Genomic DNA, 57,671 nt, shown 5'->3' on the forward strand with positions numbered 1-57,671 from the left:
CTGCGTGGGTCATTGCTCGGCTTGGAGGATGGACCGCCTACTATGGAAAGCCTGGTCCAAAGGTGATGCGCCTGGGCCTCGAAGCCTTCCGTCGCATCAAATACGGCACCACTTTGAGGCTCAAAAATGTGTGAATCGGATAGCCGGTCACCGGGGAGAGCACGAAGTAAGCCGTAAACCATCGCGCAGGGAAAGCCGGAATGCTTCGGTTGAACCTGTGGTCCTACCCCCGTGCTTTTTGTTGCACGGGACCCACGGGTGCAACCAGCACCCGGCTTTCCCTGCGCCCTCTGTTCAATGAGAGGGTGAAACGAGACGCAAAGCTCGGGCGCAACGCGCCGCGAGAATGCACGCTCATATCCTCACGTTGTTTGAAATTTGAATCAGAACTCGCGGCGATGCCGTAGGGTGGGCAAAGCGAAGCGTGCCCACCCTCACGAGCGGAGTGGTCATGGTGGGCACGGCGCTGATGCGCCTTTGCCCACCCTACGGCTCCGCAACCGCTTGCTCGCGCCACAACACCTCCCTGTGGTTATGGGTCCCGGCTTCCGCCGGGACCGACGGAGATATGCCAAGAAGAGCGGCTAATGAATGCGGGCGCTGCGATAGGGCCAGTGCGTGGCTTCGGCCAGTGGCGGCGCGCGCTCGGGCTTTTCGTCGGCGCCGGTGTCCCGCAGCGCCTCGACGAAATTGGCGAACCATTGCTGGATGGTGCCCGTGCAGATCTTCTCCATCATCGCTTCCCAGCGCAGCCGTCGCTCGGCGAGCGGCATGGAAAGCGCGGTGGCGATGGTGCGCGCCATGCCGTCGACGTCGTGCGGGTTGACGATGAGGGCGGCCTCGAGTTCGTTGGCGGCGCCGGCGAATTTCGACAGCACCAGCACGCCGGGATCGGCCGGGTTCTGGGCGGCGACATATTCCTTGGCGACGAGGTTCATGCCGTCTTGCAGCGGCGTCACCACGCCGACCTGCGCCGTGCGGTAGAGGCCGGCCAGCACCGCCTGGCTAAATCCCTTGTTGAGGTAGCGGATCGGCGTCCAGTCGACCTCGCCATGGATGCCGTTGACGTCGGTGACGAGCTTTGCCACCTCGCTCTGCAGATTGCCGTAGGCCTCGATGCCGCCGCGCGAAGGAGTCGCGATCTGCAACAGCGAGATCGTGCGCTTCAGCGAGGGATGCATCGTCCACATCCGGTCGAAGGCCTTGATGCGGTTGATCAGGCCCTTCGAATAGTCGAGCCGGTCGACGCCGATCGCCAGCCGCTCGCCGTTGAGACTGCGTCGCAAGCGCGAGACGTCGGGATGGGTCGTCGCCTTGGTCGCCTGCTGCGCGAATTTCTCCGGATCGATGCCGATCGGGAAGACGGCGGCGCGGCTGCGTCCATAGCGCGAGGTCACGCTGCCATCGCGCACCACGAGGCCGAGATCGGCTTCGACATAGCCGAGGAAATTCTCGCAATCCTCCTCGGTCTGGAAGCCGATAAGATCATAGGCAAGCATCGCCTCGATCAGCTCGCGATGATGCGGCACGCCCTCGATCACCGCGCGCGCCGGCCACGGCGTGTGCAGGAAGAAGCCGATCGGCTTGTCGATGCCGAGATCGCGCAGCTCCGCGCCGAGCGCGAGGAAATGGTAGTCCTGAATCCAGAACACCGAATCGTCCTTGCGGAAGCGCAGCAGAGCGCGCGCCATGAAGGCGTTCACCTCGCGATAGCTGGCATAATCCTCCTCCGAGGCGCGGATCAGGTCGGCGCGCGAATGCAGCGCCGGCCACAGCGCGGAGTTGGCAAAGCCTTCGTAGTAGCCGCCGTAATGCGCGGCCGGAAGATCGAGCATCGCCAGCGCACCGGCGCCGAGCGCTTCCACCTCCGCGAAAGGTTCCTTCTGGTTCCCATCGCGGACACGGCCGCTGGAGCCGACCCAGATCGCGCCCGACTTCTCGACAACAGGCAAAAGAGCGGCGGCGAGGCCGCCGGTCATGGGTTCATTGGGTTTTCCACGCGCTACGCGGTTCGACACGACAACGAGGTTCAAATGGTCCCCTCCCGTTGGGCATTCGCGTATTAACAACCATTCATCAATATGGTTCCTGGCCACGCTTTCTCCGAATTGAAACCAAATTCAGGCAGGCCGCATGGAACCGGGGCGTCAACTCACAAAAAGAAAATTTTTTGCGAGCAGGCGGCCGCCCACAGCAGGAACTGCGGTTATTCCGCGCCAATTTACGGTTGAGGTTTCGGCTAAGGCGCGGCGATTTCGCGCTCGTCGTCGAGCAGATGCGCAAGGAATTCGCGCACGTCGCTCGGCGCATCGAAATGACCGGCCACTCCCTTGGCACGACGGCCGACCGAGAAAGCGAGCCCTTCGAGCTCGGGCATGATGGCAAATACCGTCTCGTCCGTGACGTCATCGCCGATGAAGAACGGCTTGCGGCCCTTGAACGGCGGATGCTTCATCAATTCGCGCACGCCGGTGGCCTTGGTGAAGCCCGCGAGCTTGATTTCGCAGACCTGCTTGCCAGGCAGCACCTCGATCGGCGCATCGGGCAGATCGGCGCGGATCAGCGACACCGCCTCATAGATCGCCCTCTCGGCATGCGGCGCAAGGCGATAGTGCAACGCGAGCGAATAGCCCTTGTCCTCAAGCAGAATGCCCGGGCTCAATCTGGCGATGGCGGCCAGACGGCGCTTCAGCTCCTTGTCGAGCTGCAGCGCGGGGCCTGCATCTCCATCGCCCTGCGGATCGAGCCGCATCTCCGCGCCATGACCGCCGACCGCAGGGAAGACGTCGGGGGCGAAAATCAGGTCAAGATCGTTCACCGAACGGCCGCTGACCAGCGCCAGCGCGCCATTGGTGCGCTCGAGCAGGCGATGAAGCGTTTTCGCCAACCCGGGCGGCACCCAGACCTCGCGCGGCGTCGGCGCGAAGTCGAGCAAGGTGCCGTCGACGTCGAGCAGGACAGCGGTCTCGCTAAGATGCCCGACCAACGCGCTCGGCACCGGCACGGTTTCCGGCGATGCTTCGTCTTCCGGCGAAAAGTCTTCGTCCAGCGGCATGTCAGCCAGTTCCTCAGTCATGTCATTCTACTCCACAACAGCAAGCGGCCGCGCGACAGATTCGAGCGATTTTCGCTCGGCGGCGACGGCGTAGCGCCACGCGACCAAGGCCGCGACGATCATGAGCGCCGACCCCAGGAGGTAGCCGGCAAAGACGGAATTGCGCGATCCGGTATCGATCAGCGCGCCGAACAATGCAGGTCCGATCACGCCGCCGATCCCTGTGCCGATCGCGTAGAACAGCGCAATCGCGAGCGCCCGCACCTCGAGCGGGAACGTCTCGCTCACGGTGAGATAAGCGGCGCTCGCGGCGGGCGAGGCAAAGAAGAAGATCACCATCCAGGCGATCGTCTGTCCTTGCGCGCTCAACGCGCCGATCGAGAACAAATAGCCCGAGAGCGCCAGCAGCACGCCCGACACGCCGTAGGTCAGCGTGATCATGGTGCGGCGTCCCAGCGTATCGAACAGGCGACCGAGCACCAGCGGCCCCAGGAAGTTGCCGGCGGCGAACGGCAGGATGTACCAGCCGACATGGCTGGCGGGGATGCCGAAGAAGTCGGTCAGGATCAGCGCGAAGGTGAAGAAGATCGCGTTGTAGAAGAACGCCTGCGCGCTCATCAGCACGAGCCCGACCAGCGCGCGCTGGCGATAGGTAACAAGCAACGTATGCGCCACTTCACGCAGCGGCGTGTGGTCGCGCATCCGCAGCTTGATCTTCGGCAGTTCCTGCGAGTGCGCCTCGACATGGCCGGTCACGGAGCGCTCGATGTCGTCGACGATCCGATGCGCCTCGTCGGGACGGCCGTGGATCATCAGCCAGCGCGGGCTTTCCGGAATCCACATCCGCATCACGAACACGACGAGGCCAAGACAGGCGCCGGTGAAATAGGCAAGCCGCCAGCCGAGTTCGGGATTGATCACGGCGGGATCGAGCAGGACGATGGCGCTGACGGCGCCGATCGCGGCGCCAATCCAAAAGCTGCCGTTGATGACAAGATCGGTCCAGCCGCGATAGCGCGCCGGCACCAATTCCTGGATGGTCGAATTGATTGCGGTGTATTCGCCGCCGATGCCGGCACCGGTCAGGAAGCGAAACAGCGCATAGCTTGCGACATTCCACGACAGCGCGGTCGCGGCCGTGGCGCTGAGATAAACCGCGAGCGTGATGAAGAACAATTTCTTGCGGCCGATGCGGTCGGTGAGCCAGCCGAAGCCGATCGCACCCAACACGGCGCCGGCAAGATAGGCGCTGTTGGCGAACCCGACATCGAAGTTGGAGAATTGCAGCGTCGGACTCTCCTTCAGCGCCCCCGACAACGCGCCGGCGAGCGTGACCTCGAGCCCGTCGAGGATCCAGGTGATCCCGAGCGCGAGCACCACGCGGGTGTGAAAGCCGCTCCAATAGAGATTGTCGAGACGCACGGGGATGGAGGTCTCGATAATACGGTCATGATCCTGCGGCTGCGGCGCGTCGGCGTCACGGAGTGCAGAAGCAGTTGCAGGACTGGGCTGGATCGGCTGCAAATCCATCACGGAACCAACGAGAAATCACCCCGGAACGCAGCTTGCCCCAAGGTGCTCATCCCAAAAATTTGCGGCAAACAGATGCCCGCCGCCACGCACCACAACGTCCGCCAAGCCACCTGGTTCCCGCATCGCGGGATAGGAACCCGGACATAACCGCAGATGTTGCTACCTGAAAAACAGGAGCTCGCAATGGCACCACGTCGCAAAACCAGCGCACGAAAAATCACGGCACGAAAAGGTGCGACAAGGACAACCGCGGCGCGGCGCAAGACCGGTACGCGAAAGACCGGCACGCGCAAGACGTCACCGCGGCGCTGGTCGCAACGCGTGACGCAGCGGAGCGACGCACTCGATCTCGACCGCGGCGTGTTCAAGCAGACCAGCGCGAAGAAGATCGCCGCTTCACTGAAGCGCTCCGCCGAGCGAAGCAAGCGCCGCAAGGCCGGCGCCTACCGCTCGGCGCTATCGATGCTGACCTTCTACATCAACCGCGCCGGCAAGACGCTGCCGCACGCGCAGCGCACGCGATTAGAACGCGCGAAGGTAGAGCTGAAGCACCAGTTCGAGAGGGAGTGAACGTGTACCCCGTTGTCGTCCCCGCGAAGGCGCGCGAAGGCGGGGACCCATAACCACAGGAAGCTGTTATGACGCGAGCAAGCAGTTGCAGCGGAGCACACCACAAACGCCTGTGGTTATGGGTCCCGGGTCAAGCCCGGGACGGAGCTACGCCGCGCGGATGTTCGCCATGAAGCGGTCGAGCTCGTCGCGCAGGCGCGTGCTTTCGGACGATAGCGAGCGTGCCGAGTTCAGCACCTCCTCCGACGCGGAGCCGGTCTCGGTGGCGCCCCGGTTGACGAGGGTGACGCTGGTGGCGGCTTCCTGCGTGCCCTGCGCGACATTCTGCACGCTACGGGCGATCTCCTGGGTCGCCGTGCTCTGCTGCTCGACTGCGCCGGCGATGTTGGCGGCGATCTCCGAGATCTGGCCGATGGTGCCGCCGATCTCCTTGATGGCGGCAACCGACTCTTGCGTCGCCGACTGCATGCCCGCGATGTGACTGGAAATCTCCTCGGTCGCCCGCGCGGTCTGGCTGGCGAGCGATTTCACCTCGGAGGCGACCACCGCGAAGCCGCGGCCAGCATCGCCGGCGCGTGCGGCTTCGATCGTCGCGTTCAGCGCCAAGAGGTTGGTCTGTTCGGCGATCGCGGTGATCAGCTTGACCACGTCGCCGATCTGTTGCGCCGCGAGCGAGAGCTTGCCGATGCGGGCGTCGGTCTGCTCGGCCTGACGCACCGCAGCATCGGCGATCCGGCTGGACTCCTTCACGCGGCGTCCGATCTCGTCCACGGAAGCCGACAATTCTTCAGTAGCGGAAGCCACCGACTGCATGTTGCTGGACGCCTCCTCGGAGGCACCCGCTACCTGGCTTGAGAGGTTCTGCGTGGTCTCAGCGGTCCGCGTCAGCGTGCCCGCCGCGGTCTCGAGCTGCACCGCCGAGGCCGAGACATTGGCGACGATCGAGCCGACCGCCGTCTCGAATTCGTCGGCGAAGCGGATCAATTCGGTGCGGCGTGCCGCGGCGCTCGCCTTGTTCTGCGCCTCCTGGCTTGCGGCGTCGCGCTCGGCCTTGGCGATCGCCTGGAGCTTGAATTCCTCCACCGCGCCGGCCATCTCGCCGACTTCGTCCTTGCGGCCGAGCCCCGGCAGCACGACGTCGAAATTGCCGGCCGCAAGCTCGCGCATTGCGGCGCACATCGCTCGGATCGGGCGGGAAATGCCGGTTCCAAGCAGAAAGGCGAGAACCGCGCCGAGCACGAAGCCACCGGCGGCGAGCATCAGAATGAACCGCTCGGTCGCGCCGATCGCAGCGTCCGACTCGGTTTCCATGCGCTTCTGGTCGGCGAGCAGGTCCGACTTCATCACGCCGGAGCCCTGATTGATAGCGGCCGCGGATTCCGTCATTTCGATGGTCAACTCGTCGATCGATTTCGCGTTCTCCATCAGCTTCGAGAGCGCCTCCCGATACTCTTCGAGCATCTTCGTCAGCTCTTTGAGCGCGGCGACGACCTTCTCGTCGGTCGAAGAGATCGCCTTCAGCGAATTCTCGACGAATTTCAGCCGCGCCAGCCCGCTGGTTGCGGTGATCTTGTCGGAATTGACAACGAAGGTATTGGCAAGCGCGCTCGCCTGCTGGAATTGCGAAGCGACCTGCTTGGCGCCCATCTCGACGGCGGACAGGCCGGCTTCGGCCGCGTTGGAGGCGAGATCGTCGAGCTTGTAGCGGAGCGAATTACCGCCGCGGGCGAGCTGATTCTGCGCGAGCAGCCCGCTCTCTCCCTTGACCTTGAGGATCTCGGCAAAGATCTTGGTGAAGGCGCGGAACTCCCGCTCGAGCTTTGTCACCTGCTCGACCCGCGCGGGGTCGGTGGTACCTTTCATCGCCTGGAGGATGGCCTCTTTGAGGCTGGCCTCGGCCGCGAGCGCCGCCTTGCCGTCCTCCTCCTTGCCGGTCGCCACATAGTAGCGCGCCAGCGAACGGTAGGAGATCAGCTCGCGGTCGATATTGCGCGCCAGATCGGCCTCCCGGACGCTCGCACGGTAGGCGGCGACGCCTGCGGAGATACGTTCAAAACCGAGATAGGCAAAGCCCATGCTGGCTGCGGTAATCGCCAGCACCGCGGCAAAGCCCAGGATGATTTTCGCACGAAATCGAAGGGTCGGCATTCGCGACCCCACACGCCCCAGTAGTCCCACCCCAACCCCCGTCTTCATTCTGAAAACAAGTGGTGTCCGGGAATCGTCGCCCGGACCCGACGCGCAAAGTTAAGGCAGAATCGATAAGAGCTAGTAAATTCAGCAGACATTTCGGAGAGGTTGTGGAGTACCTCGCCGGGAGGCGCAGCTCCTCGTCCTCGCCGATGTCATGGCCGTGACAAAGATAGGCAAAATCCTAGTTGCCAAGTTCCTCGCCGCTGTTTCTAATTGGAATAATTAAAAGCATCCGGAGGAACGACGCGTGTCTACAGTCAAGCTGACGGTGAACGGCAAAGCGGTATCCGTCGACGTCGAGGACCGAACCCTCCTCGTCCATCTCCTGCGCGAAAACCTGAACCTGACTGGCACCCATGTCGGCTGCGATACCAGCCAGTGCGGCGCCTGTGTTGTCCATATTGACGGGCGGGCGGTGAAATCCTGCACCGTGCTGGCGGGCCAGGCGGCGGGTTCGAACGTCACCACCATCGAAGGCATCGCCAAGGGCGACGAATTGCACCCGATGCAGGCGGCGTTCCGCGACAATCACGGCCTGCAGTGCGGCTACTGCACGCCGGGCATGATCATGTCGGCGATCGATATCGTGCACCGCTATGGCGGCGAGCTCGACGAGACGACCGTCCGCCACGAGCTGGAAGGCAATATCTGCCGCTGCACCGGCTACCACAACATCGTCAAGGCGGTGCTGGACGCCGCCGGGCGCATGAAGGTCGCGCAAGCGGCGGAATAGCCGCCGCCCGCCACATCTCGTCAAACGCCGCCGGGCTTCGATGGAAGCGGCGGGACATCACATCTCCGGTCGGGAGGATTCACAATGGGCATCGAAGGCATTGGCGCAAGCGTCGTCCGCAAGGAAGACCGCCGTTTCATCACAGGCAAAGGCCGTTACGTCGACGACATCAAACTGGTGGGCATGACCTATGCCCAGTTCATCCGCAGCCCCCACGCGCATGCCAAGGTCAAGAGCATCGATTCGAGCGAGGCCCTGAAGAAGCCCGGCGTCATCGCCGTGCTCACGGGCCAGGAGCTCGTCGACGACAAGATCGGCAATCTCATTTGCGGCTGGGCCATCACGTCGAAGGACGGCTCGCCAATGAAGATGGGCGCGTGGCCGGCGATGGCGCCGGAGACCGTGCGCTTCGTCGGCCAGGCGGTCGCGGTCGTGATCGCCGAGACCAAGAACCAGGCGCGCGACGCCGCGGAAGCCGTGGAGGTCGATTATGAAGAGCTGCCGGCGGTTTCTGACATCAAGGCCGCGATCAAGCCAGGCGCGCCGCAGCTTCATCCGGAAGCCTCGGGCAATGTGGTCTATGACTGGCATCTCGGTGACGAGGCCGCGGTGAAGGACGCCTTCAGCAAGGCGGCGAATGTGGTGACGCTTGAGCTCACCAACAACCGTCTGGTGCCGAACGCGATGGAGCCACGATCGGCGATCGCGGACTATGACGCGGCTGAAGAGCATTTCACGCTCTATACGACCTCGCAGAACCCGCATGTCGCCCGTCTCGTGCTGTCGGCCTTCTACAATATCGCGCCCGAGCACAAGCTGCGCGTGATCGCGCCCGACGTCGGCGGCGGCTTCGGCTCCAAGATCTACATATACCCCGAAGAGATGGTGGCGCTGTGGGCCTCCAAGAAAGTCGGCCGCCCGGTGAAGTGGACCGGCGACCGCACGGAAGCTTTCCTCACCGATGCGCATGGCCGCGACCATGTCTCGAAGGCCGAACTGGCGTTCGACAAGGACAACAAGATCCTCGGCCTCCACGTGAAGACCCACGCCAATTTCGGCGCCTACATGTCGCTGTTCTCCTCGGCCGTGCCGACCTATCTCTATGCGACGCTGCTCTCGGGACAATACGTCATCCCGGCGATCTATGCGGAGGTGATCGGCGTCTATACCAACACCACGCCGGTCGATGCCTATCGCGGCGCGGGCCGTCCCGAGGCGAGCTACCTGATCGAGCGGATGATGGAGACCGCGGCGCGGCAGTTGAAGGTCGATCCGACCGAACTGCGGAAGAAGAACTTCATCACCCAGTTCCCGTACCAGACACCGGTAATCATGACCTATGACACCGGCGACTTCCATGCCTCGATCGACGCGGCGATGAAGGCAATCGACTATGCCGGCTTCCCGGCGCGCAAGGCGAAGGCGAAAGCGGACGGCAAGCTGCGCGGCATCGGCGTGTCCTGCTATATCGAAGCCTGCGGCATTGCGCCGTCAAAGGCGGTCGGCAGCCTCGGCGCCGGCGTCGGCCTCTGGGAATCGGCCGAGGTGCGCGTCAATCCGGTCGGCACGATCGAGATCCTCACCGGCTCGCACAGCCACGGCCAGGGCCACGAGACCACGTTCTGCCAGATCATCGCGGACCGCCTCGGCGTCCCCATCAGCCAGGTCTCGATCGTCCATGGCGATACCGACAAGGTGCAGTTCGGCATGGGCACTTACGGCTCGCGCTCGATCGCGGTCGGTGGCGCGGCCATCGTGAAGGCGATGGAAAAGGTCGAGGCCAAGGCCAAGAAGATCGCCGCGCACGCGCTGGAGGCTTCCGAGAACGACATCGTGATCGAGAATGGCGAGTTCAAGGTCACTGGCACCGACAAGTCGATCGCGCTGCCGATGGTCGCGCTCGCCGCCTATACCGCGCACAATCTGCCTGATGGCATGGAGCCGGGGTTGAAGGAGACGGCGTTCTACGATCCGACCAACTTCACCTTCCCGGCCGGCGCCTATATCTGCGAGCTCGAGGTCGATCCCACGACCGGCAAGACTTCATTCGTCAACTTCGTGGCGGCGGATGATTTCGGCCGGCTGATCAACCCGATGATCGTCGCGGGCCAGGTCCATGGCGGACTCGCGCAGGGAATCGGCCAGGCGCTGCTCGAAAGCGCGGTTTACGACAGCAACGGCCAGCCGGTCACGGCATCCTTCATGGACTACACCATGCCGCGCGCCGACGACCTGCCGTCCTTCCAGATCTCGCACACCACAACGCTGTGTCCGGGCAATCCGCTCGGCGTCAAGGGTTGTGGCGAGGCCGGCGCGATCGGCGCATCGGCCGCCGTGATCAACGCGATCACGGATGCGATCGGCAGCAACAAGCTCGAAATGCCGGCGACGCCCGATCGCGTCTGGCATGCCATTCACGGTTAACGAGGAGCGTGAGCCATGTACGAGACCATTTATCATCGCGCTTCATCGGTCGACGAAGCGGCTGCCCTGTTCGCCAAAGGTGAGGAGCCGAAATATCTCGCTGGCGGTCACACGCTGATCCCCGTGATGAAGCAGCGGCTGGCCTCGCCATCTGACGTCATCGACCTCGGCAAGATCAAGGAATTGATCGGCGTGGACGCGACGGCCGACGCGCTGACGATCAAGGCGGCGACGCCGCATTGTGACGTGGCGCAGAACAGCGCGGCGCAAAAGGCGATCCCGGCAATCGCCTATCTCGCCTCGCTGATCGGCGACCCCGCGGTGCGCCATCGCGGCACGATCGGCGGCTCGCTCGCCAACAACGATCCCGCCGCGGATTACCCGGCCGCAGTGCTGGCGCTCGGCGCGACCATCAAAACCAACAAGCGCACGATCGCAGCCGATGACTTCTTCCAGGGACTGTTCTCGACCGCCCTTGAAGACGGTGAGATCATCACGGCCGTGTCGTTCCCGATTCCGGCCAAGGCGGGCTACGCCAAATTCCCGCACCCCGCCTCGCGCTTTGCGCTAACCGGCGTGTTCGTCGCCAAGACCAAGGACGGTGACGTCCGCGTCGCCGCGACCGGCGCGTCGCAAAGCGGCGTCACGCGCGTCGGCCCGATCGAAGCGGCGCTGAAGGCGAACTGGTCGGCAGCCGCGCTCGACAGCGTGCAAATTCCGTCTGCCGGATTGCTCAGCGACATCCACGGCTCCGCCGACTACCGCGCCAACCTCATCAAGGTGATGGCGCAGCGCGCGGTGACGGCGGCGGGCTGATCCGGAGCATCCTACCTTCGCCTGTGGCAACGGCGCGCAGTGATGCGCGCCGTTCCACTTTAAATCAAGGTCTTCGGAAAAAGCGCTTGCAAGGCCGGGCATATCGCCCGACAATTTAGCTAATCGCCTAATTAAAACACGGATGGAAACGTGCTCGATAAACCCGCCCCTCAATCCGCTGTCCGGGCCTCCGGCCCGCTCGCCGGCACCCGCATCGTCGAATTCGCGGGCATCGGCCCCGGCCCATTCGCCTGCATGATGCTGGCAGATATGGGCGCGGAGGTCATCACCCTCGACCGCCTCGGCGCCGGCAAGAATCTCAAGGGCGTTTCCACGCGCGGGCGCAAGGTCGTCGAACTCGACCTCAAGGACAAGGCGGCGGTCGCGCAGGTGCTCGATCTCCTCGCCAATGCCGATGCGCTGATCGAGGGCTTTCGTCCCGGTGTGATGGAGCGGCTTGGCCTCGGTCCCGACGTCGTGCTTGCGCGTAACCCGAAGCTGGTCTACGGCCGCATGACCGGCTGGGGCCAGGAGGGCCCGCTCGCGAACGCCGCCGGTCACGACATCAACTACATCTCGATCACCGGCGCGCTGGCCGCGATCGGCACCAAAGAGAAGCCGGTGCCGCCGCTCAACCTCGTCGGCGATTTCGGCGGCGGCGCGCTCTATCTCGTGGTCGGCGTGCTAGCCGCGCTGTTGGAAGCATCGAAATCCGGCAAGGGCCAGGTGGTCGATACCGCGATGTGCGACGGCGCGGCGTCGCTGATGTCGATGTTCTTTGACCTGGCCGCAAGCGGCCGCTGGGTGGAGGGACGCGACCAGAATATGCTCGACGGCGGCGCGCATTTCTACGGCGTCTACGAATGCGCCTGCGGCCATTTCGTTTCGATCGGTTCGATCGAGCCGCAATTCTACGCCCTGTTGCGCAAGCACGCCGGCCTCACGGACGCCGAGTTCGACGCCCAGATGGACCGCAAGGCCTGGCCCGCGCTGAAAGACAAGCTCACCGAGATATTCAAGAGCAAGACGCGCGAGGAGTGGTGCAAGATCATGGAAGGCACCGACATCTGCTTCGCGCCGATCCTGACCATGGCGGAAGCCCCGAACCATCCGCACATGGCCGCGCGAAAGGTGTTCGTCGAACGCCATGGCGTCACGCAGCCGGCGCCCGCGCCGCGCTTCTCGCGGACACCGTCGGCGATCAGGGAGCCGGTGACAGCGGAGCTTGGCGATGTGCTGAGCGCGTGGAAGCGATAGCCGCCGCCTCTATCCGCTCGGCGTAGGGTGGGCAAAGCGCAGCCTGCCCGCCATCAAGAGCAGCGCAAGAAGAGGTGGGCACGCTGCGCTTTGCCCACCCTACGGCAGCCTTACGCTGCGTGGTCCACCTTCAGCACGCCGCGGCGGATCTGGTCTTCCTCGATCGATTCGAACAGGGCCTTGAAGTTGCCCTCGCCGAATCCGTCGTCGCCCTTGCGCTGGATGAATTCGAAGAAGATCGGTCCGATCGCATTGGCCGAGAATATCTGCAGCAGCACCTTGGTCTGGCCGCCATCGACCACGCCCTCGCCGTCGATCAGGATGCCGTTCTGCTGCAGCCGCGCGACATCCTCGCCATGCCCGGACAGGCGCTGGTCGATCTTCTCGAAATAGGTGTCAGGCGGTGACGGCATGAACGGCAGCCCGGCCGCGCGCAGCGTCTCGATGGTCTGGTGGATATCGCGCGCGCCGCAGGCGATGTGCTGGATGCCCTCGCCGCGATAGAGGTTGAGATATTCCTCGATCTGTCCGGAATCGCCGGCATCCTCGTTGATCGGAATCCGGATCTTGCCGTCCGGACTGGTCAGGGCGCGCGAGAACAGGCCCGAGGCGCGGCCCTCGATATCGAAGAAGCGGATCTGGCGGAAATTGAACAATCTGGCGTAGAAGCCGGTCCAGACATCCATGCGGCCGCGATGGACGTTATGGGTGAGGTGATCGATGTAATAGAGCCCCGAGCCCTCAGGCCGCGGGTTCTTCTCGCCGAGCCATTCGAACTCGAGATCATAGGCCGAGCCCTTCGCGCCATAGCGATCGACCAGATAGAGCAGGCTGCCGCCGATGCCCTTGATCGCGGGAACGTCGAGCGTCTTCTGCGCGGCATTGTCGGCCGGCTCCGCGCCGAGCGACAACGCGCGCTCATAGGCACGCCTGGCATCGACCACGCGGAACGCCATCGACGGCGCGCACGGCCCGTGCGCGGCGACGAAGTCATGGCCGTGGGTATCAGGCTCCTCATTGACGAGATAGTTGATGTCGCCCTGGCGATAGACCGTGATCTTCTTCCTCTTGTGGCGGGCGACCGGCACATAGCCCATCAGCTTGAACAGGCGGTGCAGCTCTTCCGGATGCGGATGGGCGTATTCGACGAACTCGAAACCATCCGTGCCCATCGGATTGTCGGCGCTGATTTCGGCCGGTGGCGCATCGTGCGGAAACGGACCCATTGGCGATTCTCCCTACTTTGGTTGACGGAATCTCCGCCGACCGGGCCGCAAGGTGCATGCAAAATGGCGCGCGATGGGCTAGTCTCATGCACAATTTGTGCATCGTAACGGCAAATGGCGCATGATCCAGTTGGACACCTTCGATCTCAAGATCCTTGCCGCATTGCAGGACGACGGCCGGCTGACCAATCAACAGCTCGCCGATCTCATTGGTCTGTCGGCCTCGCAATGCTCGCGGCGACGGATGCGACTGGAAGAGGAGAAAGTGATCTCGGGCTATCACGCCGACCTCGCCGGCGAGGCACTCGGCTTCGAGCTGATCGCCTTCATCCAGATCACGCTGGCGACGCACTCGCCTGACAACGCGAAGAAATTCCGGGAGCTGATCAACCGCGTCGACGCGATCCAGGAAGCCTATTCGCTGACCGGAGACGCCGACTATCTCTTGAAGGCCGTGCTGCGCGACCTCAAGAGCCTGTCCGACATCGTCAACAATGTGCTGATGCCGCACCAGAGCGTCGCCCATGTGCGCTCTTCGATCGTGCTGGACCGGCTGAAGGAGAGCGCGAAATTGCCGTTGAAGGCGTTAGGCAAGTAAGCATGGCGCAAATCGAGGGAATTCCGTCATTCGAATTGCGGGCCTAGTTTGCGATGATCCGTCCCGCTTCAGCCTGAGAAACGACCATGGCGCTGCAACTGCGACCGAACTGCGAATATTGCGACAAGGATCTGCCGCCGAACGCGACGGAGGCGATGATCTGCTCCTATGAATGCACTTTCTGCGCGGATTGCGTGGAGCACAGACTGTTCAACGTCTGCCCGAACTGCGGCGGCGGCTTCGCGCCGCGCCCGATAAGGCCGTCACGGGAATGGCGCCCGGGCGTGTGTGCAGTGAAGCAAACGCCGTCGGGGAAGCGGGTGCATCTGAAATACAGTCTGGAGGATGTTGCGGCGCATTCGGCACGACTGCGCCACATTCCGTCGGAACAGCGGTGAATCCTCTCCGTCATTGCGAGCGAAGCGAAGCAATCCATGCCTCCACACGAGGAGAGATGGATTGCTTCGTCGCTTCGCTCCTCGCAATGACGGCGTATGGCTATTCCGCCGCCACGATCGTCCCCTCGACTTCGCCGAAGCCGACGCGATAGCCGTCGCCCTGGCACCAGCCGCGCATGACGAGCGAATCGCCGTCTTCGAGGAAGGAGCGCTTGACGCCGCCTGCAAGTTCGACGGGCTCAGTGCCATTCCAGCTTATCTCGAGCAGGCTGCCGCGCTGGTCCTTCTCTGGCCCGGAGATGGTGCCACTCCCCAAGAGGTCGCCGATATTCATGGCGCAGCCAGAGGAGGCGTGGTGCAGCAATTGCTGCACCGACGACCAGTACATGTATTTGAAATTGGTGCGGCCGATCCGCGCCGGCTCGTTCATCCCGGCCGCACGCAGGCCTACGTCGAGCGTGAGATCATAATTGTTCGGCTGCGTCTGGCGCAGATACGGTAAGGGCGCGGGCTCCTGTATCGGCGCTTGCAGGCGGAACGGCTCCAGCGCCTCGCGCGTCACCACCCATGGGCTGATCGAGGTCGCGAACGCCTTGGCCTGGAACGGACCGAGCGGAACATACTCCCATTGCTGGATGTCCCGCGCGCTCCAATCGTTCAGAATGACGAAACCGAAGATCATCTCTTCGGCCTGTTGCTCGCTCAGCATCTCGCCCATCGTTGACGGCTGGCCGACGACGGCGCCCATCTCGAGTTCGAAATCGAGCCGCTTGCAAGGACCGAAGCTCGGCACCTCCACATTTGGCGGCTTCAATTGGCCGCGCGGCCGGCGCACTTTCGTGCCGCTCACGACGACGGTCGAGGCGCGGCCGTTATAGGCGATCGGCATGTGCAGCCAGTTCGGCTGCAATGCGTTGTCCTTGCCGCGGAACATGATGCCGACGTTGGTGGCGTGCTCCTTGGACGAATAGAAGTCGGTGTAGCCGGCGACCGTGATCGGCAGGTGCAGCTTCACGTCGGCCATCGGCACCAGCGCACGCTGGCGCAGGCGCTCATTGTCGCGCAGCTCGGGATGGTCGTGGCGCAAGAGTTCACTGATCCGCGCGCGGGTGCGCGACCAGACCTTTGGACCAAGAGCCATGAACGGGTTGAGCGAGGACGCGGCGAATACCGCGGGTTCGACCACATCGATGCGGCAGTCCTGCGCGAGCTGCCAGAGATCGAGCACGTAATCGCCGATCGCAACGCCGATGCGCGGAGCCAGACCGTCCTTGGACGAGAACACGCCGTAGGGCAGATTCTGGATCGGGAAATCGGACGCGGGATCGACGTCGATGAAGGAGCGGAGTTTTGGGTCGTTGGGATGGGACATGCTTTCCTGCCAGATCTTTGTGATGCATTCTCCACTCGTCATTCCGGGATGCGCCGGAAGGCGCAGGCCCGGAATCCATTCGGCCACAGACACGGGTGGACAGATGGATTCCGGGCTCGCGCTGCGCGCGCCCCGGAATGACGGAGAGAGCTTATACTATGGCCTGCCCGGATCGAACCGCTTCTCCAGTCCCTTCCAGCAATCGGCGTAGTCGTCCTGCAGCGTCGCCGACTTCGCCGCGAATTCGGTGACGCGCTGCGGGAAGCGGGTTTCGAACATGAAGGCCATGGTGCCCGTTAGCTTCACCGGCTTCAACTCGCCATTGCTGGCGTGATCGAACGCCTCGCGGTCGGGGCCATGCGGCAGCATGCAGTTGTGCAGCGAGATGCCGCCGGGGACGAAGCCCTGCGGCTTGGCGTCGTAGACACCGTAGATCAGGCCCATGAACTCCGACATGATGTTCATGTGATACCACGGCGGCCGGAACGTGTTCTCCGCCACCATCCAGCGCTCCGGGAAGATGACGAAATCGATATTCGCGGTGCCCGCGGTCTCCGACGGCGAGGTCAGGACCGTGAAGATCGAGGGATCGGGATGATCGAACGCGATCGCGCCGACCGGCGAGAAGGTGCGCAGATCGTATTTGTACGGCGCGTAATTGCCGTGCCAGGCGACCACATCGATCGGCGAATGCGGCAGCGTCGTCTTCCAAAGCGAGCCGCCCCATTTCACATAGAGCTCGGTCGGCGTGTCCTTGTCCTCATAACTGGCGACAGGCGTCAGGAAGTCGCGCGAGTTGGCCAGGCAATTGGCGCCGATCGGGCCACGCTCCGGCAGCGTGAAGGCGCCGCCGTAATTCTCGCAGAGATAGCCGCGCGCGGGGCCGTTCGGGATCTCGACGCGGAATTTCACGCCGCGCGGGATCACCACGATCTCGCCGGGCTCGGCATCGATGCGGCCGAACTCGGTGACGAGGCGAAGATTGCCCTGCTGCAGCACGAACATCATCTCGCCGTCGGCATTGTAGAAATGCTGGTCCACCATCGATTTGGTGATCAGATAGACATGCGCCGCCATGCCGGCTTGCGTGTTGGCGTCGCCGGCCGTGGTCATGGTCTGCACGCCCTGCAGGAACGTCTGTTCCTGCGACGGCATCGGCGCCGGATTCCAGCGGAGCTGCTCGATCGGCATCTCGTATTCGTGGCAGGGCGCGGTGCGCCACAGCCCGGCATCGGCTTTCTCAAACCGGCCGGAGTGTTTCACGGACGGCCGAATCCGATAGAGCCAGGAGCGCTCATTGGCGCCGCGCGGCGCGGTGAAAGGCGAGCCGGAGAGCTGCTCGGCATAGAGCCCATAGGCGCAGCGCTGCGGCGAGTTGCGCCCGACCGGCAGCGCGCCGGGCAAGGCCTCGGTCTCAAAGCTGTTGCCGAAGCCGGACATGTAGCCCGGCGTGATTTGCGCGGAGCTCTTGGCGATCACATCAGGCGAGGTGTTGATGTTCATGGTCATCCTCCTCCTTGCAGCGCGGCCCACATTTCGCGGTCGCGCTTGTCGGTCCAGATCACGGGATCATCGATCCCGGACGCTTCGTCATAGGCGCGCGAGACGTTGAACGGCAGGCAATGCTCGTAGATCGCGAAGCTCGAGAATTTCGGATCCATCACCTCGCGCGTCGCCGCCATCGTCTCCTTCAGCGTGCGCCCTTTCGCCACGGAGGCCTCGGCTGCACCGTAGAGCGTCGTGACGAAATCACGCGTCATCGCGATCGCCTCGCGCCCAGTGGCAAGGCCTTTCAACGCATCGCCACGACCGGGCGCGATCGCCTTGGGATTGAAGGCGCGGATCTCGTTCAGCGTCATCGGCCATTCGCGCAAATGCGCATCGCCGCAATAGCAGGCCGAGTGATATTCGATGAGATCTCCGGAGAACATCACCTCGGCATCCGGCACCCAGGCGACGATGTCGCCGGATGTGTGGCCGGCGCCAAGCTGCATCAGCCGCACTTCGCGCTTGCCGAGATAGATCGACATCTCGCCCTCGAAGGTGAGCGTCGGCCAGGTCAGGCCGGGAATGCTCTGGGCGTCCTGGAACAGGCGCGGGAAGCGGCCATACTCCGAATCCCAATCCTGCTGGCCGCGCTCCGCGATCAGGCGGTAGGTCTCCTGCGAGGCGACAATGGCTTGCGCCTTATAGGCGGAAGCCCCCAGCACGCGCACCGCATGGTAATGCGACAGCACGACATATTTGATCGGCTTGTGGGTCACGGTGCGCACGCGCTCGATCACCTTGTTCGCCATCGCCGGCGTCGCCTGCGCGTCGAACACGAGGCAGCCGTCGTCGCCGACGATCACGGCGGTGTTGGGATCGCCCTCGGCGGTGAAGGCGTAGAGATCGCTGCCGATCTCGGAGAAGGTGATCTTCTTCTCCGCAAGATCCGTGGTGGACGCAAAGCCTTTTGCCATCGGGTGTCCTCGTTATTGTTGCTGCTGTTGTTGCTGCTGCTGGCTCGCCTCCAGCATCCGCCGCTTGGCGAGCGCGATCGCTTCGCGCAGCACGTCGATGTCGCCGATATGGTTGGCGAGCACGAGCACCAGCGCGGCATCGAGATCGGCGCTCTGCGCCTCCGTCAAGCCGCGATGCGCTTCGACGACGGCGCGGAAGGCATCGTCCGGTTTTGCGAAGTTCGAGCTGGTCGACAGCGCCATGGCAACCTCAATTGAATCCCGTCGCCCGCGCCAGCGCCGCCTCTAACAGCGGCTGCGTCGGGCGACGGAAGCGTGCGGCGATATAGCCATCGGGCCGCAGCAGATAGGCGGTGCCGGGTTCGGCATCGTACCGCTTGCCGACGAGACCGGTGGCATCGGCGAAACCATCGTCGCCACCGATGCGGATCGTATTTACGCCATCCGGCACATCCACCGCGGCGCCATTACCAAACTCCAGCAGCGTGAACCCCGTTCCCGCGCCGATAAACGCCTCGGTCAGGAACTGCGGATTGCCGCTGCGTCCAGCAATCGGCGCATCCGGCATGGACGCGCCCGGCCGTGGCCCGCCGCACCATGCGTCACCATCCGGCGTCGACAGCGGCGTGTCGTAAACCGACGGCACCGACAGCCGGCCGCCATTGACCATGCGCTTGCCGAACTCGGTCTCCTTCGCCAGCGCCAGCACCGCCTGGCGCAGCCGCGCCTCCTGCCGCGAGTTTGGCGCCATGAAATCGGTGGAGCGGGTGGATTCGCGGATGTTCTCATCGGCCGCGGCGCTGCGCTCGATGTGATAGCTCTCGAGGAGCGATTCTGGAGACGTCCCGCGCAGCACGCGGTCGAGTTTCCACGACAGATTCTCGGCGTCCTCGAGCCCGGAATTGGCGCCGCGCGCGCCAAACGGCGAGACCTGGTGCGCGGCGTCGCCGGCAAAGATCACGCGGCCGTGGATGAACTTGTCCATCCGCCGGCACTGGAATTTGTAGAGCGAGATCCACTCGAAATCGAACTTGTCGTGGCCGAGCATGCGTGCGATCCGCGGCCGGACATTTTCCGGCTTCCTTTCATGCATCGGGTCTGCATCTGGATGGAGCTGCAGATCGATCCGCCAGACATCGTCCGGCTGCTTGTGCAACAGCGCCGAGCGCCCGGCATGGAACGGCGGGTCGAACCAGAACCAGCGCTCGGTCGGGAACGCCGCCGTCATCTTGACGTCGGCGATCAGGAACTGGTCCTCGAACACCTGGCCGGAAAATTCCGCGCCGACCATTTTGCGCAGCGACGAGCGTGCACCGTCGCAGGCGATCACGAAGGAAGCCCGAATCCTGTAGGCGCCCTCCGGCGTCTCGATCGTCAGCGCCACGCCATCGTTGCGGCTTTCCAGCGCAACCACCTTGTTGCGCCAGCGCAGGTCGATCGCCGATAACTCGCGCACGCGATCGACCAGATAGGCCTCGGCATAGAATTGCTGCAGGTTGATGAAGGCCGGCCGCTTGTGACCGTCCTCCGGCAACAGGTTGAACTGATAGAGCTGGGAGGCGCCATGGAAAATCTTACCGACGCTCCACATCACGCCCTTCTCGACCATGCGGTCGCCGACGCCAAGCCGGTCCCAATATTCCAGCGAGCGCTTCGCGAAGCAGATCGCGCGCGAGCCTTCGCCGATCCGGTCGGCGTCGTCGAGCAGCACCACAGGTTGCCCGCGCTGGGCGAGATCGATCGCGAGCGACAATCCCACAGGGCCGGCGCCGACCACCACGACCGGATATTCAGCCGCGTTATCCGCTACCCGATCCTGGTCGGGATGCCTCTGATAGCCGAACCGGGTTTTGCCCTGCGTCATCCGCTCAAACCCTTGCCGCTTCCTCGTGGCCCTGTTAAATTAGTCTCACTTGCAACGATCTTAAACCCCCTGACGGCACCGCCGTCAACTCCCCCTCGGAGGCATTTTGACGAAATCGGTTTCGAGCGACGACATGGCGGCGACGCGATTCGAACCCGACTCGGTCGCGCCGCAGGAGGACGCGGCGGCCAAGAAAAGGCTCGACCTCTTCCACTTCATGCCGTTCCGCCTGAACCGATTGGCGGCGGAGGTGAGCTCGGCGCTTTCCGCCGAGTATCAGGCGCGCTACGGGCTCGACATCCCCTCATGGCGCGTGCTGGCGACGCTCGGCTTCCGCCGCGAAGCCTGCAGCGCGCAATACATCGCCGATTGCACGCGGACACATAAGTCGACCATCAGCCGCGCCGTCACCACGCTGATGGAACGGCAGATCATCGAGCGCGTCGAGAATGCCGACGACCGCCGCGAATTCCGCCTGCAGCTCACCCGCAAAGGCAAGGCGCTGTACGAGGAACTGATCCCGCGCCTGCTCCGAAGGGAGCAGGAGATTTTCTCATGCCTGTCGGCGCAGGAGCGGCGGCAACTCGGAAAACTGCTCGGCAAGATCGAGCACGGCCTTGAGCTGGTGCAGACCAGCGAAGAGGCGGACGCGAAGGAAACGTATTAGAGCATGATGTCATTTGGTTGAATCGGCGTGACCGCGATTGTCCACCTCTCCCATAGGGAGAGGTCGGCGCGCAGCGCCGGGTGAGCGGTTACGGTTCCTCGATGGAGCTCATCCCCCTCACCCGGATCGCATCTCACGATGCGATCCGACCTCTCTCCGTCGGGGAGAGGTAAGGCACCTCCGACGTGGCGCCAATTCGACCTGATCTCATCATGCTCTAGGACGTACCGTTGTGAGACCCTCATGGTGAGGAGCCGCAAAGCGGCGTCTCGAACCATGAGGCCCGGCCGGTGGCCTCATCCTTCGAGACGCCTGCTGCGCAGGCTTCTCAGGATGAGGGGCGGCTGATGTGCTTCGTAATGACGCGCAAGGCGCCAGCAACACCTACTTCGCAAACGAGCGCGAGGGCGCGAGATGCAGCGCATACGCATCGACCTTGTCGCTCGCGCGCGGATAGATCTCGGCGACGATTGGATCATGCCCGGGGATGAAACGATCGGGATGTCCGGCGAGCCGCTCGACGGTTTCCCAGCCGATCGCCATGTCGCCGATATTGTAGACGATCGGAAACGGACTGCGCTTGTGCAGATTGGCGTAGTAATGCGCGGCATCGGATGCCAGCACCACGGGGCCGCGCGCGGTCTCGACCCGCACCACCTGTAGCCCATCTGAATGGCCGCCGACACGGTGCACGGTGATTCCAGGCGCGACCTCGCCATCTCCGGAGTGGAACGTGACGCGCTCGCCATACACGTGGCGAACCATCAGCGTCACATGCTCGATCGAGAACGGGTGCCGCAGCATGCCATTGCACATGCATCGTCCGGTCGCGTAGCTCATCTCGCGTTCCTGCAAATGGAAGCGAGCGTTCGGGAAGCGATCGAGATTGCCGGCGTGGTCGTAATGCAGGTGGGTGACGATCACGTCCCGAATCGATGCCGCCGAAACGCCAAAGCGATCCAGCGCATCGACCGGATTGAGAGTCAGCTTGCGGGCGCGCAGCTCGGCCTCCTCGGCATTGAAGCCGGTGTCGACCAGAATGTCGCGGCCCGCTCCCCGAACGAGCCAGACGAAGTAATCGAGGGCCTGCGCCGCGGTCTCATGCGGATCGGGCGCAAGAAAGTTCATGTTCGGGGTGCGCGGCGACATCGTCGCATAGCGCAGAGCATAGATCTCGTAGGCGTTTCCCATTGGCGTCGCTTTTCTTGGTTGAGTGGCCGCTTGCGCGACAAGCAAGCCATTGTCATCCGCAAAGGTCAAATCCTGCAGGCCTGCTGCGGCTGCATGACAGGACCGTGCGAGCCAATGTGAGAGGGCGTCAGGGTGAGGGGGTGTCGCATTGCGGTCCGCGGCGTTGTCGACGGAACCAGCGCTGCCACCGGAACAACCGTGCTTCATTCCCTGCCGGAAGCCGCTTCTTCGCGCTTAATTGTCGCAATTAACGACGACGGCGCAAGTGGTTGACGGCCCATGGGCGCGGTTTGATAATGCCGGTTGCGTGAAGTAAGGTCGCCGCGGCGCAGACCGGGATCGGCGTCTTTTTGGCTAGACTGCGGCGATTATGCACATCTGCTTTGCTTTGCTCCTCACATTGATTTTTGCCGTCGCCTCGACCGCACCCTCTTTCGCTGCGGGCGACCGTTTCGCCCTGGTGATCGGCAACGCCAAGTATCCGGACGCGGATGCGCCGCTGAAGGAGCCGATCAACGACGCGCGCGACGTCGCCGACGAGCTCAAGCGCGACGGCTTCAATGTCGACATCGGGGAAAATCTGACCGGCGAACAAATGCGGCACGCCTTCGAGCGACTCTACGGCAAGATCAAGCCGGGCTCGGTCGTCCTCTTGTTCTTCTCGGGCTATGGTATCCAGTCCAGCCGCCAGAGCTATATGATCCCGATCGATGCCCAGATCTGGAGCGAGGCCGACGTCCGCCGCGACGGTTTCAGCCTCGAGACGGTGCTCGGCGAGATCAACAGCCGCGGCGCCGGCGTCAAGATCGCGCTGATCGATGCTTCCAGGCGCAACCCGTTCGAGCGCCGATTCCGCAGCTTTTCAGCCGGCCTTGCGCCGGTGATCGCGCCGAACGGAACGCTGGTGATGTATTCGGCGGCGCTGTCGTCCGTGATCTCGGACAATGGCAGCGACCACAGCCTGTTCGTGCGGGAATTGCTCAAGGAGATCCGCACCCCCGACCTGATGGCGGAAGAGACGCTGAATCGCACCCGTGTCGGTGTCACCCGCGCCTCGCGCAGCGAGCAGGTGCCGTGGATCTCGTCTTCGCTCGCGGAAGATTTCTCTTTCGTTCCAGGTTCAGCGGCGCGGCCGCAGAGCCCGCCGCCGCCCGAACCTCCGCCGCCACCGCCGGCTCAGTCGGCGGTCGCCCCGCCGGCCCCACCTGCTCCGCCGTCGCCGCCGCCCGCGCCTCCGGTGCAGACCACCACGGCGCCGCCTCCGTCCGAGCAGTTGCCATTACCACCTCCGCCGATGCCGCGGCCGGCGGACGTCGCCGCACCGTCGACACCACCCGCCCCGAAGCAGGCCGACACGCTGGCCGATGATCCGACCATCAAGACCCTGACGGCACGGCTCAACGACAATCCGGATGATGCAGCAGCTCTTTACCGCCGCGGTCAGGTCTATGCCAGCAAGGGCGCCTACGAGCTCGCGATCAAGGACTTCGACAACTCGCTTCGATTAAACCCCAAGGATGTCGAAGCCTACAACAACCGCTGCTGGGCCCGCACCGTGATCGGCGACCTGCAGGCTGCGCTGAAGGATTGCAACGAGGCGCTGCGGCTGCGGCCGAATTTCGTCGACGCGCTCGACAGCCGCGGCCTTTTGAATCTGAAGAGCGGGCAAACCAAGAACGCCATTGCCGATTTCGATGCGGCGCTGAAGCTCAATCCCAGGTTGACGTCATCTCTCTACGGACGCGGGCTTGCCAAGAAGCGCAACGGCTCGGTCGCGGAAGGGGATCTGGACATCACCAACGCCAAGGCGATGGACCCGAATATCGTCAAGGAATTCGCCGATTATGGCGTGCAGTGACGACAATTTTGATAGCTGGTTCCGTCCGGCCTCGAACCTCGGACGGGATGTGCGAGACTAAGAATTTAAGATGGGCCGGGATCGAGCACCGGCAGTGATTTGGCTAATCGATTTGAAATCGCGCGCACGGCGCAACGGGGGCTGACAATGTTCGAGATCACCGCGAAGAAGAATCTTGCTGCGATGCTTTCGGTTGCGACGATCGGCGCCACGCTTGCCCTTGGCATGGTGGCCGCCCGGGCCGGCGACAACGTCACCGAAGAGCAGATCCTGAGGGCGCTGACGCCGGAGAAGAAGCCATTGACCCGCGGCCTGTCGATCGGGCCGAAGGTCGAGCCAGCCGCAAACGCCGCGGAGGACAAGTTCGTGCAGACGATCCGCGGCCGCTCCACCCGCTCGCTGTCGTCGGCCGAGCGCGAGGAGATCGCGACCATCGTCAAGGACAAGCCCAAGATCGATCTGGAGATCAACTTCGATTACAATTCGGCGCAGATCAACGCCAAGTCGCTGCCCTCCGTGCAGGCCTTGGGCCGCGCTCTGACCAATGCCGACCTGAAGGGCTCGACCTTCGTCGTAGCCGGCCACACCGACGCCGCCGGCAGCGAGGCCTTCAACCAGGACCTCTCCGAGCGCCGCGCCGAGGCGATCAAGCGCTATCTCGTCGACAAATATGGCGTCAACGGTTCCGATCTCGTCACCGTCGGCTACGGCAAGAGCAAGCTGAAGGATCCGAGCCAGCCGCTGGCGGAAGCGAACCGCCGTGTGCAGGTCGTGAACATGGAAAACAACGCAACCGCGTCCAAGTAATCCCGTCCGGGTAAACGGCGTAGCGCCACGTGCTATTTTAAGGGTAATATGCGTCTCGCACCCCTGCGAGACGCATTTGTTTTAGCAATAAGACTGAAAACAATTCGAAGCGTTCCGCTTCAGCTAAACTTCAGGTCTGGATCGATCCGGCGATGAAATTCTCCGAATACCTAAAGCCTGTGCTCGGAACAGTCTTCGTCGTCGCACTCGGCGCCGGCTACTACTGGTTCGAGCACCGGCCGCGTCCGGAAGAGAAGGACACGCCGGGCCAGGCCCTCGTCGTCGTCACCAAAGCCACCAATGCTTGCTTCTCCGACATGGTGCGCGTCACCGGCCATATTGTGCCGCGGCGCGAAGCGCAGGTTGGCGTCGATCACGAGGGCTCCAAGGTCAGCGATGTCCTGGTCCGCGAGGGCGACACCGTGACCGAGAACCAGGAACTGGCGCGGCTGACCCCGCCGCCGCAGCAACAACAACAGCAGGCAGCCCAGGGCGGCGGACGCGCAGCATCGCTTTCCTTGCGCGCGCCGGCCGCGGGCCTGGTCACCGAGGTGCGGACCGCCGTGGGCGCCCCCGCCTCGCCGCAGGCCGGACCGATGTTCCGCATCGCGATCAACAACGAAATCGAGCTGGAAGCCGAGGTGCCGAGCATTCACCTCTTGAAGCTCAATCCGGGCGCGACCGTGCGGATCAGCCGCGACGATGCGCCCGACATGGTCGGCAAGGTACGGCAGATCTCGCCGCAGATCGACCGCAACACCCAGCTCGGCCGTGTCAGGATATCCCTTACCAACAATCCTTCGCTGAAGGTCGGCATGTTCGCCCGCGCCAATATCGACGCCAAGCGCTCTTGCGGCGTCGCCGTTCCGCGCACCGCGATCGACCGCCTTACGTTGCAGGTCGTCAAGGGCAACACGATCGAGACACGGAAAGTGCGGGTCGGGCTGACCTCGGACACCTCAACGGAAATCCTTGAGGGCCTCGACGTCGGCGAAATCGTCGTCGCCGACGCTGGCACCTCGCTGCATGACGGCGACCAGATCAAGATCATGTTCGCCGACGAACTCGAGCGCACGCGGACACGCTAATGGCTTTGAACATCTCGGCTTGGTCGATTCGGAACCCACTGCCGTCGATCGTCTTCTCGATCATCCTTTTGGTGCTGGGCTGGGTCTCCTTCACCAAGCTTGCGGTCACGCGGCTGCCGAGCGCCGATATCCCCGTGATCTCGGTTGCGGTGTCGCAGTTCGGCGCAGCACCGTCGGAACTGGAAGCGCAGGTCACCAAGACGATCGAAGACGGCGTCTCGGGCGTCGAGGGCGTGCGCCACATCTCCTCTTCGATCACCGACGGCCTGTCGGTGACCACGATCCAGTTCGCGCTGGAGACCAACACCGATCGCGCGCTGAACGACGTCAAGGACGCCGTCACCCGCGTCCGCGCCAACCTGCCGCAAAACGTCACCGAACCGCTGATCCAGCGCGTCGACGTCATCGGCCTGCCGATCGTCACCTATGCAGCGATTTCACCGGGCAAGACGCCGGAGCAGCTTTCCTATTTCGTCGACGACGTGGTCAAGCGCGCGCTGCAGGGCGTGCGCGGCGTCGCCCAGGTCGAGCGCATCGGCGGCGTCGAGCGCGAGATCCTGGTCTCGCTCGATCCCGACCGGCTGCAGGCGGCGGGGCTGACAGCCGTCAATGTCAGCCAGATCCTGCGCGGCACCAATGTCGACCTCGCCGGCGGCCGCGCCGAGATCGGCAAGAACGATCAGGCGATCCGCACGCTCGCCGGCGCCAAGACGCTGAACGAGCTTGCCGGCACCATGATCCCGCTGTTCGGCGGCGGCGAGGTGCGGCTCGACGATCTCGGCACGGTGACCGACACCATCGCCGATCGCCGCACCTTCGCCCGCTTCAACGGCGAGCCGGTGGTCGCGCTCGGCATCAAACGCTCCAAGGGCGCGAGCGATGTGGTGGTCGCCGCCGCGGTGCAGAAGCGGATCGATGCGCTGAAGGCCGCCTACCCCGATGTCGATCTCAAGCTGATCGACACTTCGGTCGAATTCACCAAGGGCAACTATGAGGCGGCGATCTCGACCCTGTTCGAGGGCGCGATCCTCGCCGTCATCATCGTGCTGTTGTTCCTGCGCGACCTTCGCGCCACCATCATCGCCGCGGTCTCGCTGCCGCTATCGATCTTCCCGGCGTTCTGGGCGATGGACATTCTGGGCTTCTCGCTCAACCTCGTCAGCTTCCTCGCCATCACGCTCTCGACCGGCATCCTGGTCGACGACGCCATCGTCGAGATCGAGAACATCGTGCGCCACATGCGCATGGGCAAATCGCCCTATCGCGCTGCGCTGGAAGCCGCGGACGAGATCGGGCTTGCGGTGATCGCGATCTCGCTCACCATCATCGCGATCTTCGCGCCGGCGAGCTTCATGTCTGGTATCGCCGGTCAGTTCTTCAAGCAGTTCGGCATCACGGTGTCGGTTCAGGTGTTCTTCTCGCTGCTTGCAGCGCGCTTTGTCACGCCGATGCTGGCTGCCTATTTCCTCAAACATCAGGCGCACGAGGAGCCGCCGCCGGGCCGCATACTGCGGACCTATCACAGCCTGGTCACCTGGTCGGTGAAGCATCATTACATCACAGTGGTGATCGGCTTTGCCGTCTTCGCGGCATCGATCTGGAGCATCAAGCTGCTGCCGCAGGGATTCCTGCCGGCGCAGGACACCGCGCGCTCGCTGCTGGCGATGGAGCTGCCGCCGGGCTCGCAGCTTGCGCAGACCGAGAAGGTGACGGAAGAGATCGTCGCGCGCCTGCGCAAGCGGCCGGAGGTGAGAAGCATATTCGTCGACGGCGGCCGGGTTCCGCCGGGCACGCAGGAAGTGCGGCGTGCCGCGCTCATCATCAACTACACGCCAAAGAACGAGCGCAAGATCACCCAGCGCGAGCTCGAGCTCTCGATCGGCAATGAGCTCGAGAACGTCCCCGACATCCGCTACTGGTTTCTCGACGAGAACGGCCTGCGCGCGATCTCGCTGGTCGTGACCGGCGTCGACAGTAATATCGTCAACAACGTCGCAAGCGAGCTGGCGACGCAGATGAAGCGGATTCCGATCATTGCCAATGTGATCTCGGAAACCGCGCTCGATCGTCCCGAACTGCGCATCCGCCCGCGCTCCGAACTGGCGGCGCGGCTCGGCGTCTCCACCGAAAGCCTGTCGCAGACGATCCGCGTGGCAACCATCGGCGATGTCGGCCCGGCGCTGGCGAAATTCGATGCCGGCGACCGCCAGGTGCCGATCCGCGTCCAGCTCGAGGATAGCGCGCGCAGCGACCTGCAGATGCTGCAGCAATTGCGGGTGCCGCTCGGCCAGCGCGGCGAACGCGGCGGCGTTCCATTGTCTGTTGTCGCCGACATCCAGCTCGATCAGGGGCCAACCAGCATCAACCGCTACGACCGCGAGCGGCAGGCCACCGTCGCGGCCGACCTCGTCGGCAACGCCGCGCTCGGCGATGCCACCAAGCAGATCTATGAACTGCCGGTGATGAAGAGCCTGCCGAAGGGCGTCAAGGTGAGCCCGTCGGGTGACGCCGAAAGCCTCAATGAGCTTTCGGATGGCTTCGCCACCGCAATCACCGCCGGCCTGATGATGGTCTATGCGGTGCTGGTGCTGCTGTTCGGCACCTTCCTGCAGCCGATCACCATCCTGTTCTCGCTGCCGCTTTCGATCGGCGGCGCGATCGCCGCTCTGCTGCTCACCGGCAAGCAGCTCACGACGCCTGTGTGGATCGGCATCCTGATGCTGATGGGCATCGTGACCAAGAACGCGATCATGCTGGTGGAATTCGCCATCGAGGCGATCCGCGCCGGCAAACGCCGCGAGGAAGCGATGATCGATGCCGGCATGAAGCGTGCGCGCCCGATCGTGATGACGACCGTTGCGATGGTGGCCGGCATGATGCCGAGCGCGCTGGCGGTCGGCGCCGGCGGCGAGTTCCGCTCGCCGATGGCGCTCGCCGTGATCGGCGGCCTGCTGTTCTCGACGGTGCTGTCGTTGGTGTTCGTGCCGGCGATGTTCATGGTGATGGACGACGTCGGCAACGTGATCTGGCGCTTCGGCAAGCGGCTGATCGTCTCGCACGCCGACGAGGAACCGCCCTCCGACCACCACGGCGAGCCACCGGCCAAGCAGCCGCCCACGATGGTGTCGCCCGCGGCGGAGTAGCGCTACTCGTTCCTCGCCACCGCGGTCAGCTTGGGCATGTCGTGCAGCAGGATCCGCCCGCGCTGCACGTCCAGAATACCGTCCTTGCGCCAGAGCTGGAGTTGACGGTTGACGCTTTCGCGCGCGGCGCCGACGCAGGTGCCGAGCTGTTCCTGCGAAATGTGGACTTCGGAACCGGAGTCGGAGGCCAGCGCACAGAGCCGCTTGGCGAGGCGGACCGGCAAGGGCTGCAGCGCCGACTCCTGCATCCGCTCGCTCATCCAGCGGATGCGGTGGCAGAGCAGCTCGATCAGCTTCACGGCAACCTTCGGCTCGCGCTCGAGGAAACGGTGAAAATCCTGGCGGCTCAGCACGAACAATTCGGTTGCTTCGCCGGCGGTCGCGTCCAGGGTGCGGTCCTGGCCGTCGAGGACGGCAACCTCGCCGAACAGTTCACCGGGCCTCATGAAGTTGAGCGTCAGCCGGTTGCCGTCGGAGGCGCCGGTCTCGAGGCGAATCTGGCCGCGTCGCACCGCGAACAGGGCGTCACCGGCATCGCCCTTCTGGAACAGCACCTCGCCCGCCTGGAGGTGCCGGGTGTGACAAAGGCCCGCAAGCCGCTGCAATTCGTCCGCGCCCAAATCGGCGAACATCGGGTTCATCTTCAAAATGACCGCAAATTCGGCCTGTTTGCTCATTGTACTGCCTTCCACAACAATCTCCCGTGCGGCTTGCGTTGCGGCCCGGATTAACAAAATCCACCCCCTGGAAGTGTGGCATAAGTCACATAAGTTCGCAGCTGCGGCGGATTATTTTCGGCCGCTTTGAGCGGAAACCTGTTTCCGGGATAAACTTGCGCGTGACGTTGGCGCGGTCTGGAATGTCGAGATGAGAGCACTGAAAATCGCAGGCGCCGCGATCGGAACCGTGATCGTCGTCATCGCGCTGCTTGCCGTGATCGGCATCCCCTCCGGTTTCCTGACGTCGGCGATCCAGGATCGGGTCGAGCGCCAGACCGGCTACCGGCTCGCCATCAATGGCAGCGCCAAGATCAGCCTGTGGCCGTCGCTCAACATCACGCTGAACGATATCGCGCTGCAGGATCCGAAAGACCGCGAGATCAACAACCGCCTGACCGCGAGCAGCATCCGGGCTGACGTCACATTGGCGAGCCTGTGGTCGGGCCAGCCGCACGTCACCGACCTCCTGATCGTAGGTCCGGTCCTGACCATGCCGCTGCAGCGCGTGCGCGAGCCCACTCCGCCGCCAAGGAACAGCGCCGCCGGGACCAGCGAGGCCAAATTCGGCATCGAGCATGTCAGCGTCACCGGCGGCACGATCGTGTTCTCCAATGTGCGCGACCGCGTCGAAGGCCGCATCGAGGCTGTCAACGCGGATATGGCCGTCGGCAGCGACCGCAAGATCGTCATCAGCGGCAATGGGCGCGGCGGCGGCCAGCCGCTGAAATTCGAGATCAAGGCGACCGCGCCAGCGGCGCCGATCGAGCGGCAGAACATCCCGACCGAAATCGCCTTTGAGGCGCCCGGCCTGTTGCAGGCGCCGCTGTCGGCGCGAACGGAGGTGCGGCTGAGCGGCGCGGTGGTGATGTTCAACGGCGTCAGCGGCACGCTCGGCGACGGCGCGTTCAACGGCTGGGCCTCGGTCGATATCGCCAGCAACAAGCCGCTGGTGAAGCTCGATCTCGACTTCCAGAAGCTCTCGCTGGCGATGGAGCGCGGCCAGGCGGGCACGGCGGCGCAACCCTGGAGCAGTGCCACGTTCGACCTCATCGGGCTGAACTATGTCGACGCGCAGGCGAAGATTTCCGCGGCCGAGCTCAACATCGGCGACGGCCGTTTCGCGCCGGCGGCGATCGAGGCGACGCTGATGAGCGGCGTCATGAAGGCGCGGCTCGCCAATCTCGGCGCCTATGAGGGCAACGCCAATGGCGATCTCGCCATCGACGTTTCCGCCAGCAATCCGACCTACGCGCTCGGCGCCGACCTCAACAATGTGCGGGCGCTGCCGCTGCTGCGCAGCCTTGCCGATTTCGACAAACTCGACGGCAGGATGCAGGCGAAGATCGCGGTGCGCTCCTCCGGCAACAGCCAGCGCGCGATCATGGGAAATATGAGCGGCACGGCCTTCGCCGTATTCCGGGATGGCGCGATCCGCGGTCTCAATGTCGCGCAGATGATCCGCTCGCTGACGACGAGCCCGCTCTCCGGCTGGCAGGAGGGCGATCAGCTCGCGACCGATCTGAGCCAGCTCTCGGCCTCCTTCAAGATCGACAAGGGCCAGGCGGTGACCACCGACCTCAATCTGGTCGGCCCGCTGGTGAAGATGACGGGCGTCGGCACCATCGACCTCGGCACCAAGATGATCGGCTTCCGCGTCGAGCCGAAGCTGGTGCTGACCACCGAGGGCCAGGGCCGCACTAGCGATCCGGTCGGCCTCGGCATCCCCGTGATGATCGAGGGGCCGTGGGACGGCCCGCGCATCTATCCGGAGATGCAGGGCATTCTCGACAATCCCGAGGCCGCCTATGCCAAGCTGCGCGAGATGGGCAAGGGCCTGTTCGGACCGAACGGCGCGCTCGGCGGACTCCTCGGCGGCAGCAGCGGAGCCGGCACCCAAGGCGGCAGCGCGAACGGCCAATCCGGCCAAGGTGGCGGGCTGCTCGGCGGCCAGCTTGGCGAGACCATCGGCAATTTGATCCAGCAGGGCCTGAACAGCGCAGCGCAGCCGCCGCGCCCGCGCCGCAGCATCCCGCCGGCGCAGCCGCAACAGCCCGAACCGCAGCCGCAGTCCGCCCCACCTTCGCCGCCAAGCGACAGCGGCGACACGCCGGACAGCCAGGCGATGAACGAAGTGCTGCGCCAACTCTTCAACCGCTGAGGCGCCCCGAGTCTTCACACCCGACTTGCCCTTTTTTATGGGGAGGTGGGGACGCTCGCACCATCGTCATTGCGAGGAGCGATAGCGACGAAGCAATCCATACCTCCGCAAGCGGCGACATGGATTGCTTCGCGGAGCCTGTCATCGGGCGGCGCTTCGCGCCGAGCCGGTGGCTCGCAATGACGACAAGACGGCGCCTGATTCCGATTCTATTTTCAAACAGCAGAGGAAACACGCGTCCGCATCCTCGCGGCACGAACTGCCCGAGCTTTGCGTCTGTTTCACCCGTCTCGAGAAAGAGAGGGCGCAGGGAAGGCCGGGTGCCGATTGCACCCGTGGGCTCCGTGCAACAAAAAGCACGGGGGTAGGACCACAGGTCAACCGGAGCAACGCCGGCCTTCCCTGCGCAATGGTTTTAACGGTTTCCTTCGCGCTCTCCCCGGTGACCGGGCTTTCTTGCCACCGTCATCCCTTAAGGATGTTTCCATCCCGCAAGGACTTAGCGCCAGCGTCGGGGCGCCAGGACCACACGACTTCGCCGTCCGCGAAGAGCCGGGCGTTCGTCGTTCGCCGGCCCTCGCGTCCACCGCATCCCGCCGCGCGTTCGTGACGATCGCGATCCGCCCCTCTTGCCGGGCGGGACGGCGGATTTATAGGGGTGATTTGGGGTGAAACCGAAGCGGTTTATTTTCCGCTGATAGCCTGGACGGGCCAAATCATATTGATTTAATTGGGATAATTCGTCTCGCCGCGCAACGCGAAGGGAACCTTTAGTCGCCTCGCGCGTTGAAGCTGCATGTCTGATTCATACACACCCCGTGAGAAGCCAACGCCGGAGCAGCGCAAGGCCAGGGAGGCCCAGCGACGGCACGATGCGGAGCAGGCCATGCGAGAGCATCAGCTCGCGCAAGAGGCCTTTCATAAAAACCGTGAGCGGCTGAAAGCCGAGCGTCTGGCGCGCGAGGCAGCGGCCGGAAAGTAGCATTTTATTTGGAGCATGATCTCCGCGCAAACGCTACGCGTTTGTCGCGAGGGAAAACCGGTTTCCACTTTTCCGGATCATGCTCTGACCGCCAGCGCCAGATAGATCGCGGTTGCAGCCAGACCCAGCGCCGTGCGCACCGCGTGCATCCAGCCCCAGGAAACGACGAGCCCACGCGACTCGCTATTCGCCTGTTCGGGCGGCCATGCTTCGATCCGCTTGTTGGTCGGCAGCATCACCAAGAGCGTGTAGGGCCAGTTCGCCAGCATCAGCACCGCCGCGACCGACCACCGCCAATCCTGCAACTGCCAACTCGCGAGAAATCCTGATAGCGCCGAGATGACGGCAAGACTCGCCTGCATCGCAAAGCCGCGCGCATAACTCGGCTTCCATTGCCGCAGCAGGCTCGCATCGTCGAGCAAGAGCCGCGCCGGCTGCTCGGCGACGTTGATATAGAACGCTGCTCCGGCAAACGCCGCCGCGGTGATGAGGGCGAACAGTCCGGGCACCATTGCTCCCTCCACGGCAAAGCCGATACGCCCTCTTCTATCCAAATTGACAGTATATTGTCAATTTGGAACTATGTCGACATGCAACAAAGCCCCTCAGCCGACCGCGAAACCGACGCGCTGACGCAACTGATCCTGGAAGTGTTCCGCCTGAACGGCGGCCTGATCGCGGCCGGCGACCGCCTCGTCGCCGACCTCGGCCTGACCAGCGCCCGCTGGCAGGTGCTGGGCGCCATCGCGCTGTCGCCAACGGCCGAGCCCGTCGCCCGCCTCGCCCGCTCCATGGGCCTGCACCGCCAGGGCGTGCAGCGCATCGTCAACGAACTCGTCGAAGAAGGCATCGTCACCCTCGCCGACAACCCCCACCACCGTCGCGCCAAACTGGTGCGCCTGACGAAAAGGGGCGAGGCGCTTTATCGCACCGCCGAGCGAAGGCAGAGGCCGTGGGCGAGGAAGCTGGCGAGGGGGATTGGAGTGAAGGCTGCCGTCTCAGCGCATGCGGTGCTCAAGGCGGTGCGAGAGCGATTGGAGATTGAGCCGCAGATGAAAATAGAAGAACGCAATACGAAGCTCTGAGCCACGCGGTTAGCCACACCACTTCAAACCCTGTCCGAAAGCCGATAGCTTACCGAGTAATCGTTCGTTGATTATGATGCTTTGGATAGCAGAGAAACGCAAAGATGAAACATTTGACGAAACGAAACTGGGTCCGGAATGTATTTGTATCGGCTTGTCTGTCGTTGGGTATTACGCTCGCGACCCTCGCCGTATTGGAAGTTTTTCTTCGCCTTCTCGACTTTCGGGAACTGAGAGAAACCTTGAGCGAACTGTCACTCAACTACGGCTATGACGCCGAGCTCGGCTGGACGCCGGCGCCAAATTCTTCAGGCGCCATCACGACTTTTCGCACGACACACTATAAGCACAATAGCCTTCGTCTGCGTGACGAGGAGTTCAGCCTCGACACAAAGCCCACGATCATGTTCTTGGGGGACTCCTTTGTCTGGGGCCTCGATTCCGAAGCCAACGAACGCTTCACCGAGCTGTTGAAGCCAAAGATCCCCGACTACAAGATTCTGGCGGCAGGGGTTGCGGGCTATGGAACCGATCAGGAGTATCTGCTGCTGAAGCGATTGTGGTCGAAGGTTAAGCCGGCTGTCGTCGTGCTAATCTTTTGCGCGGATAACGACCGGTCGGATAACAGTACAAATCTCCGCGCCTATAACTACTATAAACCTTACTTCGCGACCCAACCGGATGGGTCGCTGATGCTGACGGGACAGCCAGTCCCGAAATCGCACCTGCTCTACTTCAAGGATGAGTGGCTGGTGAGAAACCTTTGGCTGGCGCGGCTGGCAGTGGATGTCTATATGCGGCTTAGGTATCCGCCATTGGTTGTGCCGGACCCCACCGAAAAACTGGTGGGGAAGATCCGCGAATTCGTGGAAGGGAATGGCGCCAAATTCTTGGTTGGGATCCAAGGCCGCGACGAAAAGATGGTCGGCTACCTAGAGGAGAACCGAATCGCGTTCGCGAAACTCGAAGGTGCCGCGTTCTATAAAGAAGCCGTAGGGTTCGGCCCTCATTGGACGCCCGATGGTCATGAATTCGTGGCTGAGCGCATTCTGGGCCTACTGTCCATGAACAACATCGGTCACCATGACGCCGCCGCGCAAAGGAATTAGTGCACCGCCAATCCCAAGCGAAGTAGCGTCAGAACGATCTCGCGACGTCCGCGCAATTGGCCCGACTCGGACGCTTAAAGCGTGACGACTTTTCGTCGAATCGTCCTCCCGCTTTAGCACCTTGTTTGAGCATGATCTCCGCGCAAACGCTTCACGTTTGTCGCGAGGGAAAACCGGTAGCCACTTTTCCGGATCATCCTTTAGTAGAGCTTCGCGCCGCCAACATGCCGGATCTCACTCGGCAGTCTCAGGCACTCCCCGATCTAATCCCGGACTCGTCTGCTGCGGTAAAGCGGAATTGTCGTGCTCACGGGCAGCTGTTCCGAGCGTGACCCAACTGCGACATCGACTCGTCGCGGTCCCTTCGCAGCATATGACCAACACCGAGCCGCCTATGGCTTGTCGAGTCGGCCGGCCAAGGGGGGAGTCAGGAGAAGCAAATGTACAAATTACAGCTTTAAATAGTGCTGGCGCACTGCGAGAGCACTTAGTAGAAGTGATCACGTTTCGTCTAAACTGGCCGAGAGCGCCTGATGCAGTTATTGAATTTCGAACATGACGAGGTCGTGGTCGGACCGAGCGACCGCAGCTTCGGGGGCACGATGGCTGCAGTCTTTGCCCTGATCGGCCTCGTTGGATTATACAGCGGCTCGTCCCACGCTCCGGTCTGGCTTTGCATCGCGATCGTTTTCGCAGGACTGACACTTTGGCGCCCGCAGTCCTTGGGCCTTGCCAACCGTGCATGGCTAAAGCTGGGGCTTTTGATGTACCGCATAGTCAATCCCGTTGTCATGGCCATCCTCTTCTTCGGTGCGATCATGCCGATCGGATTGGCCATGCGCCTATTCGGCAAGGATTTCCTCCGGCTCGCACGTGACGCTTCGTCGCCAACTTATTGGCTGCCGCGCTCCGATCCGCGGCCGCCGTCTGAATCCATGCAGCAGCAATTCTAAGGCAGGCCAGATGTCGTTCATGCGAGAGCTGTTTGCGTTCATTCGGGCTCGGCGCAAGTTTTGGCTGATCCCGATTTTTGCCGTGATGCTTGTTCTTGGCGGACTATTGGTGTTGACCAAAGGATCGGCGCTGGCGCCGTTCGTCTACACGCTGTTCTAAGCGGGGCCTCGTGCGCATCCTCGGCATTTCAGCATTCTACCATGACAGCGCAGCGGCTCTCCTGGTCGACGGCAAGATCGTCGCCGCCGCCCAGGAAGAGCGCTTCACACGACGGAAACACGACCCACGCTTTCCCGCGTGCGCCAGCCGCTACTGCCTTGCAGAGGCAAAAATCAAAGCGAGCGAAATCGATTATGTTGCGTTTTACGAAAAGCCGTTCCTGAAATTCGAACGGTTGCTCGAAACCTACCTCGCCTTCGCTCCGCGCGGGTTTCACTCGTTCCGTAAAGCGATCCCGGTCTGGCTCAAGGAAAAGCTGTTTCAAAAAAGCGTGCTTCGCAACCATCTGCGGGAAATCGACAGCACTGTCGATTGGGAAGCAAAGCTGCTGTTTGCCGATCATCACCAGAGCCACGCGGCATCCGCGTTCTTTGCCTCACCCTTCAGCGAGGCTGCCATTCTTACTCTTGATGGCGTCGGTGAGTGGACGACAACGTCGGCCGGCTACGGTAGAGACAATACGCTCGACCTGCGGCGCGAAATCAACTTCCCGCACTCGATTGGATTGCTGTATTCCGCCTTTACCTATTACACCGGCTTTAAAGTCAATTCCGGTGAGTACAAGGTGATGGGGCTCGCTCCCTATGGCCAGCCGAAATACGCCGACCTGATCCTCGAACATCTCGTCGATCTCAGGGATGACGGCAGTTTCCGACTTGATCTCGATTATTTCGATTATTGCACCGGCCTTACCATGATCAACGGCCGGTTCGAAGCGTTGTTCGGCGGCAAGCCGCGCGATCCCTCGGAACGGCTGGAACAGCGCCATATGGATCTGGCTGCCTCGGTCCAGCAGGTGACCGAAGAAATTGTGCTACGGCTCACGCGCAGTCTGGCTCGCGAGGGACTGTCGCAAAATCTCTGCCTTGCCGGCGGGGTGGCGCTCAATTGCGTCGCCAACGGCAAAATTCTGCGCGACCGCACGTTTGAGAATATCTGGGTGCAGCCGGCGGCGGGTGATGCCGGAGGCGCCGTCGGCGCGGCGCTGGCTGCCTACCATCAGTTTGCAGGTCGGCCACGTACGGCACCCGCGCGTGACGCAATGGCCGGCGGGTATCTAGGGCCATCCTTCTCGCAATTCGAGATTAGAGACCGTCTTGGGCAGGCCGGTGCCGCGTTCACAGAGCTTGACGACGACGCAATCATTCAAAGCACGGTCAAGGCACTGGTTGCGGAGAAAGCGGTTGGCTGGTTTCAGGGGCGAATGGAATTTGGCCCGCGGGCGTTGGGCGCGCGCTCCATTCTCGGCGATCCCCGATCGCCCTCTATGCAGAGTTCGCTCAATCTGCGGGTCAAGTTTCGCGAAAGCTTCCGCCCGTTCGCGCCAGCTGTGCTGCGCGAGGACGTGGCCGACTGGTTCGATCTCGACGGCGACAGTCCCTACATGCAGATCGTCGCTGACGTGGTGCACAGACGCCGGCGGCCCGCCAACCCAGGCGACCACGAGTTGTTCGGCATCGATCGCCTCAATATCCCGCGGTCTGAAATCCCGGCCGTGACTCATGTCGACTATTCGGCGCGGATACAAACTGTCCATGCCGATACCAATAAGCGATTTCATGATTTGTTGACTGCGTTCAAGGCTGAGACGGGGTGTCCAGTGCTGGTCAACACTAGCTTCAACGTTCGTGGAGAGCCAATCGTATGCACGCCGGAAGATGCGTTCCGCTGCTTTATGGGCACCGATATCGAGGTGTTGGTCGTCGGGAATTGCTTCCTGAATAAGGAGGACCAGCCCCCCTCGCTAAAGCTCGACTACAAAAATGCATTCGAGCTCGACTGATGAACTGAGAGACGAGCGCGCTCGTGCCAGCGGTTTCGCGCAGAGATGCTTGCCTTAGACGCTTGTCCCACCTTGCTTTGCTCTTTGCGATCGCTCTGGTATCCATAGATTCTGAAACTTGAGGCTAAGCGACGATACCCATGCCTGCAGCGCGCGACCTCTCTCTCACCCTCCTCGCCGCCGCCCTCTCCGCGGCCACCATCTCCCCCACCCTCGCCGCCGAGGAGCCCGAGAGCCCAAAGGGGGCGACCGTCACCGTGCTGAAGGCCTCGAAAACCTGCTTCGGCAATATCGTCGAAGTCTCCGGGATCATCATGCCGCGGGAGGAGACGCAGGTGCGTCCCGAACGGTTCGGGCTGAAGGTGGCGGAGGTGATGGCGGATCCGGGGGATAATGTTACCGCGGGGCAGATGCTGGCGCGGCTGAACCTGCCCGAGGGCGGGCAGCTCAACATCACCGCGCCGGTGGCGGGGACGATCTCGGCCTCGAGCGCGATCGTCGGCACGATCGCCGGCGGCAAGGGCGAGGCGCTGTTCTCGATCATCGCGCGCAACGAATTCGACCTGATCGGCATGGTGCCGACGCGGGACCTCGGCAAGCTGCAGGCGAACCAGACGGCATCGATCAAGGTGATCGGCGCCGGGGAGATGGACGGCAAGGTGCGGCGGGTGGCGCCGACGGTGGAGCCGAACAGCCAGCTCGGCCAGGTCGTCGTCGGCATCAATGCGCCGCGGCGGCTATTGGTGAATTCATCCGGCCGCGCGCAGATCAAGACCGGGCAGAGCTGCGGCGTCGCGGTGCCGCTGACCGCGATCCTCTATGGCAGCGCCGGCACCGTGGTGCAGGTGGTCAAGCGCGACCGCGTCGAGACGCGGCGGGTGGAGACCGGGCTGATGCAGGCCGGACAGGTCGAGATCCGCGAGGGCGTGCAGGAAGGCGACATCGTGGTGGCGCGCGCGGGGGCCCTGCTGCGCGAGGGCGACCCGGTGCGGCCGGTGATGGCGAGCGCGGAGGGGAAGTGACGGCTCGCCGTCATTGCCGGGCTCGACCCGGCAATCCATCGCAACTTGAAGAGCCGCTTTGCTGGATGGATGCCCGGGTCAGGCCCGGGCATGACGAATGAGTTTTTCTCAGCCGCCGAGGCGGATGTCTTCCAGCAGCGACGACGACACCGACGGGACCTGCTCGCCTTCGCTGGCGCGGGAGATCGAGACGCGGGTCTTGTTGAAGGCGGACTCGATGCCGCCCTGGGTTTTCAGGTTATTCAGGAGCTCGGAGACCAGCACGCTGTTGGTGGCCTTGGATTCCTCGGTGACCTTGCCGGGCGTCGCCGATGATATCACCAGCGTGTTCTCGGGCGGGCTGATCGGGGCGAGCCCGTGGCTGTAGGAGCGGAAGCGGCGCTCATAGGGATTGCGGCGGGAGGCATCCAGCACTGCGAGCTTGGCCTTGGCGCCCTTCTCGTCCATCGCGGCCAGCACGTGCTCGACGCTGAGGCCATCGCGGCGGACATCGCCTTCCTTCCAGATCGCGGCGTCGACCGGCAGCATGAAGCTCTCGCGGCCGGCCTGCACGCCGAAGCCGCCGAAGAACAGCATCACCACGGTATCAGGCCCGACCTTGGCCTTCAGGCGCTCGACGGCGCGGCTCATATCGTCCTTGGTCGCGTCCTCGACGACGTCGACATCGAAGCCGCTGCCGCGCAGCGCCGCGCCCAGATCGCGGGCGTCGTTGATCGGCTGCTGCAGCGGGTGGTTGGCGTCGGGATAATGGCCGTTGCCGATGATCAGGGCGACGCGGGACGCCTGCACGGGCACGACACCCTGCTCGGTCGCGACCGCCTTCGGCGCGTCCAGCGGCCGCTTGTTCAGCGCAGCATGCGCGCCGATCGCCAGCGACACCATCGCAACGCAAGCGGCGGCGACGATGAGCGTGCGGTCGGAAAGGGAGAGCTGCCTGAGCTTCATGCGTTTCGGATCCCAATCGTTGACCAAGGCGCGACTGTATAGTCGCGTCATAGCCGTCTGTGGTTTTAGGGGTTGCCTGATCGAGTGCCGTCAGATTGTGCGCAATTTGCGGCACCGCAACACAGAAACCCTTAACCTGCGAAGCCTTCCGGGGCAACCTGATTCGGCCTTTCGGCCTTATCCGTAATGCGCCGGGGTCAAACTTGTGCCAAAACGCGGCAGCATATGTGATATCGGTCACATTTGTATTTCCCGCGATTTTGTGGTGCGATTCAAAGGTTTGCAGGGGGCTTCTGGGTGGGGCCTCCTTGGATGCGCAGGATTTTTCGGGAAAAGCCGGTTCCCGGCTGTTCCGGATCGTGCGTGCCAGAAAGGGGTGGCATGGGTTTTCATGACATTGCCGGGGCGGTCTGCCGATCGCTCACGGTCCGTAAGGACGGGCCGTCGCTTTACGACGTCTGCGATCCGCTGCTGCTGAAATATCGCGGCGGGGATGCGCATTTGGGAAAATTCTACCGGACCGCGATCGGCAATCCCGCGCTGCGCGGCCTGCTCCGGCGCACCGGCCTGCCAGCCTTGCGCGATAACGCGCGGCTCGGCGCGCTGCAGGCGGCCTTGAAGGAGGCGCGCGATGCCGAGGCGCCGGACTGGGCGGCGATCGGCGCGCCTGTGGCTGCGCTGATGGAAGGTATCGACGTGCGGCATCCGCTGCCCGCGGCGGCGGCGCCTGCGCGCGCGCCCGCGGCGGCCGAGATCGAGCGGGTCATCCGGGCCTGTGGCGCGCATCTGTTGCGCGCTTACGCGAAGAACGGCTTCATCCCGACCTATGCGGCGTTCAACCTGATCGGCGATGCCGACATGGGCGGGCGCGAACTTCTGATGGCGCTGACCGGGCTGAACTCGCGCGGCTACAAGAACTCGACTTTGCTGTTCAACCTCGCGCGCATCTACATCGCGCATTCGCCGGCGCGCGCGCTGATCAACCCGCCCTGGCGCGGGATCGCCGAGCCGATGTGGCAGCCGATGCAGATCCGCCATCGCTCGGCCTATTACGATGCGTTCTTCACCGAGGCGCTGCTCAGCTTTGTCGAGACCGGGCTTGCGTCCGGCGCGGAGACCAGCGCCGCGCGCGGGGCGATCGCCGACATGGTCGACTTCTGCTTGCGGATCAGCGCCGAGGAGGTGCCCTCGCATGACGGCTCGACCGTGAACGTGATCACGGCGCTGGCGCCATTGCCGCATCCGCGCTTCTCGCGCTTCTTCGCCCAGATCAAGCAGGATCTCGGCTTCGGCATCTATGTGCCTGATTGCGACACCACCGCCTGCTCGTTCTCCGCGGCGACGCAGGCCGGCAGCGATCATCCGATCCTCAAGCAGCCGCTGCTCGATTTCTATCGCGGCTACCAGGTGCGGAGCGGGGCGAACGAGCCGCGCGTCACCGTGCCGCTCAACGACAATATCGATTACCAAGGCGGCGTCGTCACCTGGATCGACAATCTCGCCGGTGATCGTCCCTACGGCAACGACCTCGATCCGACGCTCAATCTCGACATCCTCGAGGTCAGCTTCCGTAACCTCAAGCGCTGGCGGATCCTGGAGACGCCGCAGCGGTTGGAGACGGTGCAGCGCATCATCGACTTCCAGCGGCGATTAGTGGAAAGCGGCGCGTTCAGGAAGCCGCGCTCGCATATCTATTATCTGCCGGAGCTTTACTGCGCCTATTTCGGCCGCTGCTACGCCGCGTTCATCGCGCTTCCCTCGGCGGCGCAGCGCGTGATCGATCCAAGCGGGGTGTTCGCGATGATCCGCGCGCAGGTGCTGCTCTACGTCCAGCAGGAATTGATCGCGCATGAGATGAACGCGTTCGACGCCGCGCTGGCGCTGATGGCGCTGGCGCATCTCGGCGCCGAGGTCGCGACCTTCACGCCGGCGCTGCACTGCATCGTCGCGAGCTTCGGCGAAGGCGGCCGGCGTTCCCCATACAAGGCCTATGAGTGGAACAAGATGAAGACGCCGACACGGATCCTGGTCGGCGGCCCCGAGGTGACCTCAGCCTTCGTGCTGATGGCGCTGGCGCTGGCGCGGCGGGCAATGACGCGAAGTTGAAAAGGCTGCCGCGTTCGCGCTACTGGTTTGCCTGCCCGAATCTCCGCACAATTGCTCGCCAATCCGTGAACCTGCCGATGCGACCGCTGCTCCTCACCGCCGCCCTCCTGCTGTTGCCCGCGCTGGCGCAGGCCGCAGACATCACCGGCGTGCCGAAAATCCGCGAGGGCGACCAGATCCAGATCGGCTCCGCCCGCATCCGTCTCGGCGGCATCGACGCGCCCTCCACCGACCAGCTCTGCCTCAACACCATGGGCGAGCGTTGGACCTGCGGGATCGCCGCGCGCGACGAACTGATCAAGCATGCCGGCGGCAAGAGCTGGACCTGCCATACCCGCGGCACGACCGACCGCCGCGGCCGCACCCTGGCGCGCTGCGAGGTCGAGGGGCAGGACATCCAGAGATGGCTGGTGGCAAACGGCTGGGCGCTGGCCTATACGCGCGCGTCGCACGAGTACGAGGCCGACGAGAAGGCCGCGCGCGAAGCCAAGGCCGGCATGTGGCAGGGCGCCTTCATCGCACCCTGGGACTGGCGCATCCGCAACAAGAAGACGCCGATCCTCGGCGCCGTGAAGCCGCCGGAGAACGCCCGCAACATCCTGCTCGCGTCCGCCTCCGGCCCGGTCGCGCCCTCGCCCGACTGCACCATCAAGGGCAATGTCAACACCTCGGGCGAATGCATCTATCACACGCCGCAAAGCCGCTGGTACGCCAAGATCCAGATGAAGATCGCCAAGGGCACGCGCTGGTTCTGCTCGGTCGAGGAGGCGGAAGCCGCCGGCTGCCGCGAGACAAGGCGCTGAACAATCTCTAAACTGCCTGCGCAACCTCGGTTCGAGAGCGCGGCACGGTGACAGAGCTCGACGACAAGGCGCAACCTTCGGCGCGGCGGCGACGGGTCCGGCGCATCCAATTGCTGCTGGTCTTCATACTCGCAGTCTACGGCCTCGCCGCCTATCTGCTGCTGCCGGCATTGTGGACCCATCACGAGCACCAGAAGGGCCTCGCCAATCTGCCGATGGTGACGCGCACCGCGCAGGGGATTCCCGGCGATCCCATGAATATCGGATTGATCGGCGACAAGTATGACGTGGTCTGCGCCATGCACGCCGCCGGCTGGTATCCCGCCGATCCGATCACGCTGAAATCATCGATCGAGATCGTCGGCAGCGTGCTGCTCGACCGCCCCTATCGCGACGCGCCGGTCAGCAATCTCTTCTATCTCGGCCGCCGCGAGGACCTCGCGTTCGAGAAGCCGATCGGAAACAGCGCCGATCGCCGCAACCATGTCCGCTACTGGCAGGTGCTCGACAAGGGCGAGGAGGGCCGCCCGGTGTGGCTCGGCGCCGCCACGCAAGATCGCAGCGTCGGCGTCAGCCACTACACCGGCGCGATCACGCATCACATCGGTCCCGACCTCGATGCCGAGCGGGCCCTGCTCACGGCCGACCTGGAAAACGCCCGCATGGTCACCGCGAAATATCAGGTCACCGGCATCGGCCCGACGATCGCGGGCCGCAATGGCGGCGGCGACCTCTATTACACCGATGGCGAGATCTGGATCCTGCGGCTGGTGGAAGCATGCAAGCCGCGCGACGGCCCGGCGACGACGATCCCGAGCCCGCCCGCGATCGAGATCAAGGATCAGATCTGGCATGCAGTGGCCAATGCGATCGGAAAATAACGCTCCTGTGGGTTGAAATTTGCGGCCAATCCCTGCATCCACCTCTGCGGGGCAGATCAAGCAGGAAGCCAACAATGACCGTTCGCGCGGGCCGGGAATTTCTGGCCATCCCCGGACCCACCACGATGCCCGACGAGGTGCTGCAGGCGATGCATCGCCCGGCACTCGATATCTATTCGGCAGAGATGGTCGAACTGACCGAGAGCCTGTTGCGCGATCTCTCAAAGCTGTTCGCCACCAAAGGCAAATCCTACATCTATATCGCCAACGGCCATGGCGCCTGGGAGGCGACGCTCTCCAACGTGCTGTCGCGCGGCGACAAGGTGCTGGTGCTCGAGAGCGGCCGCTTCGCCATCGGCTGGGGCCAAGCCGCGTCCGCAATGGGCGCCGAGGTCGAAGTGTTGAGGGGCGACTGGCGCCGCGCGATCCGGCCCGCGGAAGTCGAAGACCGGCTGCGGCGCGACAGGGAGCACACGATCAAGGCGATCCTCGCGGTGCAGGTCGACACCGCCTCCGGCGCCTATAACGACATCGAGGCGATCGGCAAGGCGATCAAGGCGAGCGGCCATCCAGCGCTGTTCATGGTCGATACCGTGGCTTCGCTCGGCTGCATGCCGTTCGAGATGGACGCCTGGGGCATCGACGTCGCGATGTCCGGCTCGCAGAAGGGCCTGATGACGCCGCCGGGTCTCGGCTTCGTCGCGGCGAATGCGCGCGCGCAAGAGGTGCACAAGCGCGCCGATTTGCGCACGCCCTATTGGGACTGGACCGAACGCGAGGGCACCGAGCACTATCGCAAATATGCCGGCACCGCGCCGGTGCATCTGTTGTTCGCGCTGCGCAAGGCGATCGACATGCTGACGGCCGAGGGACTGCAGAACGCGCATCTGCGCCATCGCCTGCTTGCCGAAGCGGTGCGGCGTGCCGTTGCGGTATGGGCAGAGGGCCAGGTGCTCGGCTTCAACATCACCGAGGCTGCCGAGCGCTCCAACACGGTGACCACAGTCACCATGAACGGCCACGACCCGGCGGCGCTGCAGCGCTATTGCAAAGAGAAATGCGGCGTCGTGCTCGGGACCGGCATCGGCGATCTGCAGGGCCAGGCCTTCCGGATCGCCCATATGGGCCATGTGAACGCGCCGATGATCCTGGGCACACTCGGCGTGGTCGAGGTCGCGCTCAACGCGCTCGGCATTCCCCACGGCAAGGGTGGAACCGAGGCCGCGATTGAATGGCTCGGTGAAAGCGTGCGCGCCTGACCGCATCTGGCAATCCACCCATTCGAACCGATATATGTCTCGATGACATCTCGTTCCGACGGTGGTCGTCATTGCCGGGCTCGACCCGGCAATCCATCATCTTGCGAAAAACGCCTTTCTTTGATGGATGCGCGGGTCAAGACCGCGCATGACGAGCGAACAAGACCACGGAACCGAAAGACCATACGAGGACCGAGTGGACCAATCCGCCACCAAGAAACCTGCCCACCCCGCGCCCGTTGCGCCGCGACGGCCGCACTCCTTCACCCGGCACGGCATCACCGTGTCAGACGATTACGGCTGGCTGAAGGATCCGAAATGGCAGGAGGTGCTGCGCGATCCTTCGATCCTTGATCCTGACATCAGGAGCTATCTCGAAGCCGAGAACAGCTATACCGAGAGCCTGCTCGGCCACACCGCACCGTTGCAGAAGAAGCTGGTTGCGGAGATGCGCGGGCGGATCAAGGAAGACGATTCCAGCGTCCCCTCGCCCGACGGCCCGTTCGCCTATTTCCGCAAATTCCGCGAGGGCGGACAGCACGAGATGTTCGGCCGCATGCCGCGCGACGGCGGCGAGGCGCATGTCGTGCTCGATGGCGACGAGCTGGCGAAAGCCACCGAATATTTCAGGTTCGGCGGCAGCCGGCATTCGCCCGACCACAGGCTGCATGCCTGGAGCGCCGACACCAAGGGCTCGGAATATTTCTCGATCCGCGTGCGCGACTGGGCAAGCGGCGCCGATCTCGACGACCTCGTCGAGGAGACCGATGGCGGTGTGGTCTGGAGCGCGGACGCGAAGAGCTTCTTCTACGTCAAGCTCGACGACAACCACCGCCCGATGCAGGTCTGGCGCCATCGTCTCGGCACCAAACAGGCCGACGACGTGCTGGTCTATGAAGAGCAGGATTCCGGCTGGTTCACCCATCTGCATGAGAGCGCGAGCGGGCGCTTCTGCGTGATCGCGGGCGGCGACCACGAGACCTCGGAACAGCGGTTGATCGACCTCCAAAATCCCGAAGCGGCGCCGCGGCTGATCGCCGAGCGCGAGGAAGGCGTACAATATTCGATCGCCGACCGCGGCGACGAGCTGTTCATTCTCACCAACGCCGATGACGCGATCGACTTCAAGGTGATGACGGCGCCGCTCGCCGCGCCGGAGCGCAAGAACTGGCACGACCTGATCCCGCATCGCGAAGGCATCTACATCCTCGATCTCGAGCTTTTCTCCGGGCATATGGTGCGGCTCGAGCGCGCCAACGCGCTGCCCGCGATCGTGATCCGCGATCTCGCCACGGGCGAGGAGCATGCGATCGCCTTCGACGAGGCGGCCTATTCGCTCGACACCATGGGCTCCTACGAATTCGAGACGACAAACCTGCGCTTCTCCTATTCGTCGATGACGACACCGTCGGAAGTCTACGACTACGACATGACGAAGCGGACACGGGTGCTGCGCAAGCGCCAGGAGATTCCCTCCGGCCACGACCCGGCCGATTACGTCACCACGCGCATCATGGCGACATCGCATGACGGCGCAGAGGTCCCGGTCTCGATCCTGCACCGCAAGGATTTCGTCCGCGACGGCACAGCGCCGCTTCTGCTCTACGGCTACGGCTCCTACGGCATGGCAATGCCGGCCTCCTTCAGCACCAACCGCCTGTCGCTGGTCGACCGCGGCTTCGTCTACGCGATCGCGCATATCCGCGGCGGCGCCGACAAAGGCTGGGGCTGGTATCTCGACGGCAAGCGCGAGAAGAAGACCAACAGCTTTGATGATTTCGCGGCCTCCGCCCGCGCGCTGATCGATGCAAAATACACGAGCAGTAAACGCATCGTCGGCCATGGCGGCTCGGCCGGCGGCATGCTGATGGGAGCGGTCGCGAACCGCGCCGGCGAATTGTTCGGCGGCATCGTCGCCGAGGTGCCTTTCGTCGACGTGCTCAACACCATGCTCGACGACACGCTGCCGCTGACGCCGCCGGAATGGCCGGAATGGGGCAACCCGATCGAGAGTGAGAAGGATTTTCGCACCATCCTGTCCTATTCGCCCTACGACAATGTCGCGGCGAAGGACTATCCCGCGATCCTCGCAATGGGTGGATTGACCGATCCGCGCGTCACCTATTGGGAGCCGGCGAAATGGATCGCGCGATTGCGCGCCACCATGACCGGCGGCGGGCCGGTGCTGCTGCGCACCAACATGGGCGCGGGACACGGCGGCGCATCGGGACGATTCAACCGGCTCGATGAAATCGCGATCGTCTATGCGTTCGCGCTGTGGGCAGTGGGATTGGCGGACGCGGCGGCGTAGCAAACGTAGGGTGGGCAAAGCGCAGCGTGCCCACCTTCACTTGCACCGAGCGTGGATGGTGGGCACGCTTCGCTTTGCCCACCCTACGGGCTACGAGTGCGCGAATGAGCGGCCGCTCTCTCCCTAGGTCGTCCCGGGCTTGACCGGGACCCATAACCACCAAACATCGTTGTTGAACCACGCGGTAACTCCGAGTCTTCGTCACCATAACTGCCTGTGGTTATGGGTCCCGGCTCGCGCTTCGCTTGGCCGGGACGACGGCGGAGTTTGAAGCGCAAACGAGGACGACGACTGAGAGGAGGCCCGATGCCGCGCTACACCAAGACGGATTTTCCTGTCGACAACGTGCGCCGCTTTCTCGAGCCGGGGCCGATCGTGCTGGTCTCCTCCGCGCACAGGAATGAGACCAACATCATGACCATGGGCTGGCACATGATCATGGAGTTTCAGCCCTCGCTGATCGGCTGCTACATCTGGGACGCCAACCACTCGTTCGAATTGATCCGCCGCAGCAAACAGTGCGTGATCAATGTGCCGACCGTAGAGCTGGCGCCGACCGTCGTGAAGATCGGCAACAGCTCCGGGCGCGACATCGACAAGTTCGCCGCGTTTGGCCTCACACCCAGGCCCGGCGAGCAGGTGCGCGCGCCGTTGATCGAGGAGTGTTACGCCAATTTCGAATGCCGGCTGATCGATTCAAGCCTGACCCGGAAATACAGCCTGTTCGTGCTGGAGGTGGTGAAGGCGCATGTCGCGACCTCGCCGAAATATCCGAAGACGATTCATTATCGCGGCGACGGCGAGTTCATGATCTCCGGCGAGAATACGCGGAAATATCGCAAGCTGTTCAAGCCGGAGATGTTGTAGCGGCGGGACCGAGCCCCGCCGCCCGAATGCGTTCTTACGGATTCGTATAGGCGGTCTTCACCGTCGTGTAGAACTCGGCCGCGTATTTTCCCTGCTCGCGCGGACCATAGCTCGAGCCTTTTCTGCCGCCGAACGGGACGTGATAGTCGACGCCGGCGATCGGCAGGTTGACCATCACCATGCCCGCCTCGGCGTTGCGCTTGAAGTCGCTGGCGTATTTCAGGCTGGTGGTGCAGATGCCGGCGGAGAGGCCGAACTCGGTATCGTTTGCGGTCGCCAGCGCCTCGGCGTAGTCGTTGACGCGAATGACGCCCGCCACCGGGCCGAAGATTTCCTCGCGCGCGATCCGCATCTTGTTGGTCACTTCGGTGAACAGCGCCGGCTGCAGATAAAAGCCGGGCGCATCGCGCTTCAGCCGTTCGCCGCCGAACACCAGCTTGGCTCCCTCGTCCTTGCCGATCGAAAGATATTTCAGGTCCTGATCGAGCTGGTTCTGGTCGACGACCGGGCCGATATCGGTGCCGGCCTTCAAGGCGTCGTCGACCTTGAGGCCGCCCAGACGCTCGGTGAGCGCGGCGACGAATTTGTCGTGAATGCCCTTGGTGACGATCAGCCGCGAGGCCGCCGTGCAGCGCTGGCCGGTGGAGAAGAACGCGCTGTTGACGGCACATTCGACTGCGACCTTCAGGTCGGCATCGTCGAGAATGACCAGCGGATTCTTGCCGCCCATCTCAAGCTGGAATTTCTTCATCGGCCGCGATGCCACGCAGGCCGCAGCGACCTTCTGGCCGGTTGCCACCGATCCGGTGAAGCTGATCGCCGTGACATCGGGATGTTCGAGCAGCGCGGCGCCGACCTCCGAGCCGCGGCCGATCACGAGGTTAAGCACGCCCTTGGGCAGGCCGGCACCCTGCAGGATATCGACCAGCGCCCAGGTCGAGCCCGGCACCAGGTCGGCCGGCTTGATCACGACCGTGTTGCCATAGGCGAGCGCGGGCGCGATTTTCCAGGCCGGAATCGCGATCGGGAAGTTCCAGGGCGTGATCAGGCCGACCACGCCGAGGGCCTCGCGGGTGATCTCGACGTCGATGCCAGGCCGCACGGAAGACAGCTTCTCGCCGGCCATGCGCAGGCACTCGCCGGCAAAGAACGCGAAAATCTGCCCCGCACGCGCGGCCTCGCCGATGCCCTCGGGCAGGGTCTTGCCCTCCTCGCGCGACAGCAGGCGGCCCAGTTCATCCTTGCGCGCCAGGATTTCGTCGGACGCCTTCTTGAGGATGTCATAGCGGGCCTGCGGCGTCGCGCGCGACCATGCCGGGAATGCCGCCTTGGCGGCCGCGACCGCGGCATCAAGCTGAGCACGGGTGCCGCGCACGGCCTCGCCGACGATGTCGTTGGTATCGGATGGATTGACATTGGGCGAGCGCGCGCCGTCCGACATCCATTCGCCGTCGATCAGATTGTTGAACATCAGCATGGCTTTCCTCCGTCTTGATGGGCTTGGCGCCAAAGATCGGTTTAAGAGTTCGAGCCCGACTCGGAAACGTTTGGGCCGATGTCAGCTCGAACAACGAAATCTAGCGTCCGTTCCTTTTCCGCCACGCCGCGAAATCGGTCAATGTCTGCGGATCAGTGGCGGGATAGAGGCCGAAGATGCCGCGCCCGCTATGGACTTCCTCGGCGACGAAATCCTCGAATGCGGTCATCTCGAAGGTTTCCTCGGCGATCTCGTCGGCGAGATGCGCGGGGATGACGATGGCGCCGTCAGCATCGCCGAGGATCACGTCGCCGGGAAACACCGGCGCGTCGCCGCATCCGATCGGAACGTTGATCTCGATCGCGTGATGCAACGTCAAATTGGTCGGCGCGCTCGGCCGGTGATGATAGGCGGGAAAGCCGAGCCTGGCGATCTCGGCGGAGTCGCGAAAACCGCCGTCGGTCACGACGCCAGCAACGCCACGCTTCATCAAGCGCGTCACCAGGATCGCGCCGGCTGAGGCGGCACGCGCATCCTTGCGGCTGTCCATCACCAGCACCGCGCCGGGCGGACAATCCTCGATCGCCTTGCGCTGCGGATGTGAACGGTCGCGGAAGACCTCGAGCTTGTTGAGGTCCTCGCGCGCCGGCATGTAGCGCAGCGTGAAGGCTCCGCCGACCATGGTCGGCTGGTCCGGGCTCAAGGGGTGGACGTCCTGGATGCACTGGATGCGGAAGCCGCGCTTGTACAGCGCGGTGGCGACGGTGGCGGTAGAGATGGCTTTCAGCTTGCTGCGGGTGGTGTCGCTGAGCTTGGACATGTGAACTGCTCCTTCGTCATTCCGGGAGAGATGCTGCGGCGCCCTCTCCCGCTTGCGGGAGAGGGCTGGGGTGAGGGTTCTCTCCACGAGTCCCCCAGCGGAGAGAGCCCTCACCCGGCGCTATGCCGTAGCCGAAGCTTCGCTGCGGCGTCCTTTAAGAACGGCCGCCGAAGGCGGCCTACGCCTCTCCCGCAAGCGGGAGAGGTGAAACAAGAGTCAATAGATCGACGGCTCATCGACCGGCTTGCCGAAGCCGGTTTCAAGAAAATCGAAATCGCAGCCTTCGTTGGCCTGCTTGATGTGGCGCGTAAACATCCAGCCATAGCCGCGCTCGTACCGGCGCTCCGGCTGCTTCCAGGCGGCGCGGCGACGTACGAGCTCTTCCTGCGGCACATCGAGGGTGATGCTGCGGGCGGCGACGTCGAGGGTGATAAGATCGCCGTTCTGCACAAGCGCGAGCGGACCGCCAATATAGGCTTCAGGCGCGACATGCAGGATGCAGGCGCCGTAGCTGGTGCCACTCATCCGCGCGTCCGAGATCCGCACCATGTCGCGCACGCCCTGCTTCACGAGTTTTGTGGGGATCGGCAGCATGCCCCATTCCGGCATGCCCGGACCGCCCTGCGGCCCCGCATTGCGCAGGATCAGCACATGATCGGCCGTCACATCCAGATCGGGATCGTCGACCGCCTTCTTCATGGAGGGGTAATCGTCGAACACCAGCGCCGGGCCGGAATGCTTCAGGAAGCGCGGATCGCAGGCGCTGGGCTTGATCACGCAGCCGTCGGGCGCGAGATTGCCCTTGAGCACCGCGAGCGCCCCCTCCTTGTAGATCGGGTTGGCGACGCTGCGGATGACATCGTCGTTATGGACTTCGGCCCGGGCGATATTCTCCCCCAGCGTCTTGCCGGTCACGGTCAGGCAGTCGAGATGCAGATGATCCTTGATCTGGCTCATCAGCGCCGGCAAGCCGCCGGCGTAGAAGAAATCCTCCATCAGATAGAGATCGCCGCTCGGGCGGACATTGGCGATGACCGGCACCTCGCGGCTCGCCTTCTCGAAATCGTCGAGGGAGATGTCCTGGCCGGCGCGGCGGGCCTGCGCGATCAGATGGATGATCGCGTTGGTCGAGCAGCCCATCGCCATCGCCACCGTGATCGCGTTCTCGAACGCCTTCCGGGTCTGGATCTGTTGCGGGGTCAGATCCTCCCAGACCATCTCGACGACGCGGCGGCCGCATTCGGAGGCCATGCGGATATGACCGGCGTCCGCGGCCGGAATCGAGGAGGCACCCGGCAGCGTCATGCCGATGGATTCGGCGATCGCGGTCATGGTGGAGGCGGTGCCCATGGTCATGCAGGTGCCGTAGCTGCGGGCGATGCCGGCTTCCATGTCGACCCAATCATCATCGGAAATCTTGCCGGCACGCCGCTCATCCCAATATTTCCAGGCGTCCGATCCCGAGCCCAGCGTGCGACCCTTCCAGTTGCCGCGCAGCATCGGACCGGCCGGCAGATAGATCGTGGGCAGGTTCATGGAGGTGGCGGCGAGCAACAGCGCCGGCGTGGTCTTGTCGCAGCCGCCCATCAGCACGACGCCGTCGACCGGATGGCCGCGCAGCAATTCTTCCGCGTCCATCGCCAGCATGTTGCGATAGAGCATGGTGGTCGGCTTCAGGAACGATTCCGACAGCGACAGCGCCGGCAGTTCCATCGGAAAGCCGCCGGCCATCAACACGCCGCGCTTGACGTCGTCGACGCGGCTCTTGAAATGCATGTGACAGGGCTGGGCGTCCGACCAGGTGTTGATGATCGCAATCACCGCCCGGTCCTTCCACTCCTCCGGCGCGTAGCCCATCTGCATGGCGCGCGAGCGGTGGCCGAAGGCCCTGAGATCATCGGGCGCGAACCAGCGCGCGCTGCGGAGTTGGTCGGGGCGCTTCTTCTTGCTTTTGTCGCTCATGTCTGGGTGCCCCACTTCTGGACCGTGTTCCGCTCGATGGTGCGGAAGATCAGGTTTTCGACGATCAGGCCGATGATGATCACCGTCAATAATCCGGCGAACACGGCGGGAATGTCGAGCAGGTTGCGGTTCTCAAAGATGTACCAGCCGAGCCCGCCCTGTCCCGACGACACGCCGAACACCAGTTCGGCGGCGATCAACGTGCGCCAGGCAAAGGCCCAACCGATCTTCAGCCCGGTCAGGATCGAACCGAAAGCCGCGGGGATCAGGATGCGCGCCACATAGGGTAGTCCGCGCAGGCCATAATTGCGACCGACCATGCGCAGCGTGTTGGACACGCCCTTGAAACCGGCATGGGTGTTGAGCGCCACCGGCCAGAGAACGGAATGAATCAGCACGAACACAAGACTGCCATTGCCAAGCCCGAACCAGATCAGTGCAAGCGGCAGGAGCGCAATCGCCGGCAACGGGTTGAACATCGCCGTGATCGTCTCGAGGAAATCCGTGCCGATACGGGTCGAGATCGCGAGGATGGTCAAGATCGAGGCCAGGGCGATGCCGGCGGAATAACCCATGAACAGTACTTTTAGCGACGCCCAGGCCCGCATCGGGATGGTGCCGTCGCGCACCTTCTCGAACATGGTGACGAGGGTATCATGGAAGGTCGGGAACAACAGGGGATTGTCGAGCCACAGACCGTAAGCTTCCCACGCTGCCGCCAGGAAGACAATGATGAGCCCCTTGCGCACAAAGCCGTCGTCCCAGAGCAGCTCCCACACACTCAGCTTGCGCTCGACCTCGCCTGCGGCCGGCGCGGCCACTGCATTGCTCTCGCGCAGCAGGATCGTTGCTTCTCCCATCGCGCCTCTCCTCAGTGTGCGGTTGCCGGCTCAGCGAACAGCAGATCGTGTATCTGCTTCTCCAGCCGTGCAGCGCTGCCGTCTTCGCTGGAGACGCGGTCGACGTCAACGACTTCGGCCTTCACCCGGCCCGGATGCGGCGACAGCAGCAGGATGCGGTTGCCGATCTTGATAGCTTCCGCGATTGAATGGGTGACGAACAGCACGGTGAACTTGGTATCAGACCAGAGCTGCAGCAATTCGTCCTGGCAAGTCCGACGCGTCAGCGCGTCCAGCGCCGCGAACGGCTCGTCCATCAGCAGAATGTCCGGCTCCATCGCCATGCCGCGCGCGATCGCGACGCGTTGCTTCATGCCGCCAGACAACGTATGCGGATAGCTATCGACCACGCGAGTCAGCCCGACCTTCTCGATATAGGCCCGAGCCTTCGCCTCGGCTTTCTTGCGAGGTAGCCGCCGCGCGGTCAGGAGCGGAAACATCACATTCTCCAGCACGGTTTTCCACGGCAGGAGTTGATCGAACTCCTGGAAGATCATCATCCGATCGGCGCCCGGCTCGACGATCTCGCGGCCGTCAATCCGCATCTTGCCCTCGCTGGGCCGCAAGTAGCCGCCGACCGCCTTCAGCAGCGTGGATTTGCCGCAGCCGGACGGCCCGAGCAGCACGAAGCGATCGGAGCGATCAACCGTGAAGGAGACGCGTTCGGTCGCTGTGATGACCGCGTTCGACGTCTTGTAGCGCAGCGTCACATCGGAGACGTCAAGGAGCGGCGCCATGGGATCAACTGCCCTTCAGGTCATGCGCGACCGGCAGGTAATAGTCGGTCCACGCCTTGGGCTGCGTCTTCAGCGTGCCCGTCTTGAAGAGATGGTTGGCGAATTTCATGGTGCCCTGCGGCTCCAGATTCCACTCCATCATGCCGGGCTCCTTCAGCCAGGCCAGCAGATCTTCAACTGACGTCTTGTCGCCAGTGATCTCCTTATAGATTTCGACCGCGAGCTTGGGATCGCTTCGGATCAGGTCATGCGCTTCCTTGGTCGCCAGCCGCACGGCCTGGATGATTTTTGGATTGGCGTCGGCGAATTTCGTCGTGGTGAAGAATTGCGCCTGGCTAAGCGGGCCGCCCATCACGTCAGGCGAGTTCAGCACGACATGCGCGCCCGGCACATTCTTCAGCTCAAGGAAGGTATAGGGAGGGATCGAGAAATGACTGCGCACCTCATGCTGCGGATTGGACATTGCCGCATAGGCGTCGGGGTGGCCGAGCTGCACGGTGTTGGGATCGAGCTTCGACCATTGATCCGAGCCGAACAACTCGCCTGCCGCGATCTGCAGCACGATGGCCTGCGTCGAGACCTTCACGGTCGGCAACGCGATTTTATCGTTCGGCCCGAAATCCTTCAGCGACTTGATGTTGGGATCGCGGCTGATCAGCGTCATCGGCTGCGCGGAAGTGGCGACAATGCCTTTCACGCCGCCGCGGGTCCGATCCCACAGCAGCAAGAGATTGCCGGTGCCGGTATTGAGGATGTCGACGCCGCCCGCAAGCAGCGCATCGGTCTGCGCGCCGCCGCTGGAGAATGTCAGCCATTTGGTGGTGATGCCGGGCACGCCAAGCGCTGCGGCATGTTTCTCGATCAGCTTCTGCTTCTCGATAATGTGGCTCGGAATATAGAAAATACCCGGCTGCCGCGACAAGGCGATTTCCGTCTTTTGCTGCGCCAGTGCCGCCGGTCCCTGCAGCAAACCAAACGCCACGGCGGCGCTCGCAAGCGCCCGCCACATCATCCTGTTCATTACGCGCTTCCTCTCAGGGTTGCGGATTGACCACCCCTGCGGAAATGCACTAATGTATTAGTGCATCGTTGGCAAGCCTCTCGCGGGCGTAACGGCAATTCAAATGGATCCACCGGTCATCGGCCAGCGTCGTGTCGTCCCGCGATCGAGCGGGCTGCTCGATCGCGACCGTCAGGCGGCGCCGCAAGTGTTTGAGCGCCTGCGCGGCATGATCATCGCACTGGAACTGCCGCCGGGCTCACCGCTGTCGCGCGCCGCGCTGGCAGAACAGTTCGGGGTGTCCTCGACGCCTATCCGCGACGCGCTGAAGCGGCTCGAGGAGGAAGGTCTCGTCGAGGTGTTCCCGCAATATGCGACGGTCGTCAGCCGGATCGACCTGCGCCGCGCGCAGCAGGCACATTTCCTGCGCCAGGCGGTCGAGCTGGAGATCGTGCGCGTGCTCGCGCTGCAACCGGACGAGGCGCTCGTCGCCGATCTCAACTCCACCATCGCGCGGCAACAGCAGTTCGCAAAGGCCGGCGCGTTCGAGAAATTCATGGCCGCCGACAACGAGTTCCACGCGCAGCTATACGAGGCCGCCGACAAGCAGGAAATCTGGACCCTCATCCGCAGCCGCAGCGGCCACATCGACAGGTTGCGCCGGCTGCATCTGCCCTCGCCCGGCAAGGCGCAGGATATCGTCCGCCATCACAAGCTGATCGCCAAGGCTATCGCCGGCGGCGAGCCGGAGGAAGCGCAAAAACATCTGCGAACCCATTTGTCGGGGACGCTGAGCGAGCTCGCGCAGATTCGCGCGCGGCATCCGCACTATTTCAACGACTAGAGCTTCGGTCCTGATGGAATCAGAACCGAAGCTCCAGGTTTTTGTTTTGACGCGTTTTCTTCACGCGAACCGGTGTCCACTTCGCTCGAAAACGCTCTAATGCGCGCGGCGCGCAGGCGTCGAACTGACTTTTCTTCGAATTGTCATCCCGCTTCGGCTCTTTGTAGGAGCATGATCTCCGCGCAAACGCTTTTGCGTTTGTCGCGAGCGAAAAACCGATTTCCACTTTTCCGGATCATGCTCTAGCATCGGTCGCCCGGGCCATGGCGACACCCCGTCGCCTGGTCCGGACAGAGGAAGGCCGCGACCGCACAGATGACGCTCACAACCAGACTCGCCATCGCCATGATTGCGCTGGTTGCGATCACAGTGGGCGCGGTCGCGTGGCTGAGCCATCGCAGCCTGGAACAGGAGATCGTGCCGCGCGTGCTCGACCGGATCGAGGCGCATTCGCGCTTCGTCGCGGGCGACCTCGCCACCTATACCGACAGCGCGCGCGCCGACATCGTGATCTTTCGCGATTTTGCCGCGGTGATCGGAATGATGCGGGCCCGTCTCAATGATGGAACGGATCCGGTCGATCATGTCGGCGAGGCAGTGTGGCGCGAGCGGCTGGAAGGCCGCCTCGCCGCGCAGCTTGCGATCAAGCCGGCTTACGCGCAGCTGCGCTATATCGGCGTTGCCGATGGCGGGCACGAGATCGTCCGCGTCGACCGTTCGGGGCCGCATGGCGCCGTTCGCGCCGTGCCCGAAGCAGAGCTGCCGCGCGCCGGCGACGCGCCCTATGTCCGCGACACGCTCGCGCTTGGCGTCGGCGGAATCTATGTCTCGCCGGTCGAACTGGACAAGGACGCCGGCGCGGCGCAGCCGGCGCCGATCCTGCGGGTGGCGACGCCGGTGCCGGCGACCGACGGCAAGCCGTTCGGGATCATCCTGATCGAGATCGACATGCGCAGCGAGTTGGACCGCGCGCGAAACTCGGTACGGCAGGGCGAAACGGCCTATGTGGTCGACGGCAGAGGCAACTACCTCGTCCATCCCGACCGCACGCGCGAATTCGGCGGGCAGACAGGATCGGGAGCCGACTGGCGGCGCGACTTCCCCTATCTGGCGTCGGCGCAGGGGACCACGCAGGGCTTCTCGCGCATGGTCGAAGGCGCGGGCGGACGGCCGAACGGCGTCGCGCTGGCGCCCGCGCTGCTGGTCGACAATCAATGGATCGCGGTGATCGAGACGGTTCCGAACGCGGTGTTCATGGCGCCGGCGGCGACGATCCGCAACAGCTCGATCGTGGTCGGCCTGCTCGCCGTGCTGGCCGCGGCGGGACTGGCGATCCTGATCGCGAGATCGCTGATGCGGCCGATCCGGCAATTGACGGCGGCGGTCGAGAGCGTCGCACAGAAGGGCACCGACGCCATTCCGGTCGACGCGCCGGGCGAGACCGGCGTGCTGGCGCGCGCCTTCGTGCGCGTGA

At 63.7% G+C, this 57,671-nt stretch carries 48 protein-coding genes (1 of these 48 running past the window's edge); 28 read left to right on the forward strand and 20 right to left on the reverse strand.

Features of this window, described 5'->3' with window-relative positions; translation table 11 throughout:
• Positions 1–584: 584 nt before the first annotated feature.
• The 3 genes from ACZIRK_RS06030 to ACZIRK_RS06040 all read right to left on the reverse strand — a co-directional run bounded on the left by ACZIRK_RS06030 (position 585) and on the right by ACZIRK_RS06040 (position 4,585).
• Positions 585–2,033, reverse strand: a complete 1,449-nt coding sequence (locus ACZIRK_RS06030; protein WP_165435478.1) for a trehalose-6-phosphate synthase — start codon at positions 2,031–2,033, stop codon at positions 585–587.
• Positions 2,034–2,239: 206 nt separating this feature from the next.
• Positions 2,240–3,076: a trehalose-phosphatase gene (gene otsB / locus ACZIRK_RS06035; RefSeq protein ID WP_208829282.1), complete on the reverse strand. Its 837-nt coding sequence runs from the start codon at positions 3,074–3,076 to the stop codon at positions 2,240–2,242.
• 6 nt (positions 3,077–3,082) lie between these two features.
• A complete protein-coding gene (locus ACZIRK_RS06040; RefSeq protein ID WP_130228967.1) occupies positions 3,083–4,585 on the reverse strand; it encodes an MFS transporter in 1,503 nt (500 codons plus the stop codon).
• Positions 4,586–4,771: 186 nt separating this feature from the next.
• On the opposite strand from ACZIRK_RS06040, the gene ACZIRK_RS06045 reads away from it, so the two are divergent.
• Entirely contained in the window at positions 4,772–5,158 is a 387-nt protein-coding gene (locus ACZIRK_RS06045; RefSeq protein ID WP_130228966.1) for a DUF3175 domain-containing protein, read from the forward strand.
• Positions 5,159–5,305: 147 nt separating this feature from the next.
• On the opposite strand, the gene ACZIRK_RS06050 is transcribed toward ACZIRK_RS06045, so the two are convergent.
• Positions 5,306–7,354 carry a methyl-accepting chemotaxis protein gene (locus ACZIRK_RS06050; RefSeq protein WP_130228965.1) on the reverse strand — a complete coding sequence of 683 codons (2,049 nt, stop codon included), beginning with the start codon at positions 7,352–7,354 and terminating at the stop codon, positions 5,306–5,308.
• A gap of 244 nt (positions 7,355–7,598) precedes the next feature.
• On the opposite strand from ACZIRK_RS06050, the gene ACZIRK_RS06055 reads away from it, so the two are divergent.
• The 4 genes from ACZIRK_RS06055 (at position 7,599) to ACZIRK_RS06070 (ending at position 12,581) form a co-directional block, all read left to right on the forward strand.
• On the forward strand, positions 7,599–8,084 hold the full coding sequence (locus ACZIRK_RS06055) for a (2Fe-2S)-binding protein (RefSeq protein ID WP_028162342.1): 486 nt from the start codon (positions 7,599–7,601) through the stop codon (positions 8,082–8,084).
• An 84-nt stretch (positions 8,085–8,168) separates the two neighbouring features.
• On the forward strand, positions 8,169–10,508 hold the full coding sequence (locus ACZIRK_RS06060) for a xanthine dehydrogenase family protein molybdopterin-binding subunit (RefSeq protein ID WP_130228964.1): 2,340 nt from the start codon (positions 8,169–8,171) through the stop codon (positions 10,506–10,508).
• Between the two features lie 15 nt (positions 10,509–10,523).
• Positions 10,524–11,324, forward strand: a complete 801-nt coding sequence (locus ACZIRK_RS06065; RefSeq protein WP_028162344.1) for an FAD binding domain-containing protein — start codon at positions 10,524–10,526, stop codon at positions 11,322–11,324.
• 150 nt (positions 11,325–11,474) lie between these two features.
• On the forward strand, positions 11,475–12,581 hold the full coding sequence (locus tag ACZIRK_RS06070; RefSeq protein WP_130228963.1) for a CaiB/BaiF CoA transferase family protein: 1,107 nt from the start codon (positions 11,475–11,477) through the stop codon (positions 12,579–12,581).
• Between the two features lie 110 nt (positions 12,582–12,691).
• Here the strand turns inward: ACZIRK_RS06070 and hppD are convergent, their stop codons facing one another.
• A complete protein-coding gene (gene hppD / locus ACZIRK_RS06075; protein ID WP_130228962.1) occupies positions 12,692–13,807 on the reverse strand; it encodes a 4-hydroxyphenylpyruvate dioxygenase in 1,116 nt (371 codons plus the stop codon).
• Positions 13,808–13,928: 121 nt separating this feature from the next.
• On the opposite strand from hppD, the gene ACZIRK_RS06080 reads away from it, so the two are divergent.
• Positions 13,929–14,405, forward strand: coding sequence for an Lrp/AsnC family transcriptional regulator (locus tag ACZIRK_RS06080; protein WP_165435477.1), 477 nt, complete (start codon positions 13,929–13,931; stop codon positions 14,403–14,405).
• Between the two features lie 86 nt (positions 14,406–14,491).
• A complete protein-coding gene (locus ACZIRK_RS06085) occupies positions 14,492–14,803 on the forward strand; it encodes a DUF1272 domain-containing protein (protein ID WP_130228960.1) in 312 nt (103 codons plus the stop codon).
• A 100-nt stretch (positions 14,804–14,903) separates the two neighbouring features.
• On the opposite strand, the gene fahA is transcribed toward ACZIRK_RS06085, so the two are convergent.
• The 5 genes from fahA to ACZIRK_RS06110 all read right to left on the reverse strand — a co-directional run bounded on the left by fahA (position 14,904) and on the right by ACZIRK_RS06110 (position 20,501).
• Complete coding sequence (gene fahA / locus ACZIRK_RS06090; protein WP_130228959.1) at positions 14,904–16,175, reverse strand: fumarylacetoacetase; 1,272 nt, start codon at positions 16,173–16,175, stop codon at positions 14,904–14,906.
• A gap of 156 nt (positions 16,176–16,331) precedes the next feature.
• A complete protein-coding gene (hmgA, locus tag ACZIRK_RS06095; protein WP_165435476.1) occupies positions 16,332–17,678 on the reverse strand; it encodes a homogentisate 1,2-dioxygenase in 1,347 nt (448 codons plus the stop codon).
• Positions 17,679–17,680: 2 nt separating this feature from the next.
• Entirely contained in the window at positions 17,681–18,637 is a 957-nt protein-coding gene (locus tag ACZIRK_RS06100) for an MBL fold metallo-hydrolase (RefSeq protein WP_130228957.1), read from the reverse strand.
• 12 nt (positions 18,638–18,649) lie between these two features.
• Positions 18,650–18,880: a DUF2783 domain-containing protein gene (locus ACZIRK_RS06105; RefSeq protein WP_028162352.1), complete on the reverse strand. Its 231-nt coding sequence runs from the start codon at positions 18,878–18,880 to the stop codon at positions 18,650–18,652.
• Between the two features lie 7 nt (positions 18,881–18,887).
• Positions 18,888–20,501, reverse strand: coding sequence for an FAD-dependent oxidoreductase (locus ACZIRK_RS06110; protein WP_463327071.1), 1,614 nt, complete (start codon positions 20,499–20,501; stop codon positions 18,888–18,890).
• Positions 20,502–20,634: 133 nt separating this feature from the next.
• Between ACZIRK_RS06110 and ACZIRK_RS06115 the strand changes: the two genes are divergently transcribed.
• The gene (locus tag ACZIRK_RS06115; RefSeq protein WP_130228955.1) at positions 20,635–21,168 is read left to right on the forward strand and encodes a MarR family winged helix-turn-helix transcriptional regulator; all 534 of its coding nucleotides are present in this window, start codon (positions 20,635–20,637) and stop codon (positions 21,166–21,168) included.
• A 384-nt stretch (positions 21,169–21,552) separates the two neighbouring features.
• On the opposite strand, the gene ACZIRK_RS06120 is transcribed toward ACZIRK_RS06115, so the two are convergent.
• Positions 21,553–22,359: an N-acyl homoserine lactonase family protein gene (locus ACZIRK_RS06120; RefSeq protein ID WP_463327072.1), complete on the reverse strand. Its 807-nt coding sequence runs from the start codon at positions 22,357–22,359 to the stop codon at positions 21,553–21,555.
• A 370-nt stretch (positions 22,360–22,729) separates the two neighbouring features.
• On the opposite strand from ACZIRK_RS06120, the gene ACZIRK_RS06125 reads away from it, so the two are divergent.
• The 4 genes from ACZIRK_RS06125 to ACZIRK_RS06140 all read left to right on the forward strand — a co-directional run bounded on the left by ACZIRK_RS06125 (position 22,730) and on the right by ACZIRK_RS06140 (position 29,255).
• Complete coding sequence (locus ACZIRK_RS06125) at positions 22,730–24,217, forward strand: caspase family protein (RefSeq protein WP_463327073.1); 1,488 nt, start codon at positions 22,730–22,732, stop codon at positions 24,215–24,217.
• Between the two features lie 147 nt (positions 24,218–24,364).
• Positions 24,365–25,024 carry an OmpA family protein gene (locus ACZIRK_RS06130; protein WP_130230268.1) on the forward strand — a complete coding sequence of 220 codons (660 nt, stop codon included), beginning with the start codon at positions 24,365–24,367 and terminating at the stop codon, positions 25,022–25,024.
• Positions 25,025–25,176: 152 nt separating this feature from the next.
• The gene (locus ACZIRK_RS06135) at positions 25,177–26,112 is read left to right on the forward strand and encodes an efflux RND transporter periplasmic adaptor subunit (protein WP_130230266.1); all 936 of its coding nucleotides are present in this window, start codon (positions 25,177–25,179) and stop codon (positions 26,110–26,112) included.
• Complete coding sequence (locus ACZIRK_RS06140; protein WP_130230264.1) at positions 26,112–29,255, forward strand: efflux RND transporter permease subunit; 3,144 nt, start codon at positions 26,112–26,114, stop codon at positions 29,253–29,255. The genes ACZIRK_RS06135 and ACZIRK_RS06140 overlap by 1 nt, the downstream gene beginning before the upstream one ends.
• Before the next feature lie 2 nt (positions 29,256–29,257).
• Here ACZIRK_RS06140 and ACZIRK_RS06145 read toward each other — a convergent pair whose 3' ends face one another.
• Positions 29,258–29,932: a Crp/Fnr family transcriptional regulator gene (locus ACZIRK_RS06145; RefSeq protein WP_130230262.1), complete on the reverse strand. Its 675-nt coding sequence runs from the start codon at positions 29,930–29,932 to the stop codon at positions 29,258–29,260.
• Between the two features lie 190 nt (positions 29,933–30,122).
• Here ACZIRK_RS06145 and ACZIRK_RS06150 point away from each other — a divergent pair, with 190 nt between their 5' ends.
• On the forward strand, positions 30,123–32,132 hold the full coding sequence (locus tag ACZIRK_RS06150) for an AsmA family protein (RefSeq protein WP_130230260.1): 2,010 nt from the start codon (positions 30,123–30,125) through the stop codon (positions 32,130–32,132).
• Between the two features lie 796 nt (positions 32,133–32,928).
• A complete protein-coding gene (locus ACZIRK_RS06155; protein ID WP_080663593.1) occupies positions 32,929–33,114 on the forward strand; it encodes a hypothetical protein in 186 nt (61 codons plus the stop codon).
• A 77-nt stretch (positions 33,115–33,191) separates the two neighbouring features.
• On the opposite strand, the gene ACZIRK_RS06160 is transcribed toward ACZIRK_RS06155, so the two are convergent.
• Complete coding sequence (locus ACZIRK_RS06160) at positions 33,192–33,623, reverse strand: anthrone oxygenase family protein (protein WP_165435588.1); 432 nt, start codon at positions 33,621–33,623, stop codon at positions 33,192–33,194.
• Positions 33,624–33,704: 81 nt separating this feature from the next.
• Between ACZIRK_RS06160 and ACZIRK_RS06165 the strand changes: the two genes are divergently transcribed.
• The 6 genes from ACZIRK_RS06165 (at position 33,705) to ACZIRK_RS06190 (ending at position 39,286) form a co-directional block, all read left to right on the forward strand.
• Positions 33,705–34,199 carry a MarR family winged helix-turn-helix transcriptional regulator gene (locus tag ACZIRK_RS06165; protein WP_130230256.1) on the forward strand — a complete coding sequence of 165 codons (495 nt, stop codon included), beginning with the start codon at positions 33,705–33,707 and terminating at the stop codon, positions 34,197–34,199.
• Positions 34,200–34,303: 104 nt separating this feature from the next.
• A complete protein-coding gene (locus ACZIRK_RS06170; RefSeq protein WP_130230254.1) occupies positions 34,304–35,308 on the forward strand; it encodes an SGNH/GDSL hydrolase family protein in 1,005 nt (334 codons plus the stop codon).
• A gap of 533 nt (positions 35,309–35,841) precedes the next feature.
• Positions 35,842–36,261 (forward strand): hypothetical protein, encoded by a 420-nt coding sequence (locus ACZIRK_RS06175; RefSeq protein ID WP_130231474.1) that lies wholly within the window; start codon positions 35,842–35,844, stop codon positions 36,259–36,261.
• Positions 36,262–36,271: 10 nt separating this feature from the next.
• Positions 36,272–36,421, forward strand: a complete 150-nt coding sequence (locus ACZIRK_RS06180; protein ID WP_165435635.1) for a DUF5989 family protein — start codon at positions 36,272–36,274, stop codon at positions 36,419–36,421.
• Positions 36,422–36,431: 10 nt separating this feature from the next.
• Positions 36,432–38,264: a carbamoyltransferase family protein gene (locus ACZIRK_RS06185; protein WP_130231472.1), complete on the forward strand. Its 1,833-nt coding sequence runs from the start codon at positions 36,432–36,434 to the stop codon at positions 38,262–38,264.
• Positions 38,265–38,404: 140 nt separating this feature from the next.
• On the forward strand, positions 38,405–39,286 hold the full coding sequence (locus ACZIRK_RS06190; protein ID WP_130231470.1) for an efflux RND transporter periplasmic adaptor subunit: 882 nt from the start codon (positions 38,405–38,407) through the stop codon (positions 39,284–39,286).
• Between the two features lie 108 nt (positions 39,287–39,394).
• Here ACZIRK_RS06190 and ACZIRK_RS06195 read toward each other — a convergent pair whose 3' ends face one another.
• A complete protein-coding gene (locus tag ACZIRK_RS06195) occupies positions 39,395–40,231 on the reverse strand; it encodes a caspase family protein (protein WP_130231469.1) in 837 nt (278 codons plus the stop codon).
• Positions 40,232–40,612: 381 nt separating this feature from the next.
• Here ACZIRK_RS06195 and ACZIRK_RS06200 point away from each other — a divergent pair, with 381 nt between their 5' ends.
• The 6 genes from ACZIRK_RS06200 (at position 40,613) to ACZIRK_RS06225 (ending at position 48,458) form a co-directional block, all read left to right on the forward strand.
• Positions 40,613–42,337, forward strand: coding sequence for a hypothetical protein (locus ACZIRK_RS06200; RefSeq protein ID WP_463327074.1), 1,725 nt, complete (start codon positions 40,613–40,615; stop codon positions 42,335–42,337).
• 77 nt (positions 42,338–42,414) lie between these two features.
• Complete coding sequence (locus ACZIRK_RS06205; RefSeq protein ID WP_130228630.1) at positions 42,415–43,140, forward strand: thermonuclease family protein; 726 nt, start codon at positions 42,415–42,417, stop codon at positions 43,138–43,140.
• A gap of 47 nt (positions 43,141–43,187) precedes the next feature.
• The gene (locus ACZIRK_RS06210) at positions 43,188–44,021 is read left to right on the forward strand and encodes an LssY C-terminal domain-containing protein (RefSeq protein ID WP_130228631.1); all 834 of its coding nucleotides are present in this window, start codon (positions 43,188–43,190) and stop codon (positions 44,019–44,021) included.
• A 74-nt stretch (positions 44,022–44,095) separates the two neighbouring features.
• Complete coding sequence (locus tag ACZIRK_RS06215; RefSeq protein WP_130228632.1) at positions 44,096–45,280, forward strand: pyridoxal-phosphate-dependent aminotransferase family protein; 1,185 nt, start codon at positions 44,096–44,098, stop codon at positions 45,278–45,280.
• 196 nt (positions 45,281–45,476) lie between these two features.
• On the forward strand, positions 45,477–47,591 hold the full coding sequence (locus tag ACZIRK_RS06220; protein WP_245474945.1) for a S9 family peptidase: 2,115 nt from the start codon (positions 45,477–45,479) through the stop codon (positions 47,589–47,591).
• Between the two features lie 306 nt (positions 47,592–47,897).
• Positions 47,898–48,458, forward strand: coding sequence for a flavin reductase family protein (locus ACZIRK_RS06225; RefSeq protein WP_130228634.1), 561 nt, complete (start codon positions 47,898–47,900; stop codon positions 48,456–48,458).
• 34 nt (positions 48,459–48,492) lie between these two features.
• On the opposite strand, the gene ACZIRK_RS06230 is transcribed toward ACZIRK_RS06225, so the two are convergent.
• The 6 genes from ACZIRK_RS06230 to ACZIRK_RS06255 all read right to left on the reverse strand — a co-directional run bounded on the left by ACZIRK_RS06230 (position 48,493) and on the right by ACZIRK_RS06255 (position 55,365).
• Positions 48,493–49,935: an aldehyde dehydrogenase family protein gene (locus tag ACZIRK_RS06230; RefSeq protein ID WP_130228635.1), complete on the reverse strand. Its 1,443-nt coding sequence runs from the start codon at positions 49,933–49,935 to the stop codon at positions 48,493–48,495.
• A gap of 100 nt (positions 49,936–50,035) precedes the next feature.
• Positions 50,036–50,755: a ribonuclease activity regulator RraA gene (locus tag ACZIRK_RS06235; RefSeq protein WP_463327075.1), complete on the reverse strand. Its 720-nt coding sequence runs from the start codon at positions 50,753–50,755 to the stop codon at positions 50,036–50,038.
• Between the two features lie 216 nt (positions 50,756–50,971).
• The gene (gene araD / locus ACZIRK_RS06240; RefSeq protein ID WP_130228637.1) at positions 50,972–52,717 is read right to left on the reverse strand and encodes an L-arabinonate dehydratase; all 1,746 of its coding nucleotides are present in this window, start codon (positions 52,715–52,717) and stop codon (positions 50,972–50,974) included.
• The gene (locus ACZIRK_RS06245; protein ID WP_130228638.1) at positions 52,714–53,577 is read right to left on the reverse strand and encodes an ABC transporter permease; all 864 of its coding nucleotides are present in this window, start codon (positions 53,575–53,577) and stop codon (positions 52,714–52,716) included. Before ACZIRK_RS06245 ends, araD begins: the two co-directional genes overlap by 4 nt.
• Positions 53,578–53,588: 11 nt before the next feature.
• The gene (locus ACZIRK_RS06250) at positions 53,589–54,353 is read right to left on the reverse strand and encodes an ABC transporter ATP-binding protein (protein WP_130228639.1); all 765 of its coding nucleotides are present in this window, start codon (positions 54,351–54,353) and stop codon (positions 53,589–53,591) included.
• A 4-nt stretch (positions 54,354–54,357) separates the two neighbouring features.
• Positions 54,358–55,365: an ABC transporter substrate-binding protein gene (locus tag ACZIRK_RS06255; RefSeq protein ID WP_245474946.1), complete on the reverse strand. Its 1,008-nt coding sequence runs from the start codon at positions 55,363–55,365 to the stop codon at positions 54,358–54,360.
• 112 nt (positions 55,366–55,477) lie between these two features.
• Here ACZIRK_RS06255 and ACZIRK_RS06260 point away from each other — a divergent pair, with 112 nt between their 5' ends.
• Together ACZIRK_RS06260 and ACZIRK_RS06265 are read left to right on the forward strand one after the other, a co-directional pair.
• Positions 55,478–56,197, forward strand: a complete 720-nt coding sequence (locus ACZIRK_RS06260; protein ID WP_130228640.1) for a GntR family transcriptional regulator — start codon at positions 55,478–55,480, stop codon at positions 56,195–56,197.
• A gap of 315 nt (positions 56,198–56,512) precedes the next feature.
• Positions 56,513–57,671, forward strand: partial view of a PAS domain S-box protein gene (locus tag ACZIRK_RS06265; protein WP_130228641.1) — the 5' portion only. 1,970 nt of this gene lie beyond the right edge of the window; 1,159 of the gene's 3,129 nt are visible here — the first part of the coding sequence; its start codon is at positions 56,513–56,515; its stop codon lies off the right edge, out of view.

Source organism: Bradyrhizobium sp. Leo114, from assembly GCF_055229415.2.

Excerpts from the sequence above, each read along its gene's own strand:
- ACZIRK_RS06100 (WP_130228957.1), bottom strand. The coding sequence starts at position 18,637 with ATGGCAAAAGGCTTTGCGTCCACCACGGATCTTGCGGAGAAGAAGATC.
- ACZIRK_RS06255 (WP_245474946.1), bottom strand. The coding sequence starts at position 55,365 with ATGATGTGGCGGGCGCTTGCGAGCGCCGCCGTGGCGTTTGGTTTGCTG.
- ACZIRK_RS06065 (WP_028162344.1), top strand. The coding sequence starts at position 10,524 with ATGTACGAGACCATTTATCATCGCGCTTCATCGGTCGACGAAGCGGCT.
- ACZIRK_RS06105 (WP_028162352.1), bottom strand. The coding sequence starts at position 18,880 with ATGGCGCTGTCGACCAGCTCGAACTTCGCAAAACCGGACGATGCCTTC.
- ACZIRK_RS06050 (WP_130228965.1), bottom strand. The coding sequence starts at position 7,354 with ATGAAGACGGGGGTTGGGGTGGGACTACTGGGGCGTGTGGGGTCGCGA.
- ACZIRK_RS06260 (WP_130228640.1), top strand. The coding sequence starts at position 55,478 with ATGGATCCACCGGTCATCGGCCAGCGTCGTGTCGTCCCGCGATCGAGC.
- ACZIRK_RS06040 (WP_130228967.1), bottom strand. The coding sequence starts at position 4,585 with ATGGATTTGCAGCCGATCCAGCCCAGTCCTGCAACTGCTTCTGCACTC.
- ACZIRK_RS06195 (WP_130231469.1), bottom strand. The coding sequence starts at position 40,231 with ATGAAGCTCAGGCAGCTCTCCCTTTCCGACCGCACGCTCATCGTCGCC.
- ACZIRK_RS06085 (WP_130228960.1), top strand. The coding sequence starts at position 14,492 with ATGGCGCTGCAACTGCGACCGAACTGCGAATATTGCGACAAGGATCTG.
- ACZIRK_RS06245 (WP_130228638.1), bottom strand. The coding sequence starts at position 53,577 with ATGGGAGAAGCAACGATCCTGCTGCGCGAGAGCAATGCAGTGGCCGCG.
- araD (WP_130228637.1), bottom strand. The coding sequence starts at position 52,717 with ATGAGCGACAAAAGCAAGAAGAAGCGCCCCGACCAACTCCGCAGCGCG.
- ACZIRK_RS06125 (WP_463327073.1), top strand. The coding sequence starts at position 22,730 with ATGCACATCTGCTTTGCTTTGCTCCTCACATTGATTTTTGCCGTCGCC.
- ACZIRK_RS06230 (WP_130228635.1), bottom strand. The coding sequence starts at position 49,935 with ATGCTGATGTTCAACAATCTGATCGACGGCGAATGGATGTCGGACGGC.
- ACZIRK_RS06120 (WP_463327072.1), bottom strand. The coding sequence starts at position 22,359 with ATGGGAAACGCCTACGAGATCTATGCTCTGCGCTATGCGACGATGTCG.
- ACZIRK_RS06190 (WP_130231470.1), top strand. The coding sequence starts at position 38,405 with ATGCCTGCAGCGCGCGACCTCTCTCTCACCCTCCTCGCCGCCGCCCTC.
- ACZIRK_RS06200 (WP_463327074.1), top strand. The coding sequence starts at position 40,613 with ATGGGTTTTCATGACATTGCCGGGGCGGTCTGCCGATCGCTCACGGTC.
- hppD (WP_130228962.1), bottom strand. The coding sequence starts at position 13,807 with ATGGGTCCGTTTCCGCACGATGCGCCACCGGCCGAAATCAGCGCCGAC.
- fahA (WP_130228959.1), bottom strand. The coding sequence starts at position 16,175 with ATGTCCCATCCCAACGACCCAAAACTCCGCTCCTTCATCGACGTCGAT.
- ACZIRK_RS06110 (WP_463327071.1), bottom strand. The coding sequence starts at position 20,501 with ATGACGCAGGGCAAAACCCGGTTCGGCTATCAGAGGCATCCCGACCAG.
- ACZIRK_RS06130 (WP_130230268.1), top strand. The coding sequence starts at position 24,365 with ATGTTCGAGATCACCGCGAAGAAGAATCTTGCTGCGATGCTTTCGGTT.
- ACZIRK_RS06140 (WP_130230264.1), top strand. The coding sequence starts at position 26,112 with ATGGCTTTGAACATCTCGGCTTGGTCGATTCGGAACCCACTGCCGTCG.
- ACZIRK_RS06060 (WP_130228964.1), top strand. The coding sequence starts at position 8,169 with ATGGGCATCGAAGGCATTGGCGCAAGCGTCGTCCGCAAGGAAGACCGC.
- ACZIRK_RS06215 (WP_130228632.1), top strand. The coding sequence starts at position 44,096 with ATGACCGTTCGCGCGGGCCGGGAATTTCTGGCCATCCCCGGACCCACC.
- ACZIRK_RS06165 (WP_130230256.1), top strand. The coding sequence starts at position 33,705 with ATGCAACAAAGCCCCTCAGCCGACCGCGAAACCGACGCGCTGACGCAA.
- ACZIRK_RS06135 (WP_130230266.1), top strand. The coding sequence starts at position 25,177 with ATGAAATTCTCCGAATACCTAAAGCCTGTGCTCGGAACAGTCTTCGTC.
- ACZIRK_RS06155 (WP_080663593.1), top strand. The coding sequence starts at position 32,929 with ATGTCTGATTCATACACACCCCGTGAGAAGCCAACGCCGGAGCAGCGC.
- ACZIRK_RS06145 (WP_130230262.1), bottom strand. The coding sequence starts at position 29,932 with ATGAGCAAACAGGCCGAATTTGCGGTCATTTTGAAGATGAACCCGATG.
- ACZIRK_RS06225 (WP_130228634.1), top strand. The coding sequence starts at position 47,898 with ATGCCGCGCTACACCAAGACGGATTTTCCTGTCGACAACGTGCGCCGC.
- ACZIRK_RS06080 (WP_165435477.1), top strand. The coding sequence starts at position 13,929 with ATGATCCAGTTGGACACCTTCGATCTCAAGATCCTTGCCGCATTGCAG.
- hmgA (WP_165435476.1), bottom strand. The coding sequence starts at position 17,678 with ATGAACATCAACACCTCGCCTGATGTGATCGCCAAGAGCTCCGCGCAA.
- ACZIRK_RS06175 (WP_130231474.1), top strand. The coding sequence starts at position 35,842 with ATGCAGTTATTGAATTTCGAACATGACGAGGTCGTGGTCGGACCGAGC.
- ACZIRK_RS06205 (WP_130228630.1), top strand. The coding sequence starts at position 42,415 with ATGCGACCGCTGCTCCTCACCGCCGCCCTCCTGCTGTTGCCCGCGCTG.
- ACZIRK_RS06180 (WP_165435635.1), top strand. The coding sequence starts at position 36,272 with ATGTCGTTCATGCGAGAGCTGTTTGCGTTCATTCGGGCTCGGCGCAAG.
- ACZIRK_RS06045 (WP_130228966.1), top strand. The coding sequence starts at position 4,772 with ATGGCACCACGTCGCAAAACCAGCGCACGAAAAATCACGGCACGAAAA.
- ACZIRK_RS06150 (WP_130230260.1), top strand. The coding sequence starts at position 30,123 with ATGAGAGCACTGAAAATCGCAGGCGCCGCGATCGGAACCGTGATCGTC.
- ACZIRK_RS06250 (WP_130228639.1), bottom strand. The coding sequence starts at position 54,353 with ATGGCGCCGCTCCTTGACGTCTCCGATGTGACGCTGCGCTACAAGACG.
- otsB (WP_208829282.1), bottom strand. The coding sequence starts at position 3,076 with ATGACTGAGGAACTGGCTGACATGCCGCTGGACGAAGACTTTTCGCCG.
- ACZIRK_RS06115 (WP_130228955.1), top strand. The coding sequence starts at position 20,635 with ATGGCGGCGACGCGATTCGAACCCGACTCGGTCGCGCCGCAGGAGGAC.
- ACZIRK_RS06235 (WP_463327075.1), bottom strand. The coding sequence starts at position 50,755 with ATGTCCAAGCTCAGCGACACCACCCGCAGCAAGCTGAAAGCCATCTCT.
- ACZIRK_RS06170 (WP_130230254.1), top strand. The coding sequence starts at position 34,304 with ATGAAACATTTGACGAAACGAAACTGGGTCCGGAATGTATTTGTATCG.